Source organism: Staphylococcus sp. EG-SA-14 (assembly GCF_017151935.1).
Lineage (GTDB): Bacteria > Bacillota > Bacilli > Staphylococcales > Staphylococcaceae > Staphylococcus > Staphylococcus aureus.
Map to the genome: position 1 here is coordinate 115,344 of NZ_JACVZM010000002.1, position 57,671 is coordinate 173,014.

Genomic DNA, 57,671 nt, shown 5'->3' on the forward strand with positions numbered 1-57,671 from the left:
ATTGCCACTTGCAATGAGTGATTAATTTGAGGTGCACATAAGCCAGCAGCTTCTTGTGCATACATTGTATCTTCTAAATCTTGTAATAATCTTTTTAACGAATCATCAAATTTTTTAACTGCTTGCGCTTTTTTCGTTAAAATAGGATGCGATGCTGGTACTAACTTTTTAATCGCCATAACTCTTACTCCTCAATAAAATTCATCAAACTATTATAACGTAAATATATTAAAAATGCGACCTTACATCATAGAATGTATATTTTTCAATTTGAAGATTGTCATGTGATTCATTACGTATATTTCACACGTAAAATAATACAATGCAACTGAAATGTAATCCTAAATTTATTGTAAGGATTGAATAACTGAAATTTAGATGATTGGGAATGCTTAAACTAGAATGTTTGAACTAAAAGTGGGTATAATAAAAAGAGAAGCTAATGTCATTATAAGCAATTCAACTGGAGGGAAAGAAATGCAAGTAAACAAAGTTATTTATATTTTATTAGCATTGTTCTTAGGTAGTTTTGGTATTCATAAATTTTATGCCGGCAAGAATATGCAAGGTATTCTACACTTAATATTCTGTTGGACAGGTATCCCACACATTTTAGCAATTATTAGTGCGGTGATTACTGTTTTCAAACCTGCTGATGAACAAGGTAATGTCACTTTATAAATTGATAAAAATAAATCCCGATGACAATCATTTATTATTTGCGAATCATAGAGTTATAGTTATTACGAACTCTATGTGATAAGCAGTAATGCTGATTGTTTATCGGGATTATTATTGCGATTATTTAATGTAGTACACTATTTATCAAGATCCAATGAACGACTCGCTAATTTCTCTTTCATTTCTTTTGAAAGATTATTTAAAACAGAGTAATGCGCGTTCCCAAAATCTCTAGATGCATTTAAGTATGGCAAGGCAACTAATCCAATTATATGCGGATCTGGATGCTCTTTATCATGGTATAGCTGTGGTGAAACAGTTAAATAAGCTAGTTGTGGCATATCAACTTGTTCTTTCTCTGGATTAGTATCTTTATGATTCCCTCCCTTTGTTACGAAAGATACACTTGTAACTGGGACGCTTGATATTTCCATTTGAGCAACACTATATGGTACTGGTTTAGGATCTTTCAGATTAGAGAACATACTTAAATCATCAAGTTCTTCAACTTTATCTAGATTTACCGCATTCTTATTTGAATATGAATATGATCCAGGTTCAACTGATGCATAAATCAACTTTCCATCTTTATATTTCGTTAAAATTTCAGCATAAAAAACAGGTGTGTCTGAACCACCAATTTTTTTACCACTTTTATCTACATACCAATAGTTAACTTGTTTCAAACCATCATAAGTAGTAACTTCTTTACGTTTTACACCTTTTTTATTTTTAAAAAACTTATCAACATCTTCCATTGAAGCACCTTTAGACTCTTTTGTAAAATTATAATCTGCTAACTTCACTTGATTCATTAAAGACTTATAATCTTTCCACCCTTGCATACCTGTGCTATTCATAAATGTCTTTTCGGTTATAAATGGTTCTATCTTTTCTAAAACAGGTACTGCTTTAACTTTCGCTATTTTTTCCTTATTTTTTTTATAGTGTGCAACTTTTGGGTCTTTCTCTTCTTCCGATTCTTTTTTTACAGTTTCTTGTTTTGATTCTTCTGATTTCTTTGATGATAATTTATGATTCCCACCAAAAGAACAACCTGCTACGACTAAAAGCATAATTAAAAGTAAACATCCCAGTGTCTTTTTCATAAACGTTCTCCTCTTAAGTTATTTTGTTTGAATCAAATAAACTTACATAAATTTAAAAAACTTATTTATATTGATATTTTACATTAACCGTCAATATTTTTAAATACTTTAATTGATAATTTAAGAAAATTGTTTTGTCTAATAATTTAAGTAGTTAAAACATAGATAGATATAAAATAGTTTGTGACCATTAATTTATAGTTGTAAAATTTGCACTATTTTAATTTGCTATTTTAAAAATAGTTTGTTTAATCATTAGTACTTTTGTTTATCAGTAAGTATGGCACCTACATTAAAATCAGAATTCGTAAATGAAAATACTAATAAATTCCTAATCAAATCAAAATCACGTAAGTTATAAAGCCATATAAAAGACAGAATATAAACTGCTAATTTAAATAGTTAACAGTTGTATATTCTGTCCTTTTTCTGTACTTAAAGTAAATATTCAAACACTGGTTCAAATACTCGTACATACTGAACTTGTTTCTAATAATTAGTAATGTTACATCATCATCTGTGGATCAATATCAATCTTCAATGCTAATTTTTCTTTTATAAATTTTTCATGGTAATAGTCATCTAAAAACTGAATGGCTTGTAATAATCCAGGTTCACTTTTATATTTCACTAAAATTTGGAATCTAAATTCATTGTTGATTCTCGCAAGTGCTGCCGGAGATGGACCTAGTACAAGCGCTTTTTCTGTTAAATGCTGTAATAAAATTTTATGAACATGCTGCGATGCTTCCATAACCTTCTTCATTTCTTTATGTGAGATTGTGAAATTAATCAAATAATAATACGGTGGATACTTTCCTAATTTACGATATTCCATTTCCTGACGATAAAATGTTAAATAATCATTTTTTTGAACATCCAATATTGAATAATGATCTGGATTATACGTTTGAATGATGACTTGACCTGCCTTTTCATGACGACCAGCTCTACCAGCCACTTGCGTTAATAGTTGATAAGTACGTTCGCTCGCCCGAAAATCAGGTAAATTTAACATTGTATCTGCATTCAGCACACCAACTAAAGTAATATTTGGATAATCTAATCCTTTCGCAATCATCTGAGTACCTAGTAAAATGTCACCGTTACCTTTTTCGAATTCAGTCAATAACTTTTCATGTGCACCTTTCTTTGAGGTTGTATCTACATCCATCCTAATTATGCGCGCATCTTCAAATTCTTGTTGCAATAGTTCTTCAACTTTCTGAGTACCAGTACCTACTTGTCGAATGTGTTCACTCTCACAATTTGGACATTGATTCGGTGGCGTCTCTTGGTAACCACAATAGTGACATTTTAATAAGTCTGTCGTTTTATGATACGTTAATGAAATATCACAGTTTGGACATTGCGGTACATATCCACAATCCCGACATAACATAAACGATGCATAACCACGTCGATTTAAAAATAAAACAACTTGTTCCTGTCGATCTAATCTTAATTGTATGGCTTCACGTAAATCTTTTGAAAACATTGACCGATTACCTTCACTCAATTCTTCACGCATGTCTACTATATCAATTTCAGGTAAAGCTTGTTGGTTCACTCTGTTTGGTAATGATAGCAAATGATAAACGCCTTTTTCAGCTCGTGCATAACTTTCAAGACATGGTGTTGCACTTCCTAAAATGACTGGACAGTGATGATATTCACTTCGCCATTGGGCAATTTCTCTAGCGTGATATCTCGGATAATCTTCTTGTTTATATGTAGATTCATGTTCTTCATCAATGATGATTAACCCTAAATTTTTGAAAGGTGCGAACACACTTGACCTTGCACCAACACTTACTCTCGCACGACCATCCCTAATTTTTTGCCACTCATCATAACGTTCCCCATTAGATAAGCCAGAATGTAATACAGCAACGTCATCACCAAATCGACGTTTGAAGCGTAAAACCATTTGCGGTGTTAGAGCGATTTCAGGAACTAACATCATCGCCTGTTTTCCTTGGCTTAAAACATCTTCTATCGTTTGTAAATATACTTCTGTTTTACCTGATCCCGTCACACCATGAAGTAAAAATGTTTCTTGCTCTTGGCTTACAATTTTAGCTTTAATCGCTTCATATGCTTTATATTGGTCTTCTGTTAATTGCTGTTTTGATTCTTGTTCGAAAACACGATCTTTAAATGGGTCTCTTTCAACAACCGCGTCATATTTTTCAACATAACCTTTTTTGATAAGTCCATCTAAACTGGATTTTGAAAAGCCCATATCCTCAATATCAGTTAAAAATATTGTTTTATGTTGTTCTTCAGACAAGTAAGCATACAAATCGTATTGTTTAATAACTTTCTCCAACTTAGCTAATACTTCATCAGGATGATACCCTTCAATGACACGAACAGCACGCTTGGTTTTTTTAGTTATATTTTGTGTGAGAATCGTTTTTTCTTCAACGATATCATCTTTTAACAACTTCATAAGCAATTGAATATCATTATTTTTTTGCGCATCTTTATAATAATAGTAACCATGCTTATCAAATTTTTGTAATAAAGCTGAAGGTACCTCTTTGTCATCTTTCATCTTAAATGCTTTTTTATACTTCGCTTTAATAGCACTCGGAAGCATCACTTCTAGCATAGAAATACGTTTAATGACATGAGTTGAACCCATCCACTCACTTAAAGCTATTAATTCTGATGTTAATTCAGGTTGTATATCTTTCACTTCTATGATTTTTTTTAACTTCGAAACGTCAAGTTGTGCATCAGGTTCTGCTGTTACTTCCATTACATAACCTTGAATCGTTCTTGGTCCAAAAGGTACAATCACACGCACACCAGGTTGGATGACAGATTCGAGTTGTTCAGGAATTATATAATCAAATTTATAGTCAACGCTCTTCGACGCGACATCGACTATGACTTTCGCTATCATTATTGCCACCTAGTTTCTAGTTCATCTAAAATTTGTGCAGCTAATACTACTTTTTTTCCTTTCTTGATATTTACCTTTTCATTATTTTTAAAATGCATTGTCAATTCATTATCATCAGAACTAAATCCGATAGACATATCCCCAACATTATTTGAAATAATCACATCTGCATTTTTCTTGCGTAATTTTTGTTGTGCATAATTTTCAATATCTTCAGTCTCTGCTGCAAAGCCTATTAAATACTGTGATGTTTTATGTTCACCTAAATATTTAAGAATGTCTTTAGTACGTTTAAAAGATACTGATAAATCACCATCCTGCTTTTTCATCTTATGTTCTAATACATCAACTGGTGTATAGTCAGATACGGCTGCTGCTTTTACAACAATATCTTGTTCGTCAAATCGGCTTGTCACTTGTTCAAACATTTCTTCAGCACTTTGAACATGAATAACTTCAATATCTTTTGGATCCTCTAGTGTTGTAGGACCAGCAACTAACGTCACGATAGCTCCTCGATTTCGCAATGCTTCAGCTATTGCATAGCCCATTTTTCCAGAAGAACGATTGGATACAAATCTGACTGGATCGATAACTTCAATAGTTGGTCCTGCTGTAACCAATGCGCGTTTATCTTGAAATGAACTATTAGCTAAACGATTACTATTTTGAAAATGAGCATCAATAACAGAAACGATTTGAAGCGGTTCTTCCATACGTCCTTTAGCAACATAACCACATGCTAGAAATCCGCTTCCTGGTTCGATAAAATGATACCCATCTTCTTTTAAAATATTAATATTTTGCTGCGTACGTTTATTTTCATACATATGCACATTCATAGCAGGCGCAATAAATTTCGGTGTCTCTGTTGCTAGCAACGTTGATGTCACCAAATCATCAGCAATACCTACACTCAATTTTGCAATTGTATTTGCCGTTGCAGGTGCAACAATGATTGCATCTGCCCAATCACCTAATGCAATATGCTGTATTTCTGAAGGATTTTCTTCTATAAAAGTATCTGTATAAACAGCATTTCGACTTATTGCTTGAAATGCTAATGGTGTCACAAATTTTTGTGCGTGATTCGTTAACATAACGCGAACTTCATACCCAGATTGTGTTAACTTACTTGTCAAATCAATCGCTTTATATGCCGCAATGCCACCTGTAACGGCTAATAATATTTTCTTCATATTCAATCTCCCTTAAATATCACTATGACATTTACGCTTTACATCATCATATGCGCACAAATGCTCATTACTTTTTTATAGATACAAATTTAGTATTATTATAACATCAATCATTGGATAAACTAAAAAAACACACCTACATAGGTGCGTTTGATTTGGATATGCCTTGACGTATTTGATGTACGTCTAGCTTCACATATTTTTAATGGTCGAAACTATTCTTTACCATAATAATCACTTGAAATAACAGGGCGAATTTTACCGTCAGCAATTTCTTCTAACGCTCTACCAACTGGTTTAAATGAATGATATTCACTTAATAATTCAGTTTCAGGTTGTTCATCAATTTCACGCGCTCTTTTCGCTGCAGTTGTTGCAATTAAATACTTTGATTTAATTTGTGACGTTAATTGGTTTAATGGTGGATTTAACATTATTTTTTAGCCTCCAAAATCATTTTTCTATACTTAGCTTCTACGCGCTCTCTTTTTAAGTGCTCAGCTTCTACAATACATTGAATTCTATTCTTCGCAAGTTCTACTTCATCATTAACTACAACGTAATCGTATAAATTCATCATTTCAACTTCTTTACGCGCTTCGTTAATACGACTTTGTATTTTCTCATCAGATTCTGTTCCTCTACCTACTAATCGCTCTCTCAAGTGTTCTAAACTTGGAGGTGCTAAGAAAATAAATAGCGCATCTGGAAATTTCTTTCTAACTTGCTTTGCACCTTCTACTTCAATTTCTAAAAATACATCATGACCTTCGTCCATTGTATCTTTAACATATTGAACTGGTGTACCATAATAGTTGCCTACATATTCAGCATATTCTATAAATTGGTCATCTTTGATTAAAGCTTCAAACGCATCCCTAGTTTTAAAAAAGTAATCTACGCCATCAACTTCACCTTCACGCATTTGACGTGTTGTCATTGAAATAGAATACTTATATGATGTACTTGGATCTTCAAATATTCGTTTTCTAACAGTACCTTTACCTACTCCAGATGGTCCTGATAAAACGATTAACAATCCTTTTTCATTATCCATGCCTTACGACCTCTCTAAGCTAATCTTCTATTATTTAAATATGATATCACATTGTTCTTTATATTGTATAGCATATTTGAAATTGCATGCCATAATTTCTATTAAGTCTAACAATATCGTTATATTGCACGATTAATTTTAATTAAATAAATTGAATTGCAAACTTTTAGATAATGTAAAATGTATGGCATAATGTATGGTTCAATAACTATACCGAAAAGTTACAATCATGTTAAAATGAAACGAATGATATGAAGAAGGTGGAAGATAAATTATGGCTTATGATGGCTTATTTACAAAGAAAATGGTTGAGTCTCTACAATTTTTAACAACAGGACGCGTTCACAAAATCAATCAACCTGATAATGACACGATACTAATGGTTGTACGTCAAAATAGACAAAACCATCAATTGTTATTGTCAATCCATCCAAACTTTTCAAGATTACAATTAACTACTAAAAAATATGATAATCCATTTAATCCACCCATGTTTGCGCGTGTTTTTAGAAAACACTTAGAAGGTGGTATTATCGAATCGATTAAGCAAATTGGTAATGATCGTCGCATTGAAATCGATATAAAGAGTAAAGATGAAATTGGCGATACTATTTACCGCACTGTCATCCTTGAGATTATGGGTAAACATAGTAACTTAATTTTAGTAGATGAAAATCGCAAAATAATTGAAGGATTTAAACACTTAACACCAAATACGAATCACTATCGTACAGTAATGCCAGGATTTAATTATGAAGCACCACCTACTCAGCACAAAATAAATCCGTATGATATTACAGGTGCAGAGGTGTTGAAATATATCGATTTTAACGCAGGTAATATTGCTAAACAATTATTGAATCAGTTTGAAGGATTTAGCCCTTTAATTACGAATGAAATCGTTAGTCGTCGTCAATTTATGACTTCATCAACATTACCAGAAGCATTTGACGAAGTAATGGCAGAAACCAAGTTACCACCTACTCCTATTTTTCATAAAAATCATGAAACAGGTAAAGAGGATTTCTATTTTATAAAGTTAAATCAATTTAATGATGATACAGTTACATACGATTCATTAAATGATTTACTTGACCGTTTTTATGATGCGCGTGGCGAACGTGAACGCGTTAAACAACGTGCGAATGATTTAGTTCGATTTGTTCAACAGCAGTTGCACAAATATCAAAATAAATTAGCGAAGTTGATTGAAGAATATGAGCAGTCTAAAAATAAAGATACTGAACAGTTATATGGTGAATTGATCACTGCTAATATATATCGAATTAAGCAAGGCGATAAAGAAGTGACGGCATTGAATTATTATACGAATGAAGAAGTTGTCATTCCTTTAAATCCTACAAAATCCCCATCAGCAAATGCTCAATATTATTATAAACAATATAATCGTATGAAAACGAGAGAACGTGAATTACAACATCAAATTCAATTGACGAAAGACAATATAGATTATTTTTCAACAATCGAACAACAATTACATCATATTTCTGTCCATGACATTGATGAAATTAGAGATGAATTAGCAGAACAAGGCTTTATGAAACAGCGTAAAAATCAAACTAAGAAAAAGAAAGCGCAGATTCAATTACAACATTATGTATCAACTGATGGTGACGATATATATGTTGGCAAGAATAACAAGCAAAATGATTATTTAACAAATAAAAAAGCTAAAAAAACTCACACATGGTTACACACAAAAGATATTCCTGGTTCACATGTCGTTATATTTAATGATGCACCAAGTGATACGACAATCAAGGAAGCGGCTATGTTAGCAGGATATTTTTCAAAAGCTGGTAATTCTGGACAAATACCTGTTGATTACACGTTAATTAAAAATGTGCATAAACCATCAGGTGCAAAGCCTGGGTTTGTAACATATGACAATCAAAAAACTTTGTATGCTACACCTGATTATGAACTTATTCAAAAAATGAAACAATCATAATCAAGTTGTCGACAAATAAACACCTCACAAAAGAAAGTAGTCCTTTCTTATGGTGAGGTGTTTATTTATTATTTAATGCGTTCATTGAAACGAAGTATCGTGTTTTTAAATAACGTATCATCATTTAAGTTACAAATTATCTTTGTGATTTTAAAAATGAGTGAAACTAAAATGCTAATGTGTACTTAAAATAGAAATACATAGGTAAAACGCATGCATAAGAAAAAGTGTTTCTTTATCATTCAACGCTGTGCGAATCCTTTTACTCAGGTAATGCTAATTGAAAACTTACTCCAAACTTATCTTGAACCCAAGCAAACTCTCTGTATGGTGGCATATTCGTTTTTGGCATTAAAATGGCACCTTCATCTTTTAATCCATTAAATAGTCGTTCCATTTCAATAGTATCTTTTACTGTAACAAATAATGAAATCGCAGGATTCATTGGTAATTCTGTGCCACTATTAGCATCAATTGCCATGAATACTTGTCCATTTAATGTAAATATTGAGTGTTGTACAGTCCCAGGATCACCAGGTCCATTTTCACCATACTTAGCCATTGTTATAATCTCACTATCTTCAAATAAGCTTGTGTATAGTTTAACAGCTTCTTCAGCTTGGTTATTAAACATTAAAAATGTCGTGATTTTTGGAATATCCATGCTATGCCTCCTATAGATTGAACTTATATAACTACTATTATCTTAACATAATTAAAATGACAAAAGCGCGTCATACCGTTATGTGCACGAATGACAAACGTCTTATTGGCCTGTTGATTAAATCACATAGTTAACGATAAAAATTACGCAAGATTAAAAATATGATACATATGTTAATAAATGATACTTATCATAGGTATTAATGTTTTGACTTATTGTCAAATTTGATTACAATTAAAATTAAGTTAAAGGAGGGACGTTATGTTACATTATGTGATTCCAGTATTAGTCCTATTACTCGTATTCTTAATTGGTTGGATTTTAATAAAGTTAATTATCCGCTAATAAATTTTTTATATAATAAAAGCTATAGTGTTTGTAATATTCGGATGCGGTTAAGCAGCCCCTGATATTAAACACTATAGCTTTTTTGTTTTTAAATTTGTCCTTGTTTACGTAATATATCCTTTACATGTTTAAATAAATCATCATTATGATCTATAGTTGTTTTATTTTTTATATGTTTTTGCTTCGTTGAACTTTCGTCGACATCGTGACTACTAGATAGATTGGAATCATTTGAATGATTGATAAATTCGTTACAATGTTTTATCTTCCCATATAAATCATTAGATGTTTTGTCATTCATTTGTTGAATTCCTCCTTCTAGTGTCTATATTATGCTAAGTTGTCTCTCCATTCAACTAATGTTTGGATATCTTCACTAGAAATTTTACCTTCATTTTCAGCTACTTCAATTAATTCATTGTAATCACTTAAAGTGTAAAAAGGTAGTTGAATATTGCTAAATGTATCATCTGCTTTTTTCAAACCGTAAGTAAAGATAGCTACAACACCTAATACTTCTGCACCTGCTTGTTTTAAGGCTTCAACTGCTGTGACTGAAGATCCTCCTGTCGAAATTAAATCTTCTATCACAACTACTTTTTTACCTTCACTTTTAGCACCTTCGATTTGATTTTGCTTACCATGACTCTTATTTGATGAACGAACATAATTCATTGGTAATTTTAATTTTTCAGCAATAAAAGCTGCATGTGGAATACCAGCTGTTGCAGTACCAGAAATAACTTCTACTTCAGGAAAGTGTTCTTTAATTAAGTTAATTAAACCATCGCGGATTGCGCCTCGAACTAAAGGATAACCTAACGTAACACGGTTATCACAGTAAATCGGTGATTTAATACCTGAACTCCATGTATATAAATCATTTGGTGATAATGTTACAGCTTCAATATCTAATAATGATTTTGCAATTTCTTTAGCCATTATACTAACCAACTTTCTTTAATTTTATGATAACTTTCGACTGGATTGTCACTTTGTGTAATCGGTCTACCGACTACAATATGCGTCGAACCAAGCTGTCTTGCTTCTTCCGGTGTCGTAATACGGTGTTGGTCATCTTGAGATGCACCTTTAGGTCTAATACCTGGTGTTACTTTTAAAAATGATGTACCTAACTTTTCAGTCAACATACGACTTTCAAGAGGTGAACAAACAACGCCATCTAAACCAGCTGCATTTGCTAACTTGGCATAATTTAAAACGGCCTCTTCAATCGATGTTTGTATATTTTGTTCGTGTCGTAACATGTCTTCTGTTGTTGACGTAAGCTGTGTTACTGCAATAATTTTTGTATGTTGATTATGTTTTCTTAATCCTTTAATGGCCTCAGACATCATTTTTACGCCACCAGCAGCATGAACATTTACCAGATCAACATTCAATTTAGCTAGTCCTTCCATCGCCTTACCAACTGTATTAGGAATATCATGCAGTTTTAAATCTAAAAATACATCATGGCCTCTTTCTTTTATCTCATTAATTAATTGAGGACCTTCTTGATAAAAAAGTTCCATACCTACTTTTACGAATAATGATTCATCAAATAAATCTAAAAATTGATTTACTTTTTCTTTTGATTCAAAATCTAATGCAATAATTGGTAAATCTTTCATCATATATGTCTCCCTTTATATTAAGAAATTCATTAAAATAATGAGGCTGTAATATAAACTTCTTTAAGTAAATGGTTAATTACAGCCCCACCGATACAGTTTGATTGATTTACATTTGACGCATTGTAAATGTCATACTTTCAATTACATTCGTTAAGGCATTAGCTGTATCTAAAGATGTCAAACATGGAATACCATTTTCAACTGTAGTACGTCTAATTTGGAAGCCATCCCTTTCTACTTCTTTACCTTTAGTCATTGTATTTATAACGATTTGAACATCACCATTTTGAATACGTGTTAATAAATCATTTTCGCCACCAATTTTGCCTACTACTTCTGCAGGTATGTCATACTCAGCTAATTTATTAGCTGTTCCAGACGTTGCTAAAATTTTATAGCCAACTTCATTTAAGCGTTGTGCCAATTTAACAACTTCCTCTTTATCTTTGTCACTGACGGTCATTAATACTGTACCGTGATCTTTAACTTCAACACCACTACCTGTTAACCCTTTGAATAACGCCTTTTCTAATGTAGTATCTTTCCCCATCACTTCACCTGTTGACTTCATTTCAGGTCCTAAAGTAATATCAACATTTTTCAATTTATTAAAACTAAATACCGGTGCTTTCACAAAGACACCATCAGCATATGGTTGAACCCCTTCTTGATAACCCATATCTGTTAGTTTTTCCCCAATGATTGCTCGCATAGCTAATTGTGCCATTGGAATATCAGTAATTTTACTTAAGAATGGTACCGTTCTACTAGAACGTGGATTTACTTCTAAAACATACACACCATCGTGAGCTATAACGAATTGAATGTTGATTAAGCCAATGATGTTTAAACCTTTAGCTAATTTTATAGTATAGTCCTCAAGTGTTGCTAACTCGTCTTCTGTCAAAGTTTGTGGCGGATATACAGCGATTGAGTCACCACTATGCACACCAGCACGTTCAATATGTTCCATGATTCCTGGAATAATGACCGTTTCTCCATCACAAATCGCATCAACTTCAATTTCTTTACCAGTTAAATATCTATCGACTAGTACCGGATGTTCCGGACTCGCTTTTACAGCCTGGGTCATATAGTTTTCTAACTCTTTGTCATTGTCTACAATTTCCATTGCGCGACCACCTAATACATAAGAAGGTCTTACTACAACCGGATATCCGATTTCTGCAGCATTCGCTAATGCTTCCTCAGGTGATGTAGCTGTTTTTCCTTGTGGCTGTGGCACGTTAATTTTTCTTAATAGTGCTTCAAATTCTTTTCTATCTTCAGCACGATTTAGATTTTCTAGTGAAGTACCAAGTATTTTAACACCATGTTTAGCCAATTTGTCTGCTAAATTAATCGCTGTTTGTCCTCCAAATTGTACAACGACACCTTTAGGTTTTTCTAAATTAATGATATTCATCACATCTTCTTCAGTTAAAGGTTCAAAGTATAATTTGTCAGAAATTGAGAAGTCTGTTGAAACTGTTTCTGGATTGTTATTCACAATTATCGCTTCGTACCCTGCTTTTTGAATTGCCCAAACGGCGTGAACTGTCGCATAGTCAAATTCTACACCTTGGCCGATTCGAATTGGTCCAGAGCCTAATACTAAGATTTTTTCTTTGTCAGTAACTATGGATTCATTTTCAGTTTCGTATGTACCATAATAATATGGTGTTGAAGATTCAAATTCAGCTGCGCAAGTATCAACCATCTTGTAAACAGGTTTAATATCATTTTCCATACGCAATTGATATACTTCTTCTTCCGTCATATTAAAGCGATGCGCTATTGTTTTATCACTAAATCCATAATCTTTTGCATATTTAAGATATTCTAAATCACCTTGATGCTCTTTTAATTGATGCTCAATATCAATAATGTTTTGGAACTTGTGTAAGAAGAAGTAATCAATCTGAGTCATATTATGAATTTCTTCTAATGTTGTGCCTCTTCTAATTGCTTCGCCGATGAAAAATAATCGTTCATCATCTTGGTGTGAAATACGTTCTTTAATATAATCAAGATCGAAGCTTTCACCATTTGGTAATCCTAAGTGATGCACACCATACTCAAGTGATCGAATTGCTTTTAACAATGATTCTTCGTAAGTTCGACCAATGGCCATAACTTCACCTGTTGCTTTCATTTGTGTACCAAGCTCTCGTTCTCCTTTTTCAAATTTATCAAAAGGAAATCTTGGTATTTTTGAAATCACATAGTCTAAAGTTGGTTCAAACGCTGCATAAGATGTTCCTGTAATTGGATTTAACATTTCATCTAATGTTAGACCAACCGCGATTTTAGCAGCTAATTTTGCAATAGGATATCCTGTTGCTTTTGAAGCTAACGCTGATGAACGTGATACACGCGGATTTACTTCTATAATATAATAATCGAATGAATGGGGATCTAATGCTAATTGAACATTACAACCACCTTCGATACCTAAAGCTCGAATAACTTTTAATGAAACATCACGTAACATTTGATACTCAACATCTGATAATGTTTGGCTAGGAGCCACAACAATTGAATCGCCTGTATGAATACCAACTGGATCAATATTTTCCATGTTACATACAACGATGGCATTATCGTTTTTATCACGCATTACTTCGTATTCGATTTCTTTAAAACCTGCGATAGATTTTTCTAATAAACATTGCGTTGCTGGACTATAATGAAGACCATTTGAGACGATTTCATGTAATTCTTCATCATTATGACAAATACCGCCTCCGGTACCCCCCATCGTAAATGCCGGTCTAACAATTAGCGGGTATCCCACTTGCTCTTTGAATTTAAAGGCTTGCTCTACTGTATTTACAATGTCACTCTCTGGTACAGGAACGTTTAAATCATTCATTAATGTTCTAAACATTTCACGGTCTTCTGCTTGTTGAATTGATGTTAGCTCAGTTCCTAATAATTGGACGTTATTATCTTGAAGCACACCACTTTCGTGTAGTTGAATCGCCATGTTTAAACCTGTTTGACCACCTAAAGTTGGGAGTAAAGCGTCAGGTTGCTCTTTACGTATAATTCGCGCTATAAAATCATGAGTTAACGGTTCGATATATACTTTATCCGCAATTTCCTTATCAGTCATGATTGTCGCTGGATTTGAATTTACAAGAATAACTCGGTATCCCTCTTCTTTTAAAGCTAGACATGCTTGTGTTCCAGCATAATCAAATTCAGCTGCTTGACCTATGATAATTGGCCCAGACCCTATTACTAAAATTGTTTTGATATCATTACGTTTAGGCATTGATATGACGCTCCTTTTCCTTAAAATTAGTCATCATTGCTACAAAATCATCAAATAGATAGTTTGAATCTGACGGTCCTGGATTTGCTTCAGGATGGTATTGAACAGAAAATGCTGGTAATGTTTTATGTTTTAAACCTTCTACAGTACCATCATTTAATGCAAGATGAGTAACTTCTAAATCAGTACTTTTTAACGAATCTATATCTATTGCATATCCATGGTTTTGACTCGTAATATCAACTTTTCCAGTCTCTAAATTTTTAACTGGATGGTTCGCACCACGATGACCAAACTTCATTTTAAATGAGCTTGCTCCTTGAGATAATGCAAAAAGTTGATGTCCTAGACAGATACCAAAGAACGGAATTTTCCCTAAAATTCCTTGAATCATTGGAATCGCACATTCTACAACTTCAGGATTACCTGGTCCGTTTGATAGCATAACGCCATCTGGAGCCATTGCTAAAATTTCTTCGGCAGTAGTTGTATATGGTACAACTGTGACGTTACAACCTCTGACGTTTAATTCTCGAACAATATTTTGCTTCTTACCAAAGTCTACAAGTACAACACTTAGATCCTTACCTGTCGAAACATACGGTGTTTTTGTCGAAACGATTTCTACTTCGTTTTTAGGTAATTCTACTTGTTGTAAATGTTTGACAAGTTGATCAATATCTTCTTTTCGATCAGTAAAACCAGCTTTTAACACACCGTGTTGTCGAATTTTACGCGTAATACTTCTTGTATCAACACCTGCAATCCCTGGAATTTGATGCAATTCTAAAACGTCATGAAGTGTCTTTTGCTGTCTAAAATTACTTGGATGCGCACTCGCTTCTTTCACAACAATACCGTTTAATGTAGGTACTAATGATTCAAAATCGTCTCTATTGATACCATAATTACCGATTAATGGATACGTAAAAGTAATGATCTGACCTGTATATGATGGATCTGAAATAGTTTCTTGATAACCTGTCATCGCTGTATTAAATACAATTTCTCCTACAGTTAAGTTATCAGATCCTAAACGGTAGCCTTCGTAAAAAGAACCGTCTTCTAACACTAGATAACGTTTGCTTTGCATATTATTTATCCCCCTCAAATTTAACTTCGCCTTCAACCATTGTTAAGATCGGATTTCCATAAACTTTATAGCCGATAAATGGTGTATTATCTGCTTTTGATAAGAAATCTTCTCCTTTAATTTCTTGTTCACTATCTAAATCAATGATTGTTAAATCTGCATAACCATTTTCTTTTAATGTGCCGTATTCTAAATTAAATGTCTCACATGGTTTAATTGTTAAGTAATCTACTAATTGTTGTAATGTCCAATCACCATTTTTTACAAAATGCGTATATAATAATGGGAATGCTGTTTCACTACCAACAATTCCGAATGGTGCTTTTTCCATTGGTTGCGCTTTTTCATCACGTGCATGTGGTGCATGGTCTGTTGCGATACAGTCAATTGTACCGTCTAGTAACCCTTCTAACAAAGCCTCTCTATCTTCAGTACTTCTCAATGGTGGATTCATTTTATAAATGGCATTATTACCAGGAATATCATCTTCTGTTAACAATAAATGATGTGGTGTAACTTCAGCTGTAACATGAATGCCTGCGCGTTTAGCATCACGAATGACTCTAACACTTTCTTTAGTAGAAACATGACATACATGATAATGACAACCTGCTGCTTCAGCTAATAGTACATCTCTTGCGATTTGAACAGATTCACAAATGTTTGGAATACCTGGTATACCTAACTCTTTACTGCGTTTCCCTTCATGCATTGCACCACCATAGATTAATGAATTATCTTCACAGTGTGCTACGATGGCTTTGTTTACTTTTGCAGCTTCAATCATACCTTCATACATCATGCTTGCAGTTTGTACTCCTACACCGTCATCTGTAAACGCAAAGGCACCTTCTTTTACTAGTGCTGGGAAATCAACCAATTCTTTACCTAATTGACGTGTTGTAATTGAAGCATAAGGTAATACACGTACTTGAGCATTGTCATCGATTAATTTTTGTAAAGCTTCAAAATGTTCTACAGAATCTGGTACCGGTCTTGTGTTAGGCATTGGACATACAGTTGTAAATCCGCCTCTAGCAGCAGCTTTAGTACCAGTTTCAATTGTCTCTTTATATTCACCACCAGGTTCACGTAAATGAACATGAACATCGACAAATCCAGGTGACACAAAGTGACCTTTCGCATCTATGATGTCAACACCATTGCTTGGTTCAATTGCAGGTGCAATTTGTTTAATTACCTTACCATCAATTAAAATATCTGCTTGTTGTAATTCGCCATTTTGTAATACTTTACCGTTTTTAATTAATTTCATCATTTTCGTCCCCTTACCTATTTTAATAATTCATCAATGACTGCCATTCTTAAGTAAACGCCATTTTCCATTTGCTTAAAAATTCTTGATTTTGAAGCTTCTACTAAATCGCTTTGTATTTCTACTCCTCTATTCACAGGTGCCGGATGCATAACAATAGCATGTTCTTGTAATTTGTTATAGCGCACTTCATTTAAGCCATGCTTTTGATGATAATCATCTGCTGCAAATCTAGTTTCTTCTGCAAGCCCATGTCTTTCATGTTGAATTCTTAATAACATAACTATATCTACTGTTTCTATAACATCATCTATATTTACATAAGGTGCTTCTAAAGAATCATCAATCCAAGCATTTGGGCTATTAAACATTACGTTTGCACCTAATGCTTTTAAACTATGGTAATTACTACGTGCGACACGTGAATTTTTAATGTCTCCACAAATCAATACATTCAAGCCTTCAAAATATCCATATTCTTCATATATCGTCATTAAATCAAGTAAACTTTGTGTTGGATGTTGTCCACTACCATCACCAGCATTCGCAATTGGGATGTTAATATTCGCTAATTTTTCATAGTAGTTATTAAACGGATGTCTAATGACTAATAAATCACAGCCAATACTTTCTAAAGTTTTACATGTGTCATATAAAGATTCACCTTTTGAAACAGATGATGTTGATGTTTCAAAGCTAATCGTTTTTAACCCTAGCTTAAGTTCTGCCATTTCAAAACTACATTTTGTTCGAGTAGAATTTTCAAAGAATAAATTTGCGACATATTTCCCTTCAAAGTTTGGTAGTTGACGTTCACCAGATTTAAATTGACTTGCCTTTTGGATAAGTTTGTATATTTGATCTGTAGATAAATGTTCCATTGATAATAAATGATTCATAAAAGCGCCCTCCTTAATTTGTAAATCTTAATTGTTTTGTTTTTTCTCTTTAGGTAAGATTAAGTTCAAAATAATTCCTGAAAGTGCAGCTAATGCCATCCCCTCAATTTGAAGGTTGATACCAATTTCTTTTAAGTTAAATACTAAATTACCGATACCTACAACTAAAATTACTGAAGCTATAACTAAATTTCGATTGTTCGCAAAATCTACTTTGCTTTCAACTAGCATTCTTAAGCCACTTGCTGCAATAATACCGAAAAGTAATATAGATACTCCTCCCATAACTGGTGTAGGTATAGAAGAAATTAATGCAGTGAACTTACCAATGAATGCTAAAACAATTGCTATAACTGCTGCACCACCAATGACGTAAATACTGTATATTCTGGTAATCGCTAATACACCGATATTTTCACCGTATGTTGTACTTGGTGGTCCACCAATAATACTGGCAAACATTGTAGAAACACCATCACCAATGATTGATTTATCAAGTCCTGGCTTTTCAAAGAAGTTTCTACCTACGATTTTATTCAATACCATTTGGTGCCCAATATGTTCACTTACTGTTACAAACACAATCGGAATCATTACCAGTACAAGTCCTAAGTGAAATGAAGGTACATAATCTTTAAATGGCAGATAAATATGAGGGAAATCTATCCATTTTGCTGACATAATTGCATCAAATTTCACAATCCCCATAAAAATCGCTACCACATAACCTACGATAATACCTACAAGTACTGGAATTAAAGATAGGAATCCTTTAAAAAATCCTTGAACGACTATTGTTACAAGCAAGGTTATCATTGCAACAATTAAGAAACTGATATTGTAACCTTTCATATCTCCAGGATTTTCATACATTGCCATATTGACTGCAGTAGGCGCTAAGCTTAAACCAATTACCATGATGACTGGTCCAACAACAACTGGTGGTAATAATTTCATTAACCATGCTGTCCCACTTAATTTGATTAGAATCCCGATGATGACGTACATAACACCACTCATGAATAATGCTACAAGCATGTCTCCTAAGCTATGCGTACTTAATCCCGTGATAATTGGCGTGATAAATGCAAAGCTAGATCCCAAGTATGCTGGTATTTGCGCCTTCGTTATTAAGATATAAAGTAATGTACCGATTCCCGAAGCTAGTAACGCTGCGGATATTGGTAATCCTGTTAAGAATGGTACTAGTACTGTTGCGCCAAACATCGCAAATAAATGTTGTAAGCTTAAAAATGCCCATTGCGCTGGTTGTGGTTTTTCATTTACATCTAGTACAGGTTTTACTGTTCGTTCAAACATTTCATCATTTTGCATAATATTCATTTCCTCCGATAATAAAAAAATCTCTTTACATCAGTATATGTAAAGAGACAAAAAGTGTGACAAGTTGCTACAAGTCATTTTCGTCCATAGAAATTGACTTATAGTTGTCGAACATGAGGGTATTATTAGATAAACAAGCATATGAAAACTTATTTATCATTCAACTCCCCCACCTTTTTCAGTCTCTCGTACTGAATTAAAAGGGGTATTATTTAATTATAACTGCATTTCTTTGATCCATTTCTTCTAAATAGACACTTACCGTTTCCTCTTTAGAAGTAGGTATATTTTTACCAACAAAATCTGCTCGAATTGGTAACTCACGATGTCCTCGATCAACCAAAGCAGCTAAACCAATTTTAATAGGTCTAGCATTTAGCAAAATAGCATCAAGTGAAGCACGAACCGTTCGACCAGTATACAGCACATCATCAATAATGATGACTACTTTATCTGTAATATCTGTGTCGATGTCTATTGCGTCTTTTGTCGTAAGTGATGACATGTGCTCTATATCATCTCTAAAGTATGTAATATCAATTGTTCCAGTAGGTATACGTTGTTGCTCAATTTGATGAATTTTATCTTGTATACGATTCGCTAAATATTCACCTCTTGTTTTGATACCTAAAAGAATTAAATTATCAGTACCTTTGTTATACTCCAAAATTTCGTGAGCGATTCTCGTCACTGTACGTTGTATTGCGGCATCATCCATTATGATACGTTCAGACATATTCTCACCCTTTCAAAATTTAGAAACAAAAAACCTCATGTCTTTAATATCGACATGAGGTTTAGTATATACAATCAGCCTATTTACATAGAAGAATCGTAGTATTACTACTTATTCTTGCATATGTGAAAGTGTTATGATCATTTTAGTATATATCTATATTTTCATGTCTTTGACGTCTCTCTGGACGCTCAATTAAAGACTCTTTATGTTGTACTTAAACTGTTATAAGGATAATACTAATCAGGCGCTTTGTCAATCTATATTGAAAAATTAACCGATCTCAGTAAAAATGTTAACCTTAATCTATTTTATAATGTGTTTTCATTTTAAAAAAACGAAAACGATAAATACTTATAGTTTACATAATAATGTTATCGTAATTATTGCACGACACAATTATGCATCTCTTTTTCGAATTGTATCTAATAAATCTTCAAAGTCTTGTGGTAATTCAGCATGTCTTTCAATATATTCACCTGTTACTGGATGTTCGAATCCAATAAGTCCAGCATGTAGAGCTTGACCACCAATATCCAATGTCTTTTTCGGTCCATACTTTGGATCACCAACTAATGGGAAGCCAATATATTTCATGTGCACACGGATTTGATGCGTACGTCCTGTTTCAAGTTGACATTCAACAAGCGTATAATTTTTAAAATGTTCTAGTACGTTAAAATGTGTCACTGCTTCCTTACCATCATCAACAACAGCCATAGATTGACGATCATTTTTGTTTCTACCAATTGGCGCATCGATTGTACCGTAATCATGAGGAATATTCCCGTGAACTAAAGCGATATATTTTCTTTTAACAGATTTATCCATTAATTGTTCTACAAGCCCACGATGAGCAATATCATTTTTAGCAACCATTAATAAACCAGAAGTATCCATATCTATACGGTGAACAATACCTGGACGAATTTCTCCATTAATACCTGACAAATTTTTAATTTGATACATTAAACCATTAACTAATGTATTGGTATAATGCCCTGGTGATGGATGAACTACCATGCCTTTCGGTTTATATACAACTGCAACATCGTCATCTTCATAATAAATATCTAAATTTAAATTTTCAGGTAGAATATCAGCTTCAACCACTTCTTTTTCAGTGACAACTATATGATCATTAAGTTTCACTTTATAATTAGATTTAACAACTTTATCGTTTGCAACGACTAAACCTGCTTTAATCCAATCTTGTATCTGGTTACGAGACCAATCACTATTTAATTCAGGCAGCAACTTATCTACACGCATACCTGTTTGTTCTTTATCTGTAATGTTAAATTCATAAGTCTCCATTACTTAACCTCCTTCTCCTTTTTATTGGAAGTATCCTTTAATAAGGCAATAATAATTAATATTACACCAATTGTTAAACTTGAATCTGCGATATTAAATATTGGAAAATCATAACCAAAAATATTTGTATCAATAAAGTCAACAACTTCTCCTGTTAAAATTCTATCAATAAAGTTTCCAAGTGCACCTGCAAAAAGTAAACTAATAGCAACTTGCATAAACAAATTATATTGAGCATCTTTAATAAAGAAATATACTAAGGCTATTAATATAATAATGGTAATAATAAAGAAAAATGTCATTTTTCCACTCAATATTCCCCATGCAGCACCATTATTTCGATGTGATGTTATGTTTAAAAAGTGCGGTATCACTTCAAATGAATCTCCAATTTTCATTGTAGTAGCTATAATATATTTAGTAACTTGGTCAAATATAACGACAAATACTGCTATTAAAATGGAAGTGCCAATAAAATATTTTTTGTGCATTTTCGTTCCTCCAATCAATCGTCCATGAGACAACTCTTTATATTATAGCTTACACCTGCTAATAAAAAAAGTAAGCATATTACATTAAATCTAATGTTACTCACTCAATACTTGATAAACTACTATGTTTTGACATTAAATATGAACTTAATTATTCATTTATCATATTTAAGATGACATTAAAAATTAGGAAAGCAGGCTGGAACATAAATCCCTAAAAAGACAGTAGTAAGATATTTTCTAATTAAAAATTATCTTACTGCTGTTCTCTATTTATACAATACTTCGTATTGAATGGCTTCGCTATGCCCATCTGGCACATTACTGTAAAATTCTATAAATAGAATTTTTGATGATGGGTCCCTTCCTAGGGTGCCGTCTCAGCCTCGGTCTTCGACTGGCACTGCTCCCTCAGGAGTCTCGCCATTAATACTACGTATTAACATGTAATTTTACTTTTAAATACTTTAAAAAAATAAGACATGAATCGTCTACACTTAATTGGACAAATTCTATGAGAATAGATATTGTTAATTTAAGAAAGTAGGCTATTTTGAGTTTCACTCGAATGTCAGTTCGAGGAATAAATAAAGTTAAACGAGAGCTAGGTTTTGTATTAATGGCACTTAATATAAGGAAAATAGCAGCTCAACGAGCTGTACATTATAAAATACATATCAAAAAAGCTGATTTCTATCAAATAATTAATAGAAATCAGCTTTTTACATTGCCTAAGAACTTAATGTCCCAGCCTCCTTCATAACTTGTATAAAAAGATCATTAAAAACGATTCATTATATGGTTCGTCCATTCAAAGTATATACTAATCTTCAACTTCGATATGATTAAAGCGATAATAGATACCATCCGGACCTTGTAAATTTAAATGTGTTGTTTCAGGATAATGAAAGTCAACAATTGCTAATCCATACGTATCAAAATTTTCTACACGTTTCGTTGCTGATACCCAATCATTCATGGCCAAATGTTGATAATAGCCATTCGATGCTAAAAATATTGAATAATCATCCATATATGCCGATTGCTCTAATCCAAAATAATCGAGGTAGTACTCTTTTACCTCTGATAAATGAATTGTCTTAATATGCAATGCACCTATAATAGCGTCATCTGGAATACCTAACCATAACAATTTTGTTGCATGACTCACTAATCTCGGTACATTTAATGGTCTAATATCAATTTTTACTAAATCATTTTGCCTCGTCCATTGAGCTTCGTCTTTATCAACATAAAATTTAAAACCGTTTCCTTCTGGGTCTTCAAAAAATAATGATAACGAAGCAGGCTGTATACCTCCGTTAACTGGAATATCATATTCGCTTAAATGAATTAGTAAATTAGCTAAATCACTAATTTGAGGTAGTTTAATTGCGATATGAAACAGTCCCGCTTCGGACATTAAAGGTTCACGTCCATTTTGTAATTCAACAAGTGTAATGACATGATTATTTTGACCTACTTCATATTGTATCGATGTTAATGTCTCATTTATAATATTTAATCCTAATACGTCCTCATAAAATGGCTTTAATTCATTCTTATCTCTCACATTTAAAGTGATACCATTGACAAAGTTTGCGTTACTGTGATGATACATTCAATTAACTCCTAACAAATTCAATATCTGTGCTTACTTTTACTTAAAATTATCGCGAACATAATTGAGAATAGCAACTATAACGCATTTATATGCCTCAGAGAATTTGTACCATTCCTGAATAATTTTTATTTTAGTAAATCGCACATTTTTTACATATATGACCGGTAACTTGGTCATTTTTTTATTCACAAAAAAACTCTCTTCATCATGTCAACAAAAACTACAACATGATTATGAAGAGAGCTTTAATTTATATCATCTGTATGAGTACTTTATACAATTTCAATTATACAAGTGATTTTACAACTTGTTGGCATCGTGGACATAGATGCGTCAATTCATCAACAGCACCAAGATCCTCTGAATAGTTCCAACATCTTTCACATTTTTCACCATCTGCATGTTCGATGACAATATCACCATGTTCATAAGCTGTTGCCTGATCGTCTAACTTATCTACAACTTTAACTTGTGACACGATAAATAATTGATGTAATGCATCAAATGAAGTTAAGAATTCAGATGCATTAAATTTATCGTTACTAGCAATCGTAACTTTAGCTTCTAATGATTTACCAATAACTTTTTCATTACGAGCAGTTTCTAATGCACGGTTCACATCATCACGTAAATTCATAAATGTACGCCATTTATCCAATAAAGCTTGATCTACTTCTACAACTTTAGGCATGTCTGCTAAGTGAACACTTTCTTCTTTAACATGTGGTGTATGAGACCAAACTTCTTCAGCTGTATGCACTAAGATTGGTGCTAACAACTTCGTCATATCAACTAAAATTTGATATAACACTGTTTGCATACTACGACGGATATGAGAATCACGTTGTTCAATATATAAAATATCTTTACCGTAATCCAAATAGAAATTACTTAACTCAACATTGATAAAGTTTTGAACTTCTTGATAAATATTTAAGTAGTCAAAGTTTTCATAGTTGTTAATCGTACTTGCAGTAAATTCACGTAAACGATTTAGCAAGTAACGATCCACTTCTAATAACTCTGATTCAGGAATGCTATCTGTGTCAGGATTGAAATCGTTAATGTTACCTAACATAAATCTTAATGTATTTCTGATTTTACGATAAACATCAGATGTTTGTTTTAAAATTTCATCAGAAATTCTAACATCAGCTAAATAGTCCGTACTACTTACCCAAAGTCTCGCAATATCAGCACCTTTTTGTTTAACCACTTGGTCAGGTACAATCACATTACCTAAAGATTTACTCATTTTCTTACCTTCACCATCCATAACAAAACCATGAGAAAGTAAGAATTTATAAGGTGATACTCCTCTTGTAGCAACTGAAGTTGTGATAGAAGAGTTGAACCAACCACGATATTGGTCACTACCTTCTAAATACATATCCGCTGGGAAACTTAATTCCGGTCTTGTTTCCAACACGCCACGGTGTGATGAACCAGAATCAAACCAAACGTCCATAATGTCTGTTTCTTTAGTAAATGTACCGTTAGGGCTGCCTGGATGTGTAAATCCTTCTGGTAGTAAGTCTTTCGCTTCTCTTTCAAACCAAATATTTGAACCGTGTTCTGCAAATAAATCAGCAACATGATTCACTGTTTCTTTCGTCATGATAATTTCGCCATTTTCAGCATAAAATACTGGTAACGGTACACCCCACACACGTTGACGAGAAATAACCCATTCGCCACGGTCACGAACCATATTGTAAATACGTGTTTCACCCCAATTTACTTTGAAGTTTGTATTTTCGATTGCATCTAAAATATCTTGTCTTACTTTACTGATTGAGGCAAACCATTGTGGTGTAGCACGGAAGATTACAGGTTTTTTTGTTCTCCAGTCGTGTGGATAGCTATGTGTAATAAAGTCTAATTTTAATAGTGCACCTTTTTCTGTTAATAAATCAGTAACGGCTTTATTAGCTTTATCATAGAACATCCCTTCAAATTGGCCGCCTTCTTCAGTAAATACACCTTTATCATCGATTGGACTAATTACTGGTAATTCATATTTTTGACCAACAATATAGTCATCTTCCCCGTGGCCTGGTGCTGTATGTACACAACCTGTACCAGCATCTGTAGTAACATGATCACCATTAATCACTAACGATTCTCTGTCTAAGAATGGATGTTGTGCTACAACATACTCCAATTCTTTACCTGTGTATTCTTTTTCTAATTTGATTGATGCTTTATCCCAATCCAGTGCTTCTGCTACAGCGTCAGATAAGGCTTCTGCAATAATATATTTTTCGCCATTTACATTGTATTGACCATATTTTAATTCAGGATGAACGGTAATTGCAACATTTGATGGAATTGTCCATGGCGTTGTTGTCCAGATAATAAATTTAGCATCTGCATCAACGACACCTTTGTCATCTTTAACGTCAAATGCAACGTAAATTGATGCTGAACGTTTATCGTGATATTCAATTTCTGCTTCTGCTAATGAAGACTCACTTGAAGGAGACCAATAAACTGGCTTTTTACCTTTATAAATTAAACCTTTATCTGCCATTTCTCCAAAAATACGAATTTGTGCAGCTTCGTATTCAGGTTTTAATGTAATATATGGATCATTAAAGTCACCACGAACACCTAAACGTCTAAAATCTTTTTTCTGTAATTCAATTTGTTCTAAAGCAAATTCTTTACATTTCTCACGGAATTCAGCTGTTGACATTTTCTTTCGGTCAACACCTTTTTTCGTTAATGCTTGTTCAATTGGTAAACCATGTGTATCCCAACCTGGTACGTATGGTGCATAGAACCCTTGCATAGTTTTATAACGTACAATAAAGTCTTTTAAAATTTTGTTCAAGGCATGTCCCATATGTAAGTTACCATTCGCGTATGGTGGGCCATCATGTAAAATGAATGTTTCGTTACCTTTATTTTTTTCTAACGCTTTATGGTATTGATCTTCTGCATCCCATTTTTCTTGAATTTGCGGTTCCTTGTTTGGTAAACCACCTCGCATTGGGAAATCTGTTTTAGGCATTAATAACGTTTCTTTGTAATCCATTTTTTTCACTCCTTAAAAATTTAAAAAACTCTAAGTTAAATTAAAAGGGACGATTGCTCGCGGTACCACCCTTATTAACTCAACTTAGAGTTCTCTCATTACATTATTTAAATATTAAAAAGCCAGTGATATAACATACATGCTTTTACTAGGCTCTCACCATTACCTAATTCGCTGTGAAAAGTTAAATGTATATTACGCGTCTGTCTTTATTTAATTCTTACTTCTTAGTTGTTTCTGAATCATTGGATTGTTGATTATTGTCTGGTGTATTTGATGCATTATTTTGTGCATTTGCTGCAACTTCATCTGGCTTTAAATCATTTTCATGCAAATGATGAATATTTTCAAGCGTCACTTGTTCAGCGTCTAAATCATAATTCAACAAGTAATCCCAATCTTCGTTTTTTAATAAGTCTAATTGCGCTTCAACTAACATACGGAAACGCGATCTAAATACTTTTGATTGACGTTTCATATCTTCAGTCTGGAATGCTAAACGGCGTGCTTTTTCTACCGCGTCACCAACCATTTGATTAGCTTGCGCTTCTGCCTTAGCTATAATCGCTTCAGCTTGTTTCTCTGCAGCTTGCTTAGTTTCTTCACCAGCTTTTTGAGCTTGTATCAAAGCATCACTTACAGATTGATGCACGTCTTGATAAGACTTAATATTAGTATCTCTCTCTTCGATTACTTTTTCAAGTTGTTTTTTATCTTCTTTAAGACGTTCAATTTCAGTGCTTAGTTGCTCCAAAAAATTAGCAACTTCAGTAGGTTCTAAACCATTCTTTACACGTGAAAACTCTTTATTCTTAATTTCATTTGGTGTAAAAGGCATTTGTTATCCTCCTTAAATCATTACTATTTGAATAATGTTCTATAGGTAATGTGCGTTTTATCTTTTTTAGTTTTACCACCTAAGTCAGTAATGTGTGCTCTACCAAAACCTTGGATGGATATTAAATCATTTGCTTGTAATTGAAAATCTGCTGAATCAACAATAGTGTGATTCACTTTAACACGTTTTTTTTCGATTAGTTGTTTCGCAATCGTACGTGATTTACGTATCATTTCTTTAATAACAACATCTAACCTTAAAGAACTAACTGTTGCACTTTCATTTTTCCAATTCTCATTAGATTGTATCATATCTGTTACTGGAATAGTATAAAGTTTAACTGATGCGCCTTTAATACGTTGTAATTCTAACATAATAAATGATTCCAATCTACTTGTCAAAACAAATTGAATTCGTTCATTCACAATTATATCTCCAACTTGTTCGCGTTCGATACCTAAAGACATTAATGTCCCTAAAATATGTTGATGTTTTAAAGTGACGAATTTTTCAGGATAATCTATTTCCATTAAAGTTAATTCAAAGTCGCTTTCTTTAGGTTCATAATAGTTCGGCGAAATGATTGCTCTTTTTCTTTCAGCATTAGGTCCACCATAAAAAGATACGTTTAAATCTTCATAACTGCCACAAATCACTTCCAATATATATTGCCCTCTTGGATCTAAAAAATGCGTTAATACTGGTGCATAATGCTGTTCCGCTTGATCACATTTATCCGTTAGCTGATCAATTAATTCGTATTCTTCCTGTCTAAAGTGTTGATAAATATCTATGTTAATCACTACCTTAAAAAAATTATAAAATACCATCTATTGCCCTTATATTCAGAAAAATACATATCAAAAACGAGGCTAAAGTATCATGTACCCTTGCCTCGTTATGTCGCTTAATTTATTGTAATTGAATTAAAATCCAATTAAAGATTTGGAGTAACCCTTTTTGGAATAATACTAAAACGATAATTGCAGCGATTGATGATATGTCGATAATTCCAATAGGTGGAATTACTTTTCTAAATGGTTGTAAGAAAGGTTCATATATTTTCGCTAAAAAATAACCTACCTTAGTTTCTCTAATACTTGGTACCCAAGATGTAAAGAAATATATAATCATGCCGAAATAATAAATTTCAACAACAAAAAGGATAAATTTAAATATTGTAGCTAGCACATTTATATCCATATGTTAACTCCTTAGTCGAATGAATGTTCCATATTTTCAATATGGTCTGTAATGCTTCCAGCTACTTCCACATTATCAGGCGTACATAAGAAAATATCAGTACCTACACGTTGGATATCTCCACCGATTGCATAAACAGTACCGCTTAAAAAATCAATAATTCTTTTCGCTGATACTTTATCAATACGTTGTAAATTGACAAGTGTCGCACGGCGGTTTTTAAGCTCATCAGCAATATCTTGTGTATCTGAAAAAACACGTGGTTCGAATAAACACATTTTTGAACTTTCTTGTGATGCATTGTTTGGTGTAGCATTGTTCATAGTTACAACATTACGTGAATTATTTTTTGAATAATTAGACATACGGTTATTCCTTTCTTCTGACGTTGTTGTATATCTTGATGCAGATTTTTGAGGGACTGATTTGATTGCGTTTTGTTTTGTTGTTTGTTGTGACTGCTCTTTTGCTGGCGCTTCATTTACCTGTTGTTGTTTGTCAGGTACTTCTACTTCCTCTTCATCATCTATTACAAAAAATCCACTAAATAAATCTTTTAAAGCCAAGTGGCTCACTCCTCTTCTCCTACAAGTTTAGTCCCAATTCTAACAAACGTCGCACCTTCTTCAACTGCAATAAGATAGTCATTACTCATTCCCATTGATAATTCATCACAAGGCGCATATTCTAAATTGAGTCGTTGTATTTCTTCTTTTTTCAAACGTAACTGTTTAAATAACGATCTAATATATGCTTCATCATCTGTCAATGGTGCCATCGTCATTAAACCTACAATTTCGATTTTGTCATATTTTTTAAGATCATCTATAAACTGATCAACATCTTCTAAAGCAATACCATGTTTAGAAGCTTCTCCCGAAACGTTCACTTGCAAGAAACATTTAATTTTATGTTCTGCACGTTTGTTAATTTCTTTGGCTAAGCTCAATCGATCTAAAGCATGGAAATAATCTACGTCGTTTATAACGTCCTTAACTTTTCGAGATTGTAATGATCCTATAAAATGGATCACCGCATCTGATGGTAATGCTTCTTTCTTTTGAAAAAAGCCTTCCAATCTATTCTCACCAAAATGTCTTATTCCAGCCTCATACGCTTCTTTAGCTCGCTCTATTGTAACATATTTTGTAACTGCAATCACGTTTGGTTTTGTTGAAAAATTATTTTTTTCACTTTTGTCATTAATTTGTGTTGAGATTTGTTGTAAATTATCTTTCACACGCAAACATATCTCCTCCTTGTTTACTGTTGACCAATGAATGCTAACATGCGTCCTGTTTGACCTTTTTCTAATCGATAAGAGAAAAATAATTCTAAATGTTCAGATGTAGCATACGCTGTCGTATAAATATTTTCTTTAGGAACACCATAATAAATTAATAATGCAGCATTGGCTTTTTTCAAATCAATACCATGACGATCTCGTCCTCTAGTTTCAATATAGTTGGCACTATCAATTGGCAATGTTTCAAATTTATTTTTAATATCATCATTAATTTCATAACTTGATGATGTAGATGGTCCAATAACGACATGTAAGTCTTTCAAATCAAAGTTCACATGTTTTAGCACTTCTTTTACAATTTCAGTATAGGTACCACGCCAACCTGCATGCGCCAATGCAATAAAATGATGTTTTGTACTATAAAAATATACTGGTACACAGTCTGCATAACACATCGTTAATAAGACATTACTATCATATGTGTACATCGCATCAATACCATGAAGCGCATCAGTTAAAGTGTCTATATTTGTGCCTATATCATCCTTTGTAATACAAGCGACTTTATTTTCATGTGTTTGAATGGGAAACACCCAATTTTTTCTATCAAACGCAATTTCTTCAGCTAATTGCAATTGATGTTGAGTAATATTATATGGGCGATCATCAATATATCTCGCCATATTAAAAGCATTTTTAGGATAGTCACTTAAACCATCTCCTCTAGTTGTAATACCTAGAGTAATACCTTGTTGTAATAACTCTTCATATATTAAATGATGCGGTTGCTTTTTAAAATTATCATTCACTCGATCGTCACCATCATTTCATTTAAATTATCTTCGTCTAACTGTACAAAGTTAATAATTATATAATATAACATTTATGTTTAAAGTTAAAATGTTGCGCAAATAATTTTTGACTTAATTTTCACACGATACTTAAACACTTTTAATAACTTTGAAAAACTTAAATGTCCTTCTACATGTTCTAAAAATTAGTAAAAAAATCATCAGATATGTTATCTGATGATTTGTGTTGAATTATTTGTGTATATATATTAACCGATTAACGTCTTGTTCTTCTTGAACGTCTTTCTTCTCTATTTCTAATGAAGCTAGGAATATCATCTTCTTTAGTTGTATGTGTTCTTTCACTTACACTATCAGTTGCTTGTGCATTTGATGAATTTGAAGTGAATGATTCATCTTTAGAAGTTGCATTGCTAGAAGTATTTACGCTTGTTCCGAATCCAGTGCTACCAGATTTACGACCATGTGATGTTGGTTTGTCATCAAAACCAGTTGCAATAACTGTTACAACAATCTCATCTTGTAATTCAGGATTAATAACTGTACCGAAAATCATATTAACGTCTTCATCTGCAGCATCTTGGACAATATCAGCAGCCTCTTGTGCTTCAAATAATGACAATGACTCGCCACCAGTAATATTCATAAGCACACCTTGTGCACCAACGATAGATGTTTCAAGTAATGGAGAAGAGATTGCTTTTTTAGCAGCTTCTACCGCTCTATTTTCACCAGAAGAAACACCAATACCCATTAATGCAGAACCTTGGTTAGACATAATTGTCTTAACGTCTGCAAAGTCTAAGTTTACTTCACCAGAAACAGCGATTAAGTCTGAAATACCTTGTACACCTTGGCGTAACACGTTGTCAGCTTCTTTAAATGCTTCCATCATTGGCGTAGATTTGTCAACGATATCTAATAAACGGTCATTTGGTATAACGATTAATGTATCTACTGCAGCTTTCATAGCTTCTACTCCAGCAGCAGCTTGAGTTTGACGTTTACGTCCTTCAAAACTAAATGGACGAGTTACAACACCAACAGTTAATGCGCCCATTTCTTTTGCAATTTTAGCAACGACTGGTGCTGCACCAGTACCAGTTCCGCCACCCATACCAGAAGTAACAAATACCATGTCTGCACCTTGGATTGCATCTTCAATTTGTTCACGAGATTCCTCTGCAGCTTTTTTACCGATTTCAGGATTAGCTCCTGCTCCTAAACCACGTGTTAATTTTTCACCGATTTGGATTTTAGATTCAGCTTTAGATAAGTTTAAAGCTTGACCGTCTGTGTTGATAGCGATAAATTCAACATTATTCATTCCGTGGTCAATCATTCGGTTTACGGCGTTGTTACCGCCACCACCTACACCAATGACCTTTAAAGTCGCTAAATGATTAAATCCTTGTTCAAATTCTAACATTTAAATTTCCTCCTAGTTTTATTGGCCAATAATCATTCAAATAGAGATTTCATTAGTTTTTTGAATTTACTTTCTTCTTTATCTTTATCTTTGTCTTGAACATGTTCATGATTCTGTTTATGTTCCTGATGATTATCTTCTGATTGATAAATTTCTTCATCTGTTGACTCTACTTCATTTTCATGAGTATCTTTTTTGTTTGTTTTACGTTTAAACCAATCAAATCCGCCTAATTTAGATTCGTTATCTTTGTCTTTCACATCAATAACATCTTCTTCAGTTTCTTCATTATCATGATAATTAATTGTAACATAATCTAATAACTCATCAAAAGCGATACTACTAGAAATTGTAGAAATTGCTGAAGAAAATTCAGGTTTTCTAATTCCCATTTGTGATGGCGTGTGAATTCTAACTTTTTCACTTACCATATCTGATAATAATTCTTTTACGCCAAGTAAGTTTGCAGATCCACCAGTTACAATAAACCCACCATTTACTTTTGTTAATCCTAAATCTTGTAAAACATCAAATACTTCGAAGAATATTTCTTCTACACGCGCTTCAATAAAGTCACTCAAATCTTTTTGAGTATACTGTACTGTTTCATCACTATCAACCTGTTCAACAGTGAAGATATCTTGATCTGTAGCAGAATCATAGAATGCATGACCATATTGGTGTTTAACTTTTTCAGCAGTTTCATAAGAAGTGTTTAATCCTTGTGCAATATCGTCTGTAATATCACGCCCTGCCATTTCGATAGAATCAGCATCTACTAATTCACCGCGTTCATAAAAAGCAACTTGCGTAACGTCTTCACCAATATCAATGACACATGCACCTAACTCTTTTTCAGTAGCTGTTAGGATTGAACCATAGTTATATGCATCAGAGTAAACATCTAATACATCAACACCACATGCTTCTACGCATTTAATCATATTAATTAAAATCGATTTTTGAATAGCAATTACGCCTGCTTCAACCTTTAATGAATGTCTGGCAATTAATTCTTTAGGGTCTGAAACCTCATTTTCTTTATCGACTATAAAACGAATCGGGAACACATTAATTACTTCTGTTTCTTGCACATCATTTTTTTCTCTAATACCTTCTAATACTTTTTCGATATGTGAACCGTTGATTTCTGTATCCTCATAAAAGTCGATTTCATTTGATTCATCATAAACTTCCGTTCCAATGATAGGTAATTTCAGGAAAACTTCTTTAATATCAACACCCGAAGCGATTGATGCCTTTTTAATTGTGTCTTTGATTGCTTGTCGCGCAATATCAAAATCATCAATTAAACCATTTTTTATACCGCTCGTGTAGGTTTGTCCTGTACCTATCACATTTATACCATTGTGAAATTTCTCGCCTACTATTGTTTTTACGCTTGATGATCCAATATCAATACTTACGTAGTAATGTTCTTCCATAGATAGGCACCTCCTGACAAATTACTATTAAAAAAATACACTATCCTTAGTTTACAATACGTTGAATGGCTTGTGAACTATAAACATAGACAATATCAAAATTTTTTAATTATTCTTACTTGATTGTTTGTTAATTTTGTTTAAAACGCTTTGTAATTCTTCTTTTGCTTGATTTTCCTCTTGAGATGATTTAGTCACATTTTTATCGCTTTCTGATTGACTAGACGTGTTTCCACGGTATGGGATAAATGAAGCACCGACTGATAAATCAATATAGCCTCGTGTTTTTAGTTTACCCGAACTATCCCTTGATAATGATTGTGACATCTGCGGATAATATTTCATTTTCTTAGATATCGTCGAAATATCACCGATTACTTGAAGTCCATCCGTCGTAAACAATTCAATTCTGCTTTGTTTGTTTTTACTTGGGGCGTATGACACTTCGGCAATATATCGTCTAACTTCAGGTGTCATTTCAGATAACGCCTTAATCATATCATCTTCTTTTGTACCTTTGAAACCATCCATGACAGGTGCATCATTAATTTTGACATCATTTGAACCTTTAAGCAATTTACCATTTTCTAATAAAGGTAAATATTTACCTTTATATTTCACTAAAGCAATAATTTCATTTTCTGTGATATCTACGTTTAATGTGTTTGGTAATTGCTTGTGTATCTCAACACTTTTGATTAATGGATCCTCTTCGAGATCATTAATAGCATTTTTTTTACTAAACGTATACATCCTTGAATCATTTTTAACACCTAAAACTTTGTTTATCTTTGAAGTACTAACGTGATTATTTCCATTTATATTTACATGCGCAATTTTACTAAGTGGTGAAAACATGTAAATTAATATAACAGCAATCAACAATACCAATATTGTAATAACACTGTATTGGATTCGTTTTTGTCGCTTACGTCTTAACTTCCGCTTTTCTTCAAGTGTTAATGGCTTTAATTGTGTTACTTTACTTTTTCGTTCTTTTTTCGTTACTGTTTCCTCATCATTCGAGTCGCTATTTTGTTCTTTAGGAGCTGATTGAGGTTGTTCGTTGTCGAATGCAATTCCATTCGATTCATTTTGGTCGTCAATTTCTTGATTATATCTATAATCCTCATTTTCAATATTAGAGTCTGTAGAATCATCGATATTATTATTATTCGCATGACTAGAAGCAGAATCATTATTTTCATCATTGCTTTCTTCTTTTTTGAAGTCTTTATTTATCAAGTAAATTTCTTCATCAAAATCAGCTTGTTGAGATGTATCATCTTTATTTTGATTAGAAAAATGTGTAGCCTTTGATCTTTTTCTTTGCCGTCTTTTCTTAGATGTATTCCTCGTAAATAATTCTAATTCATCTTTATCTTCATTTGATTCTTGTTGATCGTTCTTCGTTTTATCATCCATCAATACTCACACCCTTTAATAAGATGGTAAATGGGCACGGAATCTTTCAATAAATTTCTCTCCACGCTCTTCAAAAGTACTATATTGATCCCAACTCGCACAAGCAGGTGACAATAATACAACATCATTGGGTTCTATAATATCTTGTACTTTATCAACAGCGTCTTCGACATTGTTCGCTTCAATGACCGATTTCCCTTGACTATTACCTAGTTTAGCAAACTTAGCTTTCGTTTGTCCGAATACAACCATCGCGCGAACATTTTCCATATAAGGAATGAGTTCGTCAAATTCATTACCTCGATCCAAACCACCACATAACCAAATGATTGGTTGATTAAATGAATTTAAGGCAAACTGTGTTGCTAGCGTGTTTGTTGCTTTGGAATCATTATAATATTTATTAGTTCTATTAGTACCAACATATTGCAATCTATGCTCTATTCCTGAAAATGTAGTTAAACTATCAATAATTGCTTTAATAGGTACACCAGCTAAAATACAAGCAAGCACAGCTGCTAATATATTTTCTAAATTATGTTCACCAGGCAATACTAGATCTTCAGTGTTAATAATACGAACACCTTTATAAACGATAAAACCATCTTTAATATAAATACCATCAACTTCTTGTTGAGTTGAGAAATACAATGTCTTAGCTTTTAATTCTTCCGACTCTATCACTTGTCTTTGATGATAATTACAAATCAAATAATCTTCTTCCGTTTGATTTTTATATATTTGCTTTTTAGCATTTTGATAGTTTTCTAAATTTTCATGGTAATCTAGATGCGCCGAATAAATGTTAGTAATTATAGCAATGTGTGGTTTATACTTTTCGATTCCAAGTAACTGGAATGACGACAACTCTGTAACTAAATAATCTGTAGGCTTTACTTCTTGTGCTACTTTAGATGCAACATAACCAATATTGCCGGATAATCTTCCAGTTAAGCGACTTTTTTTAAACATATCTCCAATTAGAGAAGTAACTGTCGTTTTACCATTTGTACCCGTTACAGCTATGATTGGTGCTTCAGAGATTAGATAACTTAACTCAACTTCTGTTAAAATTTTCAAACCTCGTTTCACTGCTTCATCAATAATAGATACTGTATAAGGTATTCCAGGATTTTTAACAATTATCGGATTATTATCAAGCAATGTTAATGGATGACTTCCACTTACAACAGAAATGCCCATAGATTCTAAATCTTTTGCATGAGCATCTTGTGATAAGTCTTTTCCATCATTGACAGTTACATTCGCACCTAATTTACTTAATAATTTAGCTGCTTCATAACCACTTTTTGCCAAACCGACAACTAATACATTTTTATTTTCTAACCCTGTATAATTAAGCATCTTAATGCACTCCAATCCATAAACCGATTAAACCTGAAATCAGACCAACAGCCCAAAATACTGTAACTACTTTCCATTCGCTCCATCCTATCAATTCAAAATGATGATGAATCGGACTCATTTTAAATATACGCTTTCCAGTCAATTTAAAGCTAGCGACTTGTAACATAACAGATAATGTTTCAATTACGAATACTAAACCTATAAAAATTAATGATAATTCCTGATTAAGCATGATTGAAATCGTAGCAAATATACCACCTAAAGCTAAGCTACCTGTATCTCCCATAAACACTTTAGCAGGGTTAATGTTATATGGTAAAAATCCTAAAAGTGCAAACAACATAATGATACAGAAAATACCAATTGCCGTTTCTCCTAACACAAAGCTCATGATGGCATACATTGTAAATCCGATAATTGACAGTCCAGTTGCTAATCCATCTAAACCATCTGTTAAATTTACCGCATTAGAAAAACCTACTTGCCAAAAAACAATGAAAATAACATATGCAAATGATAGTGGGATTGCTACATTCGTAAATGGAATATGTATGCTCGTAGAAAAATTCACCAAATGAAACACATTACTTAAAACAAAGAAAATAATCGCAATACCAATTTGCGCCAAAAACTTTTGTTTACTTGTTAAACCTTGGTTATTCTTTTTAACAACAATAATATAATCATCTATAAAACCAATTAACCCAAAACCAATCGTCACAAATAATAACAGTATGATTGGATTAGCTTGATCTACAAATATAATAGCCACCAAAGACGTTATCACAATACTTAATAGAAATGTTAGTCCACCCATCGTTGGTGTACCAGTCTTCTTCATATGGCTTTGTGGACCTTCTTCTCGAATACTTTGACCAAATTTCATCCTTTTTAATGTAGGTATTAAAACAGGTACCAAAACAAATGTAATCACTAGCGCTAATAACGCATATACAAAAATCATAACTATCTCCTCTTCTTAATCCAGACTTTTTTAACCACTAATATATTATCAATTTTTCAATTAAATAAACAAAGTTGTAATCAAAATTTATAATTTTTCTTTTTTACGGCATAAGAGGCCAGTATAAAAAGTTTGCCTATAACAAACAAGTTAATCTGACCTCGTCTACCTTAAAATTCTCTATCAACACTTATTTATAAAGATTAAATGAAGATGTTGTTTTCTATCACAGCATTACTTTAGTAAAAACAAATAGTGATAATACATCCTTATTTAATGTAGCCATTCTTGTTAGTCCGACTTATCCTTGTCAGTTTTACTGTCAGATTTCTTCTTATCATCTGAATTTGAATCAGAATTATTCGTCGAATTGCTGTCTACATTCTCTGATGAAAATTCTACGTCTATTTTATCTTTTTCAGTAAGTTTTTGTCCCTTACTAATTGATTGGTGGGACACAAAACCGCTACCTTTTAAATTTACTTTAATATTTGTTAGGTTTTCAAAAGCAATAACATCTTCTTTCGTCCATCCTGACATGTCAGGCATAGTTAAGTCTCCATCTGTTAATAACAGTACTTTACTATGAGGTAAGACTTTATTCCCTGCTTTTATAGATTGTGCTTTTATTTGTGTGCCAGAACCAATAGTAACTGGTTCTAATGATTTTGCACTCACATTATCAATAGCTTTTTGTTTGTCTTGACCTTCAACATCTGGCACTTTACTATACTCTGCATTAGATGTGTCATCTTTTGATTTACCTACATTTAAATATTTCAAAGTATTTTCCATTATTGGTTTAAACGCTTTACTAACACCTAATTCATAAGCTTCTTGGTCATTTTTTTGTGCCAAGCTCATACCAGCGTATACAATAACTTTAGGATTTTTCTTCGGTGCGTCACCCATAAAACTTACAAAATATGGGTTTGGACCTTTAACGTATCCACCACCATTAGGTGCAGCGACTTGTGCTGTACCAGTCTTACCTTCGACCTCATAACCATCAATACGATAGTTTGCAGCGTGACTCTTCTTACTATTCACAACTAAATCCAATTGCTTTTCAACTTTTTCAGCAGTATCTTTTGTTATTGGTTTGCCTGCGATTTGTTTTTGACCTTTATAAAATTGTCTTTTACTAACAGGATTTTCAACGCTATTCACAAACCATGGTTTTAACATATTACCATCATTAAAGAACGCTGATTGCGCTTGTAACATTTGAACAGGTGTTACTGTTGTCGATTGACCAAATGATGACGTTTTTTGTTGCAACTCATTACTCCATCCAATTTGACCAGGTGCTTCTCCATCAAACATACCTTTAGTTGATTTTCCAAATCCAAATCGTTCATACCAAGATTTCATTTTGTCTGCACCAACTAAATCTTGTAAATGCATCATCAATGTATTAGATGAATAAGTAAATCCGAGTGACATTGGGATTTCACCCCAACCGACTCTATTCCAGTCTGAAATACGTGAACCCATAATATCTCTATGTCCAGATTTATATTTCTTATCAGGATCAAAAGCACCTTCTTGAATAGCAGCTGCTAACCCATATGATTTAAATGTTGATCCAGGCTCGTATGTGTTTTGATAAAGGTCATTTGCCCACTTTTTACCAAAGTCTTTACCAGTTTCAGGATTAAATGTTGGTCGCTGACTGTATGCTAAAATTTCTCCAGTTTTGGCATCCATGACAACCGCAAATAAATCTTTCGGCTGGTATCTTTCAACCATGCCATCTAAAGCTTCTTCAACAAATACTTGAATATTTGAATCGATTGTTAAATGGACATCATCACCACGTTTAGGCTGCTTCTCTTTTTTAGTATTTGGTGCGATATATCCCCAAATATCATGAATATATCTCAATGATCCTTTAGATCCACTTAAATAACTATCAAAAATCTTTTCAACTCCAAGTGCACCTTTAAGTTCACCAGTATCCGGATTTTTCTGAGCTCTACCAATTAAGTGTGATGCAAAATTGCCATTTGGATAAAAGCGTTCTGTTTCAGGCAATAAAGAAATACCAGGCAAATTCATTTTCTCTATTTTCAATTTGTCCTGATACGTTAAATTTGTTCCTTTGCGTCCAAATTCAATTTGGAAAGCTTTCTTTTGACTAAGTCTCTTTTCAATTTCCTCTGGCTTCATATTAATGACTGTAGATAATTTCTTTGCAGTCTCTTTTTTATCAACTACATGCCTAGGTTTTTTAGAATTGGCACTCGCCTTTTTATCTATTACTGCAACAAGTTTATATCTTTCTACATCTTCTGCTAGCACTTTACCATTACGATCATATATCTTTCCTCGTTCTGGTTGTTGTGCATTCTTAACTAAATACTTTTCATTTGCCTTCATGACTAAATCTTGACCATTAGAATGTCCAGTAATCATGATATATGAAATTCTTAAAACCAATATAAAAAAGAGCAGTCCGAATAAACCAACAAGTAGGACTGCCCCTATTTTATTTTTTTTAATTTTAATTTTTTGCTTCGCCATTACTACGCACTACCTTTACATTATCGTTCTCAAGGCTCATCCCCTGTTTCTTAGCCTTTTCGTATATGCGTTCATAAGAAGAATTCTTTTTGATTTCAGATTGTAAAGCACTGTTTTCACTTGATTGTTTATCTATTTTATAATCTAAATCTGCAATCTTTCCTCGCGTATCATACGCATCCATTTTTAAAGATAGCATATAAATACTTAACATAGCAATTACAGTAATCAAAGTTATGTATAAAACTTTTTCAAATTTAGTTAATTGTACAACCACTTTTCTCGAAACAGTCTTCTTTTCGGGCTTAGTTTGTGGTTGTTGCTTCGGTATACTATTATAAACTTGTTCGTCATATGGTTGGTACACTTTTTCTACAGCCATTATAAATTGCTCCTTATTTAAGTATTTCAGCTACACGTAATTTCGCGCTTCGTGCTCTGTTATTGTCATCTAAATCTTCTTCTGTAGCGGTAATCGGTTTACGATTAACACGTTTTAACTTAGGTGTATATGCTTCTGGTATAACTGGCAATCCTCTTGGTACCTCTGGACCTTTTTCATATTCTTGGAACACCTGTTTACATAAACGATCTTCTAAAGAATGGAAAGTGATTACCGAAATCCTGCCGTCTACTTTCACTAATTCAATCGCTTGTTCTATTGAATCTTCAAAAGCTGACAATTCATCGTTTACTGCAATTCGTAGTGCTTGAAATACTCGTTTTGCAGGATGTCCGCCTTTTCTTCTTGCTTTTGCAGGAATACCTTCTTTTATAATGTCAACTAATTCTAATGTTGTTGTTATTGGTTGTTGTTCGCGATGTGCTTCGATTCTTCGAGCTATCTGTTTTGAAAATTTCTCCTCGCCATAGCGATAAAAAATCTTCACTAACGCTTCATATGACCAATTGTTAACAATTTCATATGCTGTTAGTTCTTGTGTTTGGTCCATACGCATGTCTAATGTTGCGTCATGGTGATAACTGAATCCTCGTTCTGGAATGTCGAGTTGGGGACTTGAAACACCCAAGTCGTAATAAATTCCATCTACTTTTTCAATGTTTAAGTCTTTTAATATTTGAGTTAATTCACGGAAGTTGCTATGAACAAAAGTCACCTTATGCAAATGATCCTTTAATACCTCTTTAGCATTATCAATTGCAGTTTGGTCTTGATCGATTGCTATTAATCTTCCGTCGTCATTTAATTGATTTAGTAAATAAAGGGCATGTCCCGCTCCACCTAGCGTACAGTCAATGTACACACCATTTTCTTTTACATTTAAATAATCAATGGTTTCGTTTAACATAACGCTGATATGATGAAACACTTCAATTCCTCCATTTTAAAAATCAAAATCTATTAAATCTTCAGCAATATCTTCGAAACTTTCTTCAGATTCTTCATAGAAATCATTCCAAGTTTCTCTATCCCAAATCTCAATACGATTTGAAACACCGATTACTGTACATTCTTTAGTTAAATTAGCGTATTTCCTCAAGTTTTGAGGGATGTTAATACGCCCTTGCTTATCAAGTTCTACTTCAACAGCACCAGAGAAGAACATACGCATAAACTTACGTGCGTCTTTTTTTGTCATAGGTAAGGTTTTCATTTTCTCTTCAATCTGTTGCCATTCGTCTAGAGTGTAACCGAATAAACATTTATCAAGGCCTCTTGTGATAATAAAACGCTCATTTAAGTCATAACGAAACTTGGACGGTATAATCATACGTCCTTTTGTATCTAATTGATGATCGTATTCTCCCATGAACATTTTTTATCACCTCACCTTATATATAATTTACCACATCTCCCCACTATCCACCACTATTTATACAAAATTTGTGAAATTTATTTTAAAAAACAAAAAAATGCCCGATTTATCATTAAGATAAATCGGGCTAAACCCTTGGTATATTAAGGTTTTATAATAATATGATCAAAAGTGTAAGAAAGTGGTGGATAGGTGGAGGGCTTGAACACATCTGTCCCAAAATCATTCAAAATTTGAAGTGGATTCCATATTCTTTCTTGTAATCCTCCCATTGGATGGAGTGTTTCTTGAATTTCTCTAAATTGCTTCATACTGATGTCGTTTTCTCTTTCAATGTTTAAAAGATAACGTTTTAACAAATAATCATACTGTTGTATATGAATTTCATTATTTTTATTCACAAGGTTAATATTATTTTGATTCCCCGCCACTTCATCTAATAAGTCTTGGTTTAGACGACGTTGTTGTTCAATCATACCTTCTACCTTTTCAATAAATTGATGTGATGCTTGTTCTCTAATAAACTCACTTCTTTCTCCTTCAACACCATCGACTAACACTTTTTCTAATGGAATATTGTATTTCGAAAGTAATTTTTCAATACGGTCATTTAAATAAGTAATTCTAAGCCTTGGCATCACGATAGGCATTTCAACATCAAATAGTTCAAATACATCTTTTAGTTCAGCCCAGTACTTAATTTCACTCGGTCCTCCAACAAATGCCACCGTGTTAAATAACCATTCTTCCATTAATGGTCTTGTCACTACATTATTAGAAAATAATTCAGGTTGATTTTCCGCAATATTTATAATTTCTTCCTTTATATATGTCTTATCTGTTTTATTTAATTTAAAATGCTTACCATCATACGAAACTAATTGACGCATATTTTCATCATGTAAGAATAAATGAACATTTGTATCTGTTTGTATCATCGCATTCAAGCCTTGATTTTGAGTACGTTGTTGTGTTGCTCTAAAAGCATCATCAAGCAACTGATGTTTTTTCAAAATCTTTTTAAACATAGGCGCTTCCATTTTTCTTAACGGCTCAAACTGCGCATCTATAAATAGAACGCCATATGCTTTAAATGTTTCATGCAGTAGTGCTTTAAACATATCAGTCCACGAGTCATATTGGTCAATAATTCTGTCACAAATCTCCAGTAGACCTTGTGTATGAACAGTTTCTTTCATATGAATGAACATCGTTTTTAAAGTTTGTTTCAACTCAGCCTTATCAGGATAATATCTAGAGACAGTCGTCTCTGGCATCTCCATTGTATGATATTTAACCTTATGCAGCGCCCCATGATTTTCGTTATAAACAAATGTATGATTCACTTCATCGAAATCATGATCTTCTCCTGCAATCCAAAAAACTGGTACTACTTGTTGCTTATGTGTATCCGTTAATTCCTTAGATAAAGTAATGATTGAAAATATTTTATGGAATGTATACAATGGTCCCCCGAAAAGCCCTGCTTGTTGTCCACCAATCACAACTTTTGAACCATTAGCTAAATGTTGTATGTTTAATTCTTGTTCACTAGAAAGCTTTAAATCACTCATATATTCACGAATAACATTCGCTAATGCCGCTTCTCTTCCATTATTTTCTTTAGACATCCTTTTTTCAAAACTAGTTTGTTGAGCTGCATCATATTGAAATAATCCTGTTATTACAGGGTCACTGCTCTTTATTTTTGGTATAAACTGATCTTTTTCATTTAAACTAACTACTTTACAGTCCATGTTTTTTCTCCTTAAGTACGCGATTACAAACTATAGTATAAAGTCTATACCGGTGATTGACAATTTTACGGCTTGAAAATCAATTTAATCATGGAAAATTTATAATATTCATTGTTTTACATTTTCAAATCAATGAAAAACACAAGTGGTTTAATGTATAATAATAGTAGTAAACAAATAAGGGGTAGATAAATATGAGTGAAATCAAACGTCTTGAAATTAATTACAAAACTGACGAATTATTCGAAAACTTTAGAGCGTTTGGCAACAAAGACTTATACATGGTCAATGAGTTAAACGGTCAAATGATTGATGCAAGTTCAGATTCACCATTTTATGGCATATTTGTCGGAGATCAATTAGGAGCTAGAATGGCATTACTAAAAAAAGGTGATGTCGAAGAAATCTACTTCCCAGATTTTGAAGATTATATATTATTATGGAAGTTAGAAGTATTACCAAAATATCAAAACAGAGGGTACGCTTCAGAATTGATTGATTTTGCAAAGAGTTTCAATATGCCAATTAAAGCCATTGGCAGAAATGATTCTAAGGATTTCTTTTTACATCATGGATTTACAGATGTGGAAGCTAAAAATATAGAGGGACATGATGTCTTATTGTGGAAACCATAAGATAATAATATTCGACACTACGAGCATGTAAATGCATCTTTTCGTAGTGTCTTTTTTACAATTACTTTCTTAAGCTAATATAAGTAAACCATTTTCAAATTATTTGTCTTAACGTAAAATATCATTTAGTTGTTTCCATGAATTAATTTCATAATCAGGTATAATTCCTGGGTTATGATCAAATCCTCTAAAATTAAACCAGCAAGTAGCTATACCCGCATTGATTCCACCTAGAATGTCAGATGTTAAAGAATCTCCAACTATAATCGAGTGCTGTCTTTCATCCTCACCAATATCATTAAAAACATAATTAAAAAATTCCGGATTAGGTTTTTGATATCCTGTTTCCTCAGATATAAATATCTTTTTAATATATTTATGCAACGGCGTCTGATTTAACCTTCTCTTTTGCGTTTCGGTTACACCATTAGTAACAATATATAAATCATGTCTTTTCGATAATTCGACAATTGTTTCTAATGTTTGATCAAAGTATTTAACTTTAGCTTCTGCTAATCCATTTCTAAATAACACATCTGCACGATGCCCATCAACTTCCATTTGATGATGTTTGAAGTAATTCACAAATCGTTCTGATAATACTTCAGACTTCGTTAATTTATTTTGTTGAAAAGCTTCCCAATGTTGGTGATTGATTTTTTTAAATGTTAAAAAATCATCCTTTGTTGCTTTATGATTAAAAACATTCGCCATATAGTGAAACGCCCATTCTTCTGCATCATAAAAATCAACAATTGTATCATCAAAGTCTATCAAAATATTTTTATATCCCAATTTCCCCATCTCCTATATTGTCTATGTATCTAAATCTTAACAGAGGCTCAAATTTCTGCAAATAAAATAAACTGAGTGCATAACATTAAAGTATGCTCACCCAGTTTATTTTAAAGAATATTAGTTATTATATTAGAATCCAAATAATTTACCTAGTAAACCCACACCGTTAGCAACGATGTCTACGATACTTGTGCCTAATTTCACACTATCATGTTGTTGTGCAGCTTGCACAGTATTTGCGATTGCTTCTGCTAGTCCAGTCATTTAAATCTCTCCCTCACCTTTGAAATAATACTGATTACTTACATAACATATTGAAATTAGAATCCGAATAATTTACCTAATAAACCTACGCCATTTTCAACGATGCTCACAATGCTTGTGCCTAATTTTGCGCCATCATTATTAATTGCTGCAGTTACGGTATCTTTAATTGCGTTAAATAAACCTTCCATTGAAAACACTCCTTAAAATTTAAATTTGAAGATAACAAAAACGTGCGTAGCTTTTAAATCACCGAAATGTTATTCGCTTAACGTTTTGTTGTTGTTATTTTAAAATAAATTTGATGCAATTAGTTTGTTTATCCGCACAACATCTTATAATGTACTTAACTGTATTTTAAAGAGAAAAGAAATACAGTTAGGCATTCAAAACTGTATTTAACACAATTAAGTTGCCTGAATTCGTATTTAAGTCTTATTGAACCTTTTTAGATAAATAGCTCTATAATAGTGAAAAATATAAACATTTTTTATTTACAAGGTATTGCTAATTTTAGTTCATTTAGATATAATAATTCTTGTGTTGTTAAACGTGTCCTGGTAGCTCAGCTGGATAGAGCAATGGCCTTCTAAGCCATCGGTCGGGGGTTCGAATCCCTCCCAGGACGTTTATAGGTATTTTTATACGCATTACCAAACAAAAGAGTTCCGTGATTACGGGGCTCTTTTTGTTTTGAATTTCAGTAATATAGTATGATGCGTCACCAAAACGTCCCCCGCATAAGCCCCGAAAATACAGTAATAAAAACAAGTATGCTTATTCGTTATAGATTTTTTTGACACACAATTGACACGCGTCTGACACTTGTTTATACATTTTTAATTAAGTAATTTTGCGCTCAAATTCCATCTATACTGTACCTGAACTACACCAACACTACACCAAGATTTTTAACACTCGCCATTTGCATGCGTAGAGATTTTTATTATTATATTATTCCTATAGATTTTGATACTATTCAAAATTTTAGGGACTTTTCAGGGGCCCGAAATCCTATAATTAAATACATTTAAAAAAAATAACCACGTCCATCGAGACGTGGTTTTTTAATTATTTAATTCACTAATTATTCTTCTTAATTTTCATTGCTAAATATACTATTGGCAAATTTATAAAGTAGTTCAGCGTTTTTCAATGACATATTGTCTAATGATCTTTCATTTTTTCTCATTCTGTGTATTGTGCTTTGTGGAACTCCTGTTTGTTTCGATATATGTAAACTGCTCAAATCACTGTCTAATAGTTTTTGAATTTGATTTCTCATTTTGTACACCCCCTTGTAAATCTTCAATCATCATTTAAATTAAATAATTACTTTTCCACATATTCCAATATTTAGGTTGCAAAGCATACCTCAAATATCATTAATTTTGAGATTTAAATGTCAATTATGTGTCTATCAATCCAATATACATACTCTAATAACGTAATAGTACACACTCTTCTTATTAATTGGCCATAGCTATCATGATATAATTAGTGAAGAAAATCACATAAGAAAGGTTGTAAATCATGAGACTTCAAAAAGCACCTCTAGTAACGTCAGGACTAGTCTTAGGATTATTAGGCCTGGGTAATCTATTAAAAGACTTATCTCTTACTTTAAACGCTGTTTGCGGAATCTTTGCTTTCTTGATTTGGATTCACCTTTTATGTACTATGATCAAATATTTTAATAATGTGAAAGAACAATTAAACAGTCCTCTAGTTTCATCAGTGTTCACAACATTTTTCATGTCTGGCTTTTTAGGTACTACTTATTTAAATACATTTTTTAGTAACATAACTTTTATCAATAGCTTAATAACGCCTATTTGGATTTTATGCCTTGTGGGAATTATGACGCATATGATTATTTTTTCAATAAAATATTTAAAAGATTTTTCACTTGAAAATGTTTATCCTTCGTGGACTGTACTTTTTATTGGTATTGCTATCGCAGGATTGACGGCACCCGTTAGCGGATATTTTTTCATAGGTCAATTAACAGTAATATATGGCTTTGTAGCTACTTGTATTGTCTTACCTATTGTTTTCAAGCGATTAAAAGCATTTCCATTGCAGACGTCAATCAAACCGAACACATCGACAATTTGTGCACCATTTTCTTTAGTCGCTGCAGCATATGTTATAGCCTTTCCTAAGGCGAATGCTTTTATCGTAATTATATTTTTACTATTAGCTCAAATATTTTATTTTTATATCATTATACAATTGCCTAAATTACTAAAAGAACCTTTTTCGCCCGTATTTTCAGCTTTCACATTCCCTTTAGTAATCTCAGCAACTGCTTTAAAGAACAGTTTGCCTGTACTTATGTTTCCAGACATTTGGAAAGGTCTTTTGTTTATCGAAGTGTTATTAGCTACTGTAATAGTACTTAGAGTCTTTATAGGATACCTTCACTTCTTTTTAAAAAAGGAAAATCAAGATAAATTTCTTCGTAATGCGTCTCAGTAACACTATTACCAAGAATTAACACGCATATTTAATAACTAAAAAAGAGGCAGGTAATCTTGCCTCTTTTTAGTGTATATCAATGCCTCTTTGATTTAATATGATCTTATCAATGATACCTTCTGACTAAAGCTGTAGTAACTATACTAGAACGTCTAGTTCATAAACACGTTTCACTCTAACCTTTATTTAAATAATATATAAGCAGCAAACGCCAAGGCTAATATACCAATAAAATAATTAATAAAGATTTTTATTTTAGTCTTTGTAATAGTTGACAAATTTTATCACCTCTAAATATCGATAAATTAAACACCGTTATTTTTCCTTTGCCTATCTTTTATCATTTCAGAAGGTACTCCGAAAATAAACATCAGAATAAATAATATAATTGGCAAATGTGGTATGTTTTCTAGCAAATACCATCTTAAATTCCAATCAAACACCATATTTGCATACGCCACAAAATATTTACTAAATAATAATACTACGCATATTCCAGTTAGTGTATCTAAAACCTTTGTCAAATGTGTCATTTATAGCCATCCTTTATATATGCTATTTTCACAACCATATGTGTCATGTGTTACAAAAACTGTTTACAGCAAATACATATTTACCACGATAAATATAATATACCATAGATCTAACATTACATTAAAAACAAATTTTAAAAATATCATTATTAAATAGAGTATTGTATCAATTACTTACTAGTGTTATGATTACCGTCATTATTTTCTTAATCAAAAATAATAATGCACCTCGCTTAGTTTAGTATTTCTACAAACCTACGAGATGCATAAAACCCATTTAGTATTTTTATAATATAGCATTTCAAATTATGAATAAATTAGTACTTGCGTAATTAGTACTCCGCCACCGAAAATCAATACAAAAGCAACTACCGGCCATACAAATCGGAACCAATGTGAATATCGCATGTTTAACATTTGTAGTGTGGCCATAACAAGTCCAGTCGGCGCTAAGAATAACATCGCATATTGACCAAATTGATATGTCGTAACGATGACGAATCTTGGTATACCTACTGTATCAGCTAGTGGTGCAAAGATAGGCATTGATAATACCGCTAATCCAGAAGATGATGGCACGATAAAACCTAAACAGAAGAAAATAAATAGTAATACGATGATAAATAATGGTCCACTCATATGTTGAACTAAAGATGATGAAAAGTGTAAGATTGTATCTGAAATCATACCTTCATTCAATACTAAATTAATACCTCGAGCTAAACCAATAATTAAAGATACACCTACTAAACTTGATGCACCATTGACAAATGCATCTACAGTTCCTTTTTCTCCCAATCCAGATTTACCTGTCCCAGCAATAAACATTATTATAATTGTAAATATTAAAAATGCTGAAGCCATAACTGGGAACCACCAACCTTGCGTCATAACTCCCCATACCATAATTGGAAATGGTAGTACAAATAATGTAAGGATTATCTTCTTACGCAAAGTAAAATGGGCACTATCGTCATCTTTTAATACAGACCATTGCTGTTCAAAAGCATCTTTGTCTTCATAAGAATATGACGCTTTAGGATCTTTTTTAATTTTTTTACAGTACCAATATAAATAACTAATAACAAAAATCGCACCGACAATACAAGCACCTATTCTCCAATACAAGCCATCCGTAAAAGTTGTACCAGCGGCATTAGAGGCAATTACAACCGAGAACGGGTTAATAGTTGAAAATGTACTACCGACAGAGCTGGCAAGGAATATGGCACCAACTGAAACGATAGAATCGTATCCTAACGCTATAAATATAGGGACTAAAATCGGATAGAATGCTACAGCTTCTTCTTCAATACCACATAATGTCCCGCCGATAATCATTAGTATTGATACAAACACAATTAGCATAAATTCATGCCCTTTTGTTTTCTTCGTTAAAGCTAACAATCCCGATTCAAAAGAACCACTGGCTTGAACTACGCCAATAAGTCCCCCTAGTACAAGAATGAATACCATGATATCGACCGCTTCTATCGTACCTTCAACCATGCTACTTGTTATTTGTTCTGGTCCAGCTGGATGTTGCTTTAATCTTTCATAAGTATTCGGAATTGATACCGGCTTATTAATTGCACCTGATTTAAATTGTTCAATCTTAATTTTAACCCCCATTTTGTCTAGTTCCTGTTGCGTACCCGGAACCTTTTTCACTTGGTTATGAGGGTTAACTATCTTTAGTTCTTGGGATGAAGGTTCGTAAGAAAGTTTAGAATATGCACCAGCAGGAATAACCCATGTTGCTATAACTGCAACAACCGTTAAAATGAATAAAATCATAAATGCACCTGGCATTTTTAATTTAAATCGTTTTTTCTTTTCACTTTCATTAATTGTATTTTCCACGGTTTCATCTCCTTCGACATTTAACCTAGCATTTCTACCTTAAAGATTTTATAAATATAAATTAAGAAAGTGCACCCCGCATCAAAATAGAGGCATTATTTTCAGGGGGTGCACATAAATAATAAAAATCATGCATTTGACATATAGTAATTGAAAAGCGTTTCAATTCAATTACTTTTTAATCACAGTACCTACTTTACCCTCTAAGGCAGCATCTAATTCATTTAATGATGTTATAAGCACACTTCCTTTTGGATTGTTTTCAATAAATGATATGGCTGCTTCAATTTTTGGTAACATACTTCCTTTTGCAAATTGATTTTCGTCTATATATCGTTTTAATTCATCAACATTTGTTGTTTTCAAAGGCTGTTGGTTTTCAGTGTTAAAATTAATATATACATAATCAATTGCTGTTAAAATAATCAATTGATCGCATTGAATATTAGCACCCAACAACGCACTTGTTTTATCTTTGTCTATAACTGCATCAATACCTTTAAAACCATCATGTTGCTCTCTAATTACTGGTATACCTCCACCACCAGCAGCAATAACGAGTGTATCATTTTTAATAAGTGTTTTAATACTCTCTAATTCAATAATAGAGATGGGTTGTGGTGAAGGAACAACGCGTCTATATCCTCTTCCAGCATCTTCAACAAATATAAATCCTTTTTCTTTTTGAATTTGTTCAGCTTCTTCTTTGTTGTAAAATAACCCAATTGGTTTTGAAGGATTGTTAAATGCCGGATCATTTTCATCAACTTCAACTTGTGTCACTAGTGTTACCACTTGTTTATCCATTCCAATAGAATGCAATTCATTTTGTAAGCTTTCTTGTAATTGATAGCCGATGTAAGCTTGACTCATTGCGCCACATTCAGCAAATGGAAATGCCGGACCTTGGTTATGTTCTGCAGCATAGTTAAGTCCCAAATTAATGCTTCCAACCTGTGGTCCATTACCATGACTAATAACAATCTCATGTCCTTTTGTTATTAATCCTACTAATGATTTCGCAGTATTTTTAACAAGCTCGAGTTGTTCTTGAGGTGATTTTCCTAAAGCATTACCACCTAATGCTACTACTATTTTCGCCATCATATTCACTTCCTTATATCATTTAAAATTCACCCAATGTAGCAACCATGACTGCTTTGATTGTATGCATTCTGTTCTCAGCTTCTTGGAATACAACTGAAGCTTTACTTTCGAATACTTCATCTGTAACTTCCATTTCTCGAATACCATATTTTTCAAAAATTTGTTGACCAATTTTCGTATCAGCATTATGGAAAGATGGTAAGCAATGCTCAAAAATAACATTTGGATTACCAGTTTTATCCATCATTTCTTTATTTACTTGATATGGTTTCAATAATTCAAGTCGTTCTTTCCATACTTCATCAGGTTCACCCATTGATACCCAAACATCAGTGTAAATTACATCCGAACCTTTTACACCTTGGTCAATATCATCTGTGATTAATATGTTGCCACCATTTTCAGCGGCAATATTTTTACAGCGATTTAATAATTCATCTGTTGGATTTAATTCTTTTGGACAAACTAAATGGAAGTTCATACCCATAATGGCAGCACCTTGCATTAATGCATTTGCAACGTTATTACGACCATCTCCAACATATGTAAAGTTAATATCTGCATAATCTTTTTTTAAGACTTCTTTTGCTGTTAAGAAATCAGCAAGAACTTGAGTAGGATGATCTTCATCAGTTAAACCATTCCACACTGGTACGCCTGAATATTCAGCTAAAATTTCTACTGTTCTTTGTGAAAAACCACGGTATTCAATGCCATCATACATTCCACCAAGCACACGTGCAGTATCTTTAGTTGTTTCTTTTTTACCCATTTGTGATCCAGTTGGGCCTAAATAAGTTACATTTGCACCTTGATCATGCGCTGCAACTTCAAATGCACATCGCGTTCTTGTAGAATCTTTTTCAAATAACAATGCAATATTTTTATTTTTTAACATAGGCTTTTCAGTGCCAATATATTTAGCACGTTTTAAATCCTCGGAGAGTGTTAATAAGAATTCTACCTCTTGTCGTGAAAAGTCTAATAAAGTTAAAAAACTTCTGTTTCGTAAATTTTTCATTAATAACAACTCCTTTTATTTTAGTTACACCTAAATTGTAAGCGCATACAAAATAAACACAACCTACTATTAAAATTTGTAATATTTTATCAATAATTAAATGAACATTTTATTAATATTAAATTTAAGTAGTAGGAAATAATTAAAATAAGTACTACATTTAAAGTATAACTATTTTTCAAGTAGTTAGAAAATTCAATTATCAAACAATTTAATGCAATTGATTAGAGAATAATTGTAACGTGTCGTTTTTAATATATACTCCAGCCTACTTTATTAAGTACTGTTTCTGTCCAAAACTTAAAAATGATAAGTTTTGCTTAAATAACACTACTAACTGTTTAAGTTTATTTAACATAGTTTTAGCTTTTATTTAATTCCGAATCGGTGTAATAGCTTATATACTTTGGGTAATTCACGCAAAGGAGATTTTCATATGAAAAAGAACATCATGAATAAATTAGTTTTATCAACTGCATTGTTACTTTTAGGAACCACATCAACACAACTTCCTAAAACACCAATCAGTTTTTCATCTGAAGCAAAAGCCTATAATATCAGTGAAAACGAGACTAATATCAATGAGTTAATAAAGTATTATACACAGCCTCATTTATCACTATCAAATAAATGGTTATGGCAAAAGCCCAATGGTAGCATTCATGCAACATTGCAAACGTGGGTTTGGTATAGTCATATTCAAGTGTTTGGATCCGAGAGTTGGGGAAACATTAATCAGTTAAGAAATAAATACGTTGATATATTTGGAACTAAAGATGAGGACACAGTTGAAGGTTACTGGACTTATGATGAAACATTTACTGGTGGTGTTACGCCAGCTGCTACTTCATCTGATAAGCCTTATAGACTATTTTTAAAATATAGTGATAAACAACAAACTATCATCGGTGGACATGAATTTTACAAAGGAAATAAACCAGTATTAACTTTAAAAGAATTAGATTTCCGTATTCGTCAAACATTAATAAAGAATAAAAAGTTATATAACGGAGAATTTAATAAAGGTCAAATTAAGATAACTGTTGATGGAAATAATTACACGATTGATTTAAGTAAAAAGTTAAAATTAACTGACACAAACCGTTATGTTAAAAATCCTAAAAATGCACAAATTGAAGTCATACTCGAAAAATCTAACCAACCTATTACCTTTTGTAAATGCGGATAATTTCAATTATCTAATTAACCCCTTTTTATAATTAAACATTCCAACAATACTCAAAGGAGAAATTCGAATGAACAATAACATCACGAAAAAAATTATTTTATCAACAACATTGTTACTATTAGGTACAGCATTTACACAATTTCCTAATACACCTATCAATTCTTCATCTGAAGCGAAAGCTTATTATATAAATCAAAACGAAACTAACGTTAATGAGTTAACTAAATATTACTCGCAAAAATATTTAACCTTCTCTAACAGTACGTTATGGCAAAAAGATAACGGTACGATTCATGCAACGTTGTTACAGTTTTCTTGGTATAGTCATATTCAAGTTTATGGACCTGAAAGTTGGGGCAATATCAACCAATTAAGAAATAAAAGCGTTGATATTTTTGGCATAAAAGACCAAGAAACCATTGATTCTTTTGCATTATCTCAAGAAACGTTTACTGGTGGTGTTACTCCTGCAGCAACATCTAACAATAAACACTATAAACTGAATGTAACATATAAAGATAAAGCAGAAACGTTTACTGGCGGATTTCCAGTTTATGAAGGCAATAAGCCTGTTTTAACTTTAAAAGAATTAGATTTTCGTATTCGTCAAACATTAATTAAAAGTAAAAAATTATATAATAATTCTTATAATAAAGGACAAATTAAAATAACAGGTGCAGACAATAACTACACAATAGATTTAAGTAAAAGGTTGCCATCAACTGATGCAAATAGATATGTTAAAAAACCTCAAAATGCAAAAATTGAAGTTATCCTCGAAAAATCAAACTAACAATAATAATGGAGTTAATAAAAATAATCGCAAATACTATATTGACTTCGCTCACATTTAAATTTCTTATTCCTCGTATCATGATTCCTCTGAAAGGAGATGTTCTAATGAGTAAGAACATCACGAAAAATATAATTTTAACGACAACATTATTACTATTAGGTACTGTATTACCTCAAAATCAAAAACCAGTATTTAGTTTTTACTCTGAAGCTAAAGCTTATAGTATTGGTCAAGATGAAACTAACATCAATGAATTAATTAAATATTACACACAGCCTCATTTTTCATTTTCAAATAAATGGCTATATCAATATGATAATGGAAACATTTATGTTGAACTTAAGAGATATTCATGGTCAGCACATATATCTTTATGGGGCGCTGAAAGTTGGGGAAATATTAATCAGTTAAAAGATCGTTACGTAGATGTGTTTGGACTAAAAGACAAAGATACTGATCAGTTATGGTGGTCTTATAGAGAGACATTTACAGGTGGCGTTACACCAGCCGCAAAACCTTCTGATAAAACTTATAATCTTTTTGTGCAATACAAAGATAAACTACAAACGATTATTGGTGCGCATAAAATATACCAAGGCAATAAACCAGTATTAACATTGAAAGAAATCGATTTCCGTGCACGAGAAGCGTTAATAAAAAATAAAATATTATATAACGAAAATCGTAATAAAGGTAAGCTTAAGATCACCGGTGGCGGTAATAACTACACTATTGATTTAAGCAAAAGATTACATTCAGATCTAGCAAATGTTTATGTTAAAAATCCTAATAAAATAACTGTTGACGTCCTCTTTGATTAGTATATGAAGGTGACTTATACTTCATGCACTTTAATTCCAAATCAGATTATTTAAATGATAATTTTTAAAGTGTATGATGTATATAATAGGTGAAATTTTCTATATATTTAAATGGAATTGGGAGTAGGAATGTGACAGAAATGGTATTTTATAAAATTTATTTCGTTGTCACTCCCCAACTTGCACATTATTGTAAGCTGACTTTTCGTCAGCTTCTGTGTTGGGGCCCCGCCTATAATTGAAAAATGCTTGTTACATGGGCATTTTCATTCGGTCAACTACTACCAATATAATATTGTAGAGCCTAAGACATTGATTTATTATGTCTTAGGCTCTATTCCTTCATTTAATGATTCAATTATTATAGCAATACTTTATTGTCCCATGATTAATGTTCTTTTAATGAGACATAGTAACTATAAAGTTTAATAATCGTTCTAAATCTAGCATCTTCTAGTTTGGTTTTCCCATTTCTTAAATCTTGTACTGTTTGATATGGAACTCCTGAATTTTTCGAAATTTTATAGCCTGATTCAGACTCAAACAAAGATTGAAGAAAGTTTATAATATTATTCAACTCTGTCATTTTTAATCCCCTTTCTTGAATTAACAATATATAATGTTGTTATTAAAACAGTCAGTGTATGGATGATTTCATTTCCTAAAAATATATTCAGCCATATAATAATAAGAAATACGATATAAAATAGTTTCATTTTAATCCCCTATCATATTTTTATTAATCAAATTTCAATAAGATTCATAATTAAAAGCTAACCTATACTCAAAATTTTCTTATAATGCCTCTAACTATAAATCTACATTTTATTTTACATATGATATTTTACACTATATTAAAAATACATACGATACTTTTTCGTTATCTATTAGATATTTCTATGTAATGGCAAAAATTATTCCCGACGAAATTCCAAACATAATTAATACCCTTTTTCTCTATTTCTATTTATTAATTTACAGTAGTTAATATATAGTTAATTTTTATTTAATAGTTAATTAATTGATTTAATTCTAAGATATTTGTATTTTTATATTGTAATCGATTACATTTTTAAATCAAACAAATCATTAGTTTTAAAGAAATTAATCAATAAAATTAGCTATGTCTTTTCCTTGTTTCATAAAGAATTTATTCAACTTTGACTAACCCTCGAAATTGAAATGCTTCCTTTCAAATTTTAAATAAAAGTTAAAAACATATTCTTAAAATAATCACTCATCATCACTCAGTAATTTATCAGTTGCTACATTAAATATACTAATATAAACGATTATAAATATTTGATATGTCTCAACTGCAATATTCTAAATTGACATATTGATTATTGTTTCCTCAAATCGTTTAAAAAAATAGAAGGATGATGAAAATGAAAACACGTATAGTCAGCTCAGTAACAACAACACTATTGCTAGGTTCCATATTAATGAATCCTGTCGCTAATGCCGCAGATTCTGATATTAATATTAAAACCGGTACTACAGATATTGGAAGCAATACTACAGTAAAAACAGGTGATTTAGTCACTTATGATAAAGAAAATGGCATGCACAAAAAAGTATTTTATAGTTTTATCGATGATAAAAATCACAATAAAAAACTGCTAGTTATTAGAACGAAAGGTACCATTGCTGGTCAATATAGAGTTTATAGCGAAGAAGGTGCTAACAAAAGTGGTTTAGCCTGGCCTTCAGCCTTTAAGGTACAGTTGCAACTACCTGATAATGAAGTAGCTCAAATATCTGATTACTATCCAAGAAATTCGATTGATACAAAAGAGTATATGAGTACTTTAACTTATGGATTCAACGGTAATGTTACTGGTGATGATACAGGAAAAATTGGCGGCCTTATTGGTGCAAATGTTTCGATTGGTCATACACTGAAATATGTTCAACCTGATTTCAAAACAATTTTAGAGAGCCCAACTGATAAAAAAGTAGGCTGGAAAGTGATATTTAACAATATGGTGAATCAAAATTGGGGACCATATGATAGAGATTCTTGGAACCCGGTATATGGCAATCAACTTTTCATGAAAACTAGAAATGGTTCTATGAAAGCAGCAGAGAACTTCCTTGATCCTAACAAAGCAAGTTCTCTATTATCTTCAGGGTTTTCACCAGACTTCGCTACAGTTATTACTATGGATAGAAAAGCATCCAAACAACAAACAAATATAGATGTAATATACGAACGAGTTCGTGATGACTACCAATTGCATTGGACTTCAACAAATTGGAAAGGTACCAATACTAAAGATAAATGGACAGATCGTTCTTCAGAAAGATATAAAATCGATTGGGAAAAAGAAGAAATGACAAATTAATGTAAATTATTTGTTCATGTACAAATAAATATAATTTATAACTTTAGCCGATAACTTCAGAAATGATGTTTTTCGGCTAATTTTTATACTGAATTTAGTTTAATTAACTTATGATATTTTTAATTTAAACTATGTACTTGATTTGCTTTCCTGACTTAAAAATTAGACTAAACATGACACTATATGAGGTAATTTTTAAAATAAGAAATTTGAATTCCATGTTGTCAAACCCTTTATATAAAAGTTTTGAAATTGTTCAAAACTTTTTGAACACATTATGTGTTAATATATTTGCAGAATTATTTTAAAACCGTTTTAAAACTATACTGAAATAAGAAATTTA

54 protein-coding genes, 1 tRNA gene and 1 pseudogene (1 of these 56 only partly in view) are annotated in these 57,671 nt (G+C 32.4%); 10 read left to right on the top strand and 46 right to left on the bottom strand.

The features are described from left to right. Positions 1 to 179, bottom strand: partial view of a peptide deformylase gene (locus tag IDG63_RS02780; protein ID WP_000985289.1) — the beginning only. The gene continues 310 nt to the left of window position 1, outside the view; 179 of the gene's 489 nt are visible here — the first part of the coding sequence; the start codon lies at positions 177 to 179; its stop codon lies beyond the left edge, outside the window. A 298-nt stretch (positions 180 to 477) separates the two neighbouring features. Here IDG63_RS02780 and IDG63_RS02785 point away from each other — a divergent pair, with 298 nt between their 5' ends. Continuing rightward, positions 478 to 681 carry a TM2 domain-containing protein gene (locus tag IDG63_RS02785; protein WP_001198024.1) on the top strand — a complete coding sequence of 68 codons (204 nt, stop codon included), beginning with the start codon at positions 478 to 480 and terminating at the stop codon, positions 679 to 681. 137 nt (positions 682 to 818) lie between these two features. Here the strand turns inward: IDG63_RS02785 and IDG63_RS02790 are convergent, their stop codons facing one another. The 5 genes from IDG63_RS02790 to gmk all read right to left on the bottom strand — a co-directional run bounded on the left by IDG63_RS02790 (position 819) and on the right by gmk (position 6,960). Continuing rightward, entirely contained in the window at positions 819 to 1,790 is a 972-nt protein-coding gene (locus IDG63_RS02790) for a hypothetical protein (protein ID WP_000751709.1), read from the bottom strand. Between the two features lie 505 nt (positions 1,791 to 2,295). Next, positions 2,296 to 4,704: a primosomal protein N' gene (priA, locus tag IDG63_RS02795; protein WP_000560858.1), complete on the bottom strand. Its 2,409-nt coding sequence runs from the start codon at positions 4,702 to 4,704 to the stop codon at positions 2,296 to 2,298. Beyond that, positions 4,704 to 5,903, bottom strand: a complete 1,200-nt coding sequence (gene coaBC, locus IDG63_RS02800) for a bifunctional phosphopantothenoylcysteine decarboxylase/phosphopantothenate--cysteine ligase CoaBC (RefSeq protein ID WP_000722165.1) — start codon at positions 5,901 to 5,903, stop codon at positions 4,704 to 4,706. The genes priA and coaBC overlap by 1 nt, the downstream gene beginning before the upstream one ends. A 215-nt stretch (positions 5,904 to 6,118) precedes the next feature. Next, positions 6,119 to 6,337: a DNA-directed RNA polymerase subunit omega gene (gene rpoZ / locus IDG63_RS02805; RefSeq protein ID WP_000933956.1), complete on the bottom strand. Its 219-nt coding sequence runs from the start codon at positions 6,335 to 6,337 to the stop codon at positions 6,119 to 6,121. Next, positions 6,337 to 6,960 (bottom strand): guanylate kinase, encoded by a 624-nt coding sequence (gene gmk, locus IDG63_RS02810; RefSeq protein WP_000368227.1) that lies wholly within the window; start codon positions 6,958 to 6,960, stop codon positions 6,337 to 6,339. The genes rpoZ and gmk overlap by 1 nt, the downstream gene beginning before the upstream one ends. Before the next feature lie 274 nt (positions 6,961 to 7,234). Between gmk and IDG63_RS02815 the strand changes: the two genes are divergently transcribed. Beyond that, positions 7,235 to 8,932: an Rqc2 family fibronectin-binding protein gene (locus IDG63_RS02815; RefSeq protein ID WP_000312769.1), complete on the top strand. Its 1,698-nt coding sequence runs from the start codon at positions 7,235 to 7,237 to the stop codon at positions 8,930 to 8,932. Positions 8,933 to 9,194: 262 nt separating this feature from the next. On the opposite strand, the gene IDG63_RS02820 is transcribed toward IDG63_RS02815, so the two are convergent. From IDG63_RS02820 to lspA, 12 genes are all read right to left on the bottom strand, one after another. After that, positions 9,195 to 9,596 carry a VOC family protein gene (locus IDG63_RS02820; RefSeq protein WP_000354184.1) on the bottom strand — a complete coding sequence of 134 codons (402 nt, stop codon included), beginning with the start codon at positions 9,594 to 9,596 and terminating at the stop codon, positions 9,195 to 9,197. Between the two features lie 436 nt (positions 9,597 to 10,032). Continuing rightward, positions 10,033 to 10,245: a hypothetical protein gene (locus tag IDG63_RS02825; RefSeq protein ID WP_000998557.1), complete on the bottom strand. Its 213-nt coding sequence runs from the start codon at positions 10,243 to 10,245 to the stop codon at positions 10,033 to 10,035. A gap of 29 nt (positions 10,246 to 10,274) precedes the next feature. Next, on the bottom strand, positions 10,275 to 10,886 hold the full coding sequence (gene pyrE / locus IDG63_RS02830) for an orotate phosphoribosyltransferase (protein WP_001040248.1): 612 nt from the start codon (positions 10,884 to 10,886) through the stop codon (positions 10,275 to 10,277). Further along, positions 10,886 to 11,578, bottom strand: a complete 693-nt coding sequence (pyrF, locus tag IDG63_RS02835) for an orotidine-5'-phosphate decarboxylase (protein ID WP_000654067.1) — start codon at positions 11,576 to 11,578, stop codon at positions 10,886 to 10,888. The genes pyrE and pyrF overlap by 1 nt, the downstream gene beginning before the upstream one ends. A gap of 109 nt (positions 11,579 to 11,687) precedes the next feature. Then, positions 11,688 to 14,861 carry a carbamoyl-phosphate synthase large subunit gene (carB, locus tag IDG63_RS02840; protein ID WP_001126262.1) on the bottom strand — a complete coding sequence of 1,058 codons (3,174 nt, stop codon included), beginning with the start codon at positions 14,859 to 14,861 and terminating at the stop codon, positions 11,688 to 11,690. Beyond that, entirely contained in the window at positions 14,854 to 15,954 is a 1,101-nt protein-coding gene (locus IDG63_RS02845) for a carbamoyl phosphate synthase small subunit (protein ID WP_001190913.1), read from the bottom strand. The genes carB and IDG63_RS02845 overlap by 8 nt, the downstream gene beginning before the upstream one ends. Position 15,955: 1 nt before the next feature. Next, a complete protein-coding gene (locus IDG63_RS02850; RefSeq protein WP_000767028.1) occupies positions 15,956 to 17,230 on the bottom strand; it encodes a dihydroorotase in 1,275 nt (424 codons plus the stop codon). 17 nt (positions 17,231 to 17,247) lie between these two features. Continuing rightward, on the bottom strand, positions 17,248 to 18,129 hold the full coding sequence (locus IDG63_RS02855; RefSeq protein WP_001016166.1) for an aspartate carbamoyltransferase catalytic subunit: 882 nt from the start codon (positions 18,127 to 18,129) through the stop codon (positions 17,248 to 17,250). Positions 18,130 to 18,156: 27 nt separating this feature from the next. Next, positions 18,157 to 19,464 (bottom strand): uracil-xanthine permease family protein, encoded by a 1,308-nt coding sequence (locus IDG63_RS02860; RefSeq protein ID WP_001178619.1) that lies wholly within the window; start codon positions 19,462 to 19,464, stop codon positions 18,157 to 18,159. Positions 19,465 to 19,681: 217 nt separating this feature from the next. Then, positions 19,682 to 20,209, bottom strand: a complete 528-nt coding sequence (gene pyrR / locus IDG63_RS02865; RefSeq protein ID WP_000003870.1) for a bifunctional pyr operon transcriptional regulator/uracil phosphoribosyltransferase PyrR — start codon at positions 20,207 to 20,209, stop codon at positions 19,682 to 19,684. A 399-nt stretch (positions 20,210 to 20,608) separates the two neighbouring features. Next, on the bottom strand, positions 20,609 to 21,526 hold the full coding sequence (locus tag IDG63_RS02870) for an RluA family pseudouridine synthase (protein ID WP_000451304.1): 918 nt from the start codon (positions 21,524 to 21,526) through the stop codon (positions 20,609 to 20,611). After that, positions 21,526 to 22,017 carry a signal peptidase II gene (gene lspA, locus IDG63_RS02875; protein WP_000549207.1) on the bottom strand — a complete coding sequence of 164 codons (492 nt, stop codon included), beginning with the start codon at positions 22,015 to 22,017 and terminating at the stop codon, positions 21,526 to 21,528. The genes IDG63_RS02870 and lspA overlap by 1 nt, the downstream gene beginning before the upstream one ends. A gap of 547 nt (positions 22,018 to 22,564) precedes the next feature. Here lspA and IDG63_RS02880 point away from each other — a divergent pair. After that, positions 22,565 to 22,780 (top strand): annotated as a pseudogene (locus IDG63_RS02880) (IS5/IS1182 family transposase); the annotation flags it as partial. Positions 22,781 to 22,840: 60 nt separating this feature from the next. On the opposite strand, the gene IDG63_RS02885 reads toward IDG63_RS02880, so the two are convergent. From IDG63_RS02885 to bshC, 18 genes are all read right to left on the bottom strand, one after another. After that, a complete protein-coding gene (locus tag IDG63_RS02885) occupies positions 22,841 to 23,638 on the bottom strand; it encodes a VOC family protein (protein WP_000274670.1) in 798 nt (265 codons plus the stop codon). Between the two features lie 289 nt (positions 23,639 to 23,927). Continuing rightward, entirely contained in the window at positions 23,928 to 26,681 is a 2,754-nt protein-coding gene (gene ileS, locus IDG63_RS02890; protein ID WP_000384684.1) for an isoleucine--tRNA ligase, read from the bottom strand. A gap of 220 nt (positions 26,682 to 26,901) precedes the next feature. Continuing rightward, complete coding sequence (locus IDG63_RS02895) at positions 26,902 to 27,519, bottom strand: DivIVA domain-containing protein (protein ID WP_001117064.1); 618 nt, start codon at positions 27,517 to 27,519, stop codon at positions 26,902 to 26,904. 23 nt (positions 27,520 to 27,542) lie between these two features. Continuing rightward, on the bottom strand, positions 27,543 to 28,322 hold the full coding sequence (locus IDG63_RS02900) for a YlmH family RNA-binding protein (RefSeq protein WP_001805409.1): 780 nt from the start codon (positions 28,320 to 28,322) through the stop codon (positions 27,543 to 27,545). A gap of 109 nt (positions 28,323 to 28,431) precedes the next feature. Continuing rightward, positions 28,432 to 28,722, bottom strand: a complete 291-nt coding sequence (locus IDG63_RS02905; RefSeq protein ID WP_000354114.1) for a YggT family protein — start codon at positions 28,720 to 28,722, stop codon at positions 28,432 to 28,434. Positions 28,723 to 28,733: 11 nt separating this feature from the next. Next, a complete protein-coding gene (locus IDG63_RS02910) occupies positions 28,734 to 29,297 on the bottom strand; it encodes a cell division protein SepF (protein WP_000018608.1) in 564 nt (187 codons plus the stop codon). Next, the gene (locus tag IDG63_RS02915) at positions 29,294 to 29,962 is read right to left on the bottom strand and encodes a YggS family pyridoxal phosphate-dependent enzyme (protein WP_001548498.1); all 669 of its coding nucleotides are present in this window, start codon (positions 29,960 to 29,962) and stop codon (positions 29,294 to 29,296) included. Before IDG63_RS02915 ends, IDG63_RS02910 begins: the two co-directional genes overlap by 4 nt. Positions 29,963 to 29,985: 23 nt before the next feature. After that, positions 29,986 to 30,777, bottom strand: coding sequence for a peptidoglycan editing factor PgeF (gene pgeF, locus IDG63_RS02920; protein WP_000999338.1), 792 nt, complete (start codon positions 30,775 to 30,777; stop codon positions 29,986 to 29,988). A 259-nt stretch (positions 30,778 to 31,036) separates the two neighbouring features. Beyond that, on the bottom strand, positions 31,037 to 32,209 hold the full coding sequence (gene ftsZ, locus IDG63_RS02925; protein WP_000888997.1) for a cell division protein FtsZ: 1,173 nt from the start codon (positions 32,207 to 32,209) through the stop codon (positions 31,037 to 31,039). 32 nt (positions 32,210 to 32,241) lie between these two features. Beyond that, positions 32,242 to 33,654, bottom strand: coding sequence for a cell division protein FtsA (gene ftsA, locus IDG63_RS02930; protein WP_000391036.1), 1,413 nt, complete (start codon positions 33,652 to 33,654; stop codon positions 32,242 to 32,244). Positions 33,655 to 33,759: 105 nt separating this feature from the next. Beyond that, complete coding sequence (locus IDG63_RS02935; protein WP_000342179.1) at positions 33,760 to 35,079, bottom strand: cell division protein FtsQ/DivIB; 1,320 nt, start codon at positions 35,077 to 35,079, stop codon at positions 33,760 to 33,762. A gap of 15 nt (positions 35,080 to 35,094) precedes the next feature. After that, positions 35,095 to 36,444, bottom strand: coding sequence for a UDP-N-acetylmuramoyl-L-alanine--D-glutamate ligase (murD, locus tag IDG63_RS02940; RefSeq protein ID WP_000935991.1), 1,350 nt, complete (start codon positions 36,442 to 36,444; stop codon positions 35,095 to 35,097). A 1-nt stretch (position 36,445) separates the two neighbouring features. Then, the gene (gene mraY, locus IDG63_RS02945; protein ID WP_000578458.1) at positions 36,446 to 37,411 is read right to left on the bottom strand and encodes a phospho-N-acetylmuramoyl-pentapeptide-transferase; all 966 of its coding nucleotides are present in this window, start codon (positions 37,409 to 37,411) and stop codon (positions 36,446 to 36,448) included. 291 nt (positions 37,412 to 37,702) lie between these two features. Then, positions 37,703 to 39,937: a penicillin-binding protein gene (locus IDG63_RS02950; protein WP_001118663.1), complete on the bottom strand. Its 2,235-nt coding sequence runs from the start codon at positions 39,935 to 39,937 to the stop codon at positions 37,703 to 37,705. Beyond that, complete coding sequence (gene ftsL / locus IDG63_RS02955; RefSeq protein WP_000257598.1) at positions 39,918 to 40,319, bottom strand: cell division protein FtsL; 402 nt, start codon at positions 40,317 to 40,319, stop codon at positions 39,918 to 39,920. The genes IDG63_RS02950 and ftsL overlap by 20 nt, the downstream gene beginning before the upstream one ends. Before the next feature lie 13 nt (positions 40,320 to 40,332). Continuing rightward, positions 40,333 to 41,268 (bottom strand): 16S rRNA (cytosine(1402)-N(4))-methyltransferase RsmH, encoded by a 936-nt coding sequence (gene rsmH, locus IDG63_RS02960; protein ID WP_000468384.1) that lies wholly within the window; start codon positions 41,266 to 41,268, stop codon positions 40,333 to 40,335. A 15-nt stretch (positions 41,269 to 41,283) separates the two neighbouring features. Then, positions 41,284 to 41,715, bottom strand: coding sequence for a division/cell wall cluster transcriptional repressor MraZ (gene mraZ / locus IDG63_RS02965; RefSeq protein ID WP_000480800.1), 432 nt, complete (start codon positions 41,713 to 41,715; stop codon positions 41,284 to 41,286). A gap of 143 nt (positions 41,716 to 41,858) precedes the next feature. Then, a complete protein-coding gene (gene bshC, locus IDG63_RS02970; RefSeq protein WP_000340471.1) occupies positions 41,859 to 43,472 on the bottom strand; it encodes a bacillithiol biosynthesis cysteine-adding enzyme BshC in 1,614 nt (537 codons plus the stop codon). Between the two features lie 194 nt (positions 43,473 to 43,666). Between bshC and IDG63_RS02975 the strand changes: the two genes are divergently transcribed. After that, on the top strand, positions 43,667 to 44,107 hold the full coding sequence (locus IDG63_RS02975) for an N-acetyltransferase (protein ID WP_001289711.1): 441 nt from the start codon (positions 43,667 to 43,669) through the stop codon (positions 44,105 to 44,107). Between the two features lie 108 nt (positions 44,108 to 44,215). Here the strand turns inward: IDG63_RS02975 and IDG63_RS02980 are convergent, their stop codons facing one another. The 3 genes from IDG63_RS02980 to IDG63_RS02990 form a co-directional block, all read right to left on the bottom strand. Next, positions 44,216 to 44,911 (bottom strand): YjjG family noncanonical pyrimidine nucleotidase, encoded by a 696-nt coding sequence (locus IDG63_RS02980; protein ID WP_072419674.1) that lies wholly within the window; start codon positions 44,909 to 44,911, stop codon positions 44,216 to 44,218. A 123-nt stretch (positions 44,912 to 45,034) separates the two neighbouring features. Further along, on the bottom strand, positions 45,035 to 45,169 hold the full coding sequence (locus IDG63_RS02985; RefSeq protein WP_000147103.1) for a beta-class phenol-soluble modulin: 135 nt from the start codon (positions 45,167 to 45,169) through the stop codon (positions 45,035 to 45,037). Positions 45,170 to 45,225: 56 nt separating this feature from the next. Beyond that, on the bottom strand, positions 45,226 to 45,360 hold the full coding sequence (locus IDG63_RS02990; RefSeq protein WP_000398672.1) for a beta-class phenol-soluble modulin: 135 nt from the start codon (positions 45,358 to 45,360) through the stop codon (positions 45,226 to 45,228). Between the two features lie 363 nt (positions 45,361 to 45,723). Here IDG63_RS02990 and IDG63_RS02995 point away from each other — a divergent pair. Further along, positions 45,724 to 45,797 (top strand) — tRNA-Arg (locus IDG63_RS02995). 468 nt (positions 45,798 to 46,265) lie between these two features. Here IDG63_RS02995 and IDG63_RS03000 read toward each other — a convergent pair. Continuing rightward, positions 46,266 to 46,454, bottom strand: a complete 189-nt coding sequence (locus IDG63_RS03000; RefSeq protein ID WP_001245802.1) for a hypothetical protein — start codon at positions 46,452 to 46,454, stop codon at positions 46,266 to 46,268. Between the two features lie 248 nt (positions 46,455 to 46,702). Here IDG63_RS03000 and IDG63_RS03005 point away from each other — a divergent pair, with 248 nt between their 5' ends. Continuing rightward, entirely contained in the window at positions 46,703 to 47,650 is a 948-nt protein-coding gene (locus IDG63_RS03005; RefSeq protein WP_001239286.1) for a TDT family transporter, read from the top strand. A 305-nt stretch (positions 47,651 to 47,955) separates the two neighbouring features. Here the strand turns inward: IDG63_RS03005 and elxI1 are convergent, their stop codons facing one another. From elxI1 to argF, 4 genes are all read right to left on the bottom strand, one after another. Beyond that, complete coding sequence (elxI1, locus tag IDG63_RS03010; protein WP_000149423.1) at positions 47,956 to 48,183, bottom strand: epilancin biosynthesis-related protein ElxI1; 228 nt, start codon at positions 48,181 to 48,183, stop codon at positions 47,956 to 47,958. Between the two features lie 306 nt (positions 48,184 to 48,489). Continuing rightward, complete coding sequence (locus IDG63_RS03015) at positions 48,490 to 50,046, bottom strand: YfcC family protein (protein ID WP_000432070.1); 1,557 nt, start codon at positions 50,044 to 50,046, stop codon at positions 48,490 to 48,492. 171 nt (positions 50,047 to 50,217) lie between these two features. Further along, positions 50,218 to 51,150 carry a carbamate kinase gene (arcC, locus tag IDG63_RS03020; RefSeq protein ID WP_001074342.1) on the bottom strand — a complete coding sequence of 311 codons (933 nt, stop codon included), beginning with the start codon at positions 51,148 to 51,150 and terminating at the stop codon, positions 50,218 to 50,220. Between the two features lie 22 nt (positions 51,151 to 51,172). Next, positions 51,173 to 52,174, bottom strand: coding sequence for an ornithine carbamoyltransferase (gene argF / locus IDG63_RS03025; protein WP_000793602.1), 1,002 nt, complete (start codon positions 52,172 to 52,174; stop codon positions 51,173 to 51,175). Between the two features lie 436 nt (positions 52,175 to 52,610). Between argF and IDG63_RS03030 the strand changes: the two genes are divergently transcribed. The 3 genes from IDG63_RS03030 (at position 52,611) to IDG63_RS03040 (ending at position 54,980) form a co-directional block, all read left to right on the top strand. Continuing rightward, positions 52,611 to 53,363 carry a superantigen-like protein SSL14 gene (locus IDG63_RS03030; RefSeq protein WP_000739542.1) on the top strand — a complete coding sequence of 251 codons (753 nt, stop codon included), beginning with the start codon at positions 52,611 to 52,613 and terminating at the stop codon, positions 53,361 to 53,363. Positions 53,364 to 53,430: 67 nt separating this feature from the next. Then, positions 53,431 to 54,156: a superantigen-like protein SSL13 gene (locus IDG63_RS03035; protein ID WP_001063554.1), complete on the top strand. Its 726-nt coding sequence runs from the start codon at positions 53,431 to 53,433 to the stop codon at positions 54,154 to 54,156. A gap of 107 nt (positions 54,157 to 54,263) precedes the next feature. After that, positions 54,264 to 54,980 (top strand): superantigen-like protein SSL12, encoded by a 717-nt coding sequence (locus IDG63_RS03040; RefSeq protein WP_000041896.1) that lies wholly within the window; start codon positions 54,264 to 54,266, stop codon positions 54,978 to 54,980. 388 nt (positions 54,981 to 55,368) lie between these two features. On the opposite strand, the gene IDG63_RS03045 is transcribed toward IDG63_RS03040, so the two are convergent. Beyond that, positions 55,369 to 55,593, bottom strand: a complete 225-nt coding sequence (locus tag IDG63_RS03045; RefSeq protein WP_077448298.1) for a hypothetical protein — start codon at positions 55,591 to 55,593, stop codon at positions 55,369 to 55,371. Next, positions 55,550 to 55,696 carry a hypothetical protein gene (locus IDG63_RS03050; RefSeq protein WP_000765708.1) on the bottom strand — a complete coding sequence of 49 codons (147 nt, stop codon included), beginning with the start codon at positions 55,694 to 55,696 and terminating at the stop codon, positions 55,550 to 55,552. Before IDG63_RS03050 ends, IDG63_RS03045 begins: the two co-directional genes overlap by 44 nt. 672 nt (positions 55,697 to 56,368) lie before the next feature. Here IDG63_RS03050 and hyl point away from each other — a divergent pair. Then, positions 56,369 to 57,328, top strand: a complete 960-nt coding sequence (hyl, locus tag IDG63_RS03055; RefSeq protein WP_000857488.1) for an alpha-hemolysin — start codon at positions 56,369 to 56,371, stop codon at positions 57,326 to 57,328. Positions 57,329 to 57,671 lie beyond the last annotated feature (343 nt).

Coding starts and splice junctions, on each gene's coding strand:
- IDG63_RS02895 (WP_001117064.1), bottom strand. CDS start 27,519: ATGCCTTTTACACCAAATGAAATTAAGAATAAAGAGTTTTCACGTGTA.
- mraZ (WP_000480800.1), bottom strand. CDS start 41,715: ATGTTCATGGGAGAATACGATCATCAATTAGATACAAAAGGACGTATG.
- IDG63_RS02855 (WP_001016166.1), bottom strand. CDS start 18,129: ATGAATCATTTATTATCAATGGAACATTTATCTACAGATCAAATATAC.
- elxI1 (WP_000149423.1), bottom strand. CDS start 48,183: ATGACACATTTGACAAAGGTTTTAGATACACTAACTGGAATATGCGTA.
- argF (WP_000793602.1), bottom strand. CDS start 52,174: ATGAAAAATTTACGAAACAGAAGTTTTTTAACTTTATTAGACTTTTCA.
- rpoZ (WP_000933956.1), bottom strand. CDS start 6,337: ATGTTAAATCCACCATTAAACCAATTAACGTCACAAATTAAATCAAAG.
- IDG63_RS02860 (WP_001178619.1), bottom strand. CDS start 19,464: ATGCAAAATGATGAAATGTTTGAACGAACAGTAAAACCTGTACTAGAT.
- IDG63_RS03035 (WP_001063554.1), top strand. CDS start 53,431: ATGAACAATAACATCACGAAAAAAATTATTTTATCAACAACATTGTTA.
- IDG63_RS03040 (WP_000041896.1), top strand. CDS start 54,264: ATGAGTAAGAACATCACGAAAAATATAATTTTAACGACAACATTATTA.
- IDG63_RS02985 (WP_000147103.1), bottom strand. CDS start 45,169: ATGACTGGACTAGCAGAAGCAATCGCAAATACTGTGCAAGCTGCACAA.
- IDG63_RS02905 (WP_000354114.1), bottom strand. CDS start 28,722: ATGGATATAAATGTGCTAGCTACAATATTTAAATTTATCCTTTTTGTT.
- bshC (WP_000340471.1), bottom strand. CDS start 43,472: ATGGACTGTAAAGTAGTTAGTTTAAATGAAAAAGATCAGTTTATACCA.
- IDG63_RS03000 (WP_001245802.1), bottom strand. CDS start 46,454: ATGAGAAATCAAATTCAAAAACTATTAGACAGTGATTTGAGCAGTTTA.
- priA (WP_000560858.1), bottom strand. CDS start 4,704: ATGATAGCGAAAGTCATAGTCGATGTCGCGTCGAAGAGCGTTGACTAT.
- lspA (WP_000549207.1), bottom strand. CDS start 22,017: ATGCACAAAAAATATTTTATTGGCACTTCCATTTTAATAGCAGTATTT.
- pyrF (WP_000654067.1), bottom strand. CDS start 11,578: ATGAAAGATTTACCAATTATTGCATTAGATTTTGAATCAAAAGAAAAA.
- IDG63_RS02790 (WP_000751709.1), bottom strand. CDS start 1,790: ATGAAAAAGACACTGGGATGTTTACTTTTAATTATGCTTTTAGTCGTA.
- hyl (WP_000857488.1), top strand. CDS start 56,369: ATGAAAACACGTATAGTCAGCTCAGTAACAACAACACTATTGCTAGGT.
- IDG63_RS02885 (WP_000274670.1), bottom strand. CDS start 23,638: ATGTATCATCACAGTAACGCAAACTTTGTCAATGGTATCACTTTAAAT.
- IDG63_RS02815 (WP_000312769.1), top strand. CDS start 7,235: ATGGCTTATGATGGCTTATTTACAAAGAAAATGGTTGAGTCTCTACAA.
- pyrE (WP_001040248.1), bottom strand. CDS start 10,886: ATGGCTAAAGAAATTGCAAAATCATTATTAGATATTGAAGCTGTAACA.
- pyrR (WP_000003870.1), bottom strand. CDS start 20,209: ATGTCTGAACGTATCATAATGGATGATGCCGCAATACAACGTACAGTG.
- mraY (WP_000578458.1), bottom strand. CDS start 37,411: ATGATTTTTGTATATGCGTTATTAGCGCTAGTGATTACATTTGTTTTG.
- gmk (WP_000368227.1), bottom strand. CDS start 6,960: ATGGATAATGAAAAAGGATTGTTAATCGTTTTATCAGGACCATCTGGA.
- coaBC (WP_000722165.1), bottom strand. CDS start 5,903: ATGAAGAAAATATTATTAGCCGTTACAGGTGGCATTGCGGCATATAAA.
- IDG63_RS02980 (WP_072419674.1), bottom strand. CDS start 44,911: ATGGGGAAATTGGGATATAAAAATATTTTGATAGACTTTGATGATACA.
- IDG63_RS03005 (WP_001239286.1), top strand. CDS start 46,703: ATGAGACTTCAAAAAGCACCTCTAGTAACGTCAGGACTAGTCTTAGGA.
- IDG63_RS02950 (WP_001118663.1), bottom strand. CDS start 39,937: ATGGCGAAGCAAAAAATTAAAATTAAAAAAAATAAAATAGGGGCAGTC.
- ftsL (WP_000257598.1), bottom strand. CDS start 40,319: ATGGCTGTAGAAAAAGTGTACCAACCATATGACGAACAAGTTTATAAT.
- IDG63_RS02990 (WP_000398672.1), bottom strand. CDS start 45,360: ATGGAAGGTTTATTTAACGCAATTAAAGATACCGTAACTGCAGCAATT.
- IDG63_RS02785 (WP_001198024.1), top strand. CDS start 478: ATGCAAGTAAACAAAGTTATTTATATTTTATTAGCATTGTTCTTAGGT.
- ileS (WP_000384684.1), bottom strand. CDS start 26,681: ATGGATTACAAAGAAACGTTATTAATGCCTAAAACAGATTTCCCAATG.
- IDG63_RS02870 (WP_000451304.1), bottom strand. CDS start 21,526: ATGGAGACTTATGAATTTAACATTACAGATAAAGAACAAACAGGTATG.
- ftsA (WP_000391036.1), bottom strand. CDS start 33,654: ATGGAAGAACATTACTACGTAAGTATTGATATTGGATCATCAAGCGTA.
- IDG63_RS02975 (WP_001289711.1), top strand. CDS start 43,667: ATGAGTGAAATCAAACGTCTTGAAATTAATTACAAAACTGACGAATTA.
- carB (WP_001126262.1), bottom strand. CDS start 14,861: ATGCCTAAACGTAATGATATCAAAACAATTTTAGTAATAGGGTCTGGG.
- IDG63_RS02850 (WP_000767028.1), bottom strand. CDS start 17,230: ATGAAATTAATTAAAAACGGTAAAGTATTACAAAATGGCGAATTACAA.
- arcC (WP_001074342.1), bottom strand. CDS start 51,150: ATGGCGAAAATAGTAGTAGCATTAGGTGGTAATGCTTTAGGAAAATCA.
- IDG63_RS02935 (WP_000342179.1), bottom strand. CDS start 35,079: ATGGATGATAAAACGAAGAACGATCAACAAGAATCAAATGAAGATAAA.
- IDG63_RS02845 (WP_001190913.1), bottom strand. CDS start 15,954: ATGCAAAGCAAACGTTATCTAGTGTTAGAAGACGGTTCTTTTTACGAA.
- IDG63_RS03030 (WP_000739542.1), top strand. CDS start 52,611: ATGAAAAAGAACATCATGAATAAATTAGTTTTATCAACTGCATTGTTA.
- IDG63_RS02820 (WP_000354184.1), bottom strand. CDS start 9,596: ATGGATATTCCAAAAATCACGACATTTTTAATGTTTAATAACCAAGCT.
- murD (WP_000935991.1), bottom strand. CDS start 36,444: ATGCTTAATTATACAGGGTTAGAAAATAAAAATGTATTAGTTGTCGGT.
- IDG63_RS02825 (WP_000998557.1), bottom strand. CDS start 10,245: ATGAATGACAAAACATCTAATGATTTATATGGGAAGATAAAACATTGT.
- ftsZ (WP_000888997.1), bottom strand. CDS start 32,209: ATGTTAGAATTTGAACAAGGATTTAATCATTTAGCGACTTTAAAGGTC.
- IDG63_RS03050 (WP_000765708.1), bottom strand. CDS start 55,696: ATGAAACTATTTTATATCGTATTTCTTATTATTATATGGCTGAATATA.